This window comes from Pseudomonas sp. LF020 (assembly GCF_053456425.1).
The window spans coordinates 505,855-563,397 of the sequence record NZ_JBRFIX010000002.1 but is presented as its reverse complement, the minus strand read 5'-3'; the positions used below and the strand labels follow the sequence as shown (position 1 = coordinate 563,397).

The 57,543-nt window shown below is 60.4% G+C and carries 49 protein-coding genes and 1 pseudogene (1 of these 50 only partly in view); 18 read left to right on the top strand and 32 right to left on the bottom strand.

Going from position 1 to position 57,543, the window contains the following annotated elements:
• Positions 1–180: 180 nt before the first annotated feature.
• Positions 181–1,524, top strand: coding sequence for a CDP-diacylglycerol--serine O-phosphatidyltransferase (gene pssA / locus ACU680_RS06515; protein WP_448178990.1), 1,344 nt, complete (start codon positions 181–183; stop codon positions 1,522–1,524).
• Positions 1,525–1,656: 132 nt separating this feature from the next.
• Here the strand turns inward: pssA and efeO (ACU680_RS06510) are convergent, their stop codons facing one another.
• From efeO (ACU680_RS06510) to efeU, 4 genes are read right to left on the bottom strand one after another with little or no spacing between them, the layout of a single operon-like run.
• Positions 1,657–2,481 carry an iron uptake system protein EfeO gene (gene efeO / locus ACU680_RS06510; protein WP_108589789.1) on the bottom strand — a complete coding sequence of 275 codons (825 nt, stop codon included), beginning with the start codon at positions 2,479–2,481 and terminating at the stop codon, positions 1,657–1,659.
• A 25-nt stretch (positions 2,482–2,506) separates the two neighbouring features.
• Positions 2,507–3,805: an iron uptake transporter deferrochelatase/peroxidase subunit gene (gene efeB, locus ACU680_RS06505; RefSeq protein WP_367084567.1), complete on the bottom strand. Its 1,299-nt coding sequence runs from the start codon at positions 3,803–3,805 to the stop codon at positions 2,507–2,509.
• A 17-nt stretch (positions 3,806–3,822) separates the two neighbouring features.
• Positions 3,823–5,022: an iron uptake system protein EfeO gene (gene efeO / locus ACU680_RS06500; protein ID WP_367084566.1), complete on the bottom strand. Its 1,200-nt coding sequence runs from the start codon at positions 5,020–5,022 to the stop codon at positions 3,823–3,825.
• A gap of 8 nt (positions 5,023–5,030) precedes the next feature.
• Entirely contained in the window at positions 5,031–5,879 is an 849-nt protein-coding gene (efeU, locus tag ACU680_RS06495; RefSeq protein ID WP_367084565.1) for an iron uptake transporter permease EfeU, read from the bottom strand.
• Positions 5,880–6,181: 302 nt separating this feature from the next.
• Between efeU and ACU680_RS06490 the strand changes: the two genes are divergently transcribed.
• The 6 genes from ACU680_RS06490 (at position 6,182) to ACU680_RS06465 (ending at position 13,140) form a co-directional block, all read left to right on the top strand.
• Positions 6,182–7,198 carry an AraC family transcriptional regulator gene (locus ACU680_RS06490; RefSeq protein WP_367084564.1) on the top strand — a complete coding sequence of 339 codons (1,017 nt, stop codon included), beginning with the start codon at positions 6,182–6,184 and terminating at the stop codon, positions 7,196–7,198.
• A gap of 246 nt (positions 7,199–7,444) precedes the next feature.
• Positions 7,445–9,109, top strand: a complete 1,665-nt coding sequence (locus tag ACU680_RS06485) for an AMP-binding protein (RefSeq protein ID WP_367084563.1) — start codon at positions 7,445–7,447, stop codon at positions 9,107–9,109.
• 15 nt (positions 9,110–9,124) lie between these two features.
• Positions 9,125–9,886 (top strand): SDR family NAD(P)-dependent oxidoreductase, encoded by a 762-nt coding sequence (locus ACU680_RS06480; RefSeq protein ID WP_367084562.1) that lies wholly within the window; start codon positions 9,125–9,127, stop codon positions 9,884–9,886.
• Between the two features lie 12 nt (positions 9,887–9,898).
• The gene (locus ACU680_RS06475; protein ID WP_448178989.1) at positions 9,899–11,092 is read left to right on the top strand and encodes an acetyl-CoA C-acyltransferase; all 1,194 of its coding nucleotides are present in this window, start codon (positions 9,899–9,901) and stop codon (positions 11,090–11,092) included.
• 131 nt (positions 11,093–11,223) lie between these two features.
• Complete coding sequence (locus ACU680_RS06470; RefSeq protein WP_007918873.1) at positions 11,224–12,351, top strand: acyl-CoA dehydrogenase; 1,128 nt, start codon at positions 11,224–11,226, stop codon at positions 12,349–12,351.
• A 15-nt stretch (positions 12,352–12,366) separates the two neighbouring features.
• A complete protein-coding gene (locus ACU680_RS06465) occupies positions 12,367–13,140 on the top strand; it encodes an enoyl-CoA hydratase (protein WP_367084560.1) in 774 nt (257 codons plus the stop codon).
• 116 nt (positions 13,141–13,256) lie between these two features.
• Here the strand turns inward: ACU680_RS06465 and ACU680_RS06460 are convergent, their stop codons facing one another.
• The 14 genes and pseudogenes from ACU680_RS06460 to arnB form a co-directional block, all read right to left on the bottom strand.
• The gene (locus ACU680_RS06460) at positions 13,257–14,408 is read right to left on the bottom strand and encodes an acyl-CoA dehydrogenase family protein (protein ID WP_448178988.1); all 1,152 of its coding nucleotides are present in this window, start codon (positions 14,406–14,408) and stop codon (positions 13,257–13,259) included.
• 3 nt (positions 14,409–14,411) lie between these two features.
• Positions 14,412–15,518, bottom strand: coding sequence for an enoyl-CoA hydratase/isomerase family protein (locus ACU680_RS06455; RefSeq protein WP_448178987.1), 1,107 nt, complete (start codon positions 15,516–15,518; stop codon positions 14,412–14,414).
• A gap of 254 nt (positions 15,519–15,772) precedes the next feature.
• A complete protein-coding gene (locus ACU680_RS06450; protein ID WP_448178986.1) occupies positions 15,773–16,462 on the bottom strand; it encodes an HPP family protein in 690 nt (229 codons plus the stop codon).
• 154 nt (positions 16,463–16,616) lie between these two features.
• Positions 16,617–17,795 carry an MFS transporter gene (locus ACU680_RS06445; RefSeq protein ID WP_448178985.1) on the bottom strand — a complete coding sequence of 393 codons (1,179 nt, stop codon included), beginning with the start codon at positions 17,793–17,795 and terminating at the stop codon, positions 16,617–16,619.
• Positions 17,796–17,935: 140 nt separating this feature from the next.
• Positions 17,936–18,454 carry a GNAT family N-acetyltransferase gene (locus ACU680_RS06440; protein WP_448178984.1) on the bottom strand — a complete coding sequence of 173 codons (519 nt, stop codon included), beginning with the start codon at positions 18,452–18,454 and terminating at the stop codon, positions 17,936–17,938.
• An 81-nt stretch (positions 18,455–18,535) separates the two neighbouring features.
• Positions 18,536–20,134, bottom strand: coding sequence for an ArnT family glycosyltransferase (locus tag ACU680_RS06435; protein WP_448179133.1), 1,599 nt, complete (start codon positions 20,132–20,134; stop codon positions 18,536–18,538).
• A pseudogene (locus tag ACU680_RS06430) lies at positions 20,120–21,510 on the bottom strand (UDP-glucose dehydrogenase family protein); the annotation flags it as partial. The pseudogene ACU680_RS06430 and the gene ACU680_RS06435, both read right to left, overlap by 15 nt.
• Positions 21,507–21,920: a 4-amino-4-deoxy-L-arabinose-phosphoundecaprenol flippase subunit ArnF gene (gene arnF, locus ACU680_RS06425; protein WP_448178983.1), complete on the bottom strand. Its 414-nt coding sequence runs from the start codon at positions 21,918–21,920 to the stop codon at positions 21,507–21,509. The gene arnF and the pseudogene ACU680_RS06430, both read right to left, overlap by 4 nt.
• Positions 21,917–22,261 carry a 4-amino-4-deoxy-L-arabinose-phosphoundecaprenol flippase subunit ArnE gene (gene arnE / locus ACU680_RS06420; RefSeq protein WP_448178982.1) on the bottom strand — a complete coding sequence of 115 codons (345 nt, stop codon included), beginning with the start codon at positions 22,259–22,261 and terminating at the stop codon, positions 21,917–21,919. The genes arnF and arnE overlap by 4 nt, the downstream gene beginning before the upstream one ends.
• Entirely contained in the window at positions 22,258–23,907 is a 1,650-nt protein-coding gene (arnT, locus tag ACU680_RS06415; RefSeq protein WP_448178981.1) for a lipid IV(A) 4-amino-4-deoxy-L-arabinosyltransferase, read from the bottom strand. The genes arnE and arnT (ACU680_RS06415) overlap by 4 nt, the downstream gene beginning before the upstream one ends.
• The gene (gene arnD / locus ACU680_RS06410; RefSeq protein ID WP_448178980.1) at positions 23,904–24,788 is read right to left on the bottom strand and encodes a 4-deoxy-4-formamido-L-arabinose-phosphoundecaprenol deformylase; all 885 of its coding nucleotides are present in this window, start codon (positions 24,786–24,788) and stop codon (positions 23,904–23,906) included. The genes arnT (ACU680_RS06415) and arnD overlap by 4 nt, the downstream gene beginning before the upstream one ends.
• A complete protein-coding gene (gene arnA / locus ACU680_RS06405; protein ID WP_247267606.1) occupies positions 24,788–26,779 on the bottom strand; it encodes a bifunctional UDP-4-amino-4-deoxy-L-arabinose formyltransferase/UDP-glucuronic acid oxidase ArnA in 1,992 nt (663 codons plus the stop codon). The genes arnD and arnA overlap by 1 nt, the downstream gene beginning before the upstream one ends.
• Positions 26,776–27,807: an undecaprenyl-phosphate 4-deoxy-4-formamido-L-arabinose transferase gene (gene arnC, locus ACU680_RS06400; RefSeq protein WP_123586304.1), complete on the bottom strand. Its 1,032-nt coding sequence runs from the start codon at positions 27,805–27,807 to the stop codon at positions 26,776–26,778. The genes arnA and arnC overlap by 4 nt, the downstream gene beginning before the upstream one ends.
• Complete coding sequence (gene arnB / locus ACU680_RS06395; protein WP_007969509.1) at positions 27,804–28,952, bottom strand: UDP-4-amino-4-deoxy-L-arabinose aminotransferase; 1,149 nt, start codon at positions 28,950–28,952, stop codon at positions 27,804–27,806. The genes arnC and arnB overlap by 4 nt, the downstream gene beginning before the upstream one ends.
• A 438-nt stretch (positions 28,953–29,390) precedes the next feature.
• On the opposite strand from arnB, the gene ACU680_RS06390 reads away from it, so the two are divergent.
• Positions 29,391–30,281 (top strand): site-specific integrase, encoded by an 891-nt coding sequence (locus tag ACU680_RS06390; protein ID WP_027611947.1) that lies wholly within the window; start codon positions 29,391–29,393, stop codon positions 30,279–30,281.
• Here ACU680_RS06390 and ACU680_RS06385 read toward each other — a convergent pair whose 3' ends face one another.
• The 6 genes from ACU680_RS06385 to pmrG all read right to left on the bottom strand — a co-directional run bounded on the left by ACU680_RS06385 (position 30,282) and on the right by pmrG (position 38,343).
• Positions 30,282–31,340, bottom strand: a complete 1,059-nt coding sequence (locus ACU680_RS06385; RefSeq protein WP_367084552.1) for an ABC transporter ATP-binding protein — start codon at positions 31,338–31,340, stop codon at positions 30,282–30,284.
• Positions 31,337–32,929, bottom strand: coding sequence for an ABC transporter permease (locus ACU680_RS06380; protein ID WP_448178979.1), 1,593 nt, complete (start codon positions 32,927–32,929; stop codon positions 31,337–31,339). Before ACU680_RS06380 ends, ACU680_RS06385 begins: the two co-directional genes overlap by 4 nt.
• Positions 32,930–32,932: 3 nt before the next feature.
• The gene (locus ACU680_RS06375) at positions 32,933–33,946 is read right to left on the bottom strand and encodes an iron ABC transporter substrate-binding protein (RefSeq protein WP_448178978.1); all 1,014 of its coding nucleotides are present in this window, start codon (positions 33,944–33,946) and stop codon (positions 32,933–32,935) included.
• A gap of 186 nt (positions 33,947–34,132) precedes the next feature.
• Positions 34,133–35,650, bottom strand: a complete 1,518-nt coding sequence (locus ACU680_RS06370; protein ID WP_448178977.1) for an ArnT family glycosyltransferase — start codon at positions 35,648–35,650, stop codon at positions 34,133–34,135.
• Complete coding sequence (gene arnT / locus ACU680_RS06365; RefSeq protein WP_448178976.1) at positions 35,647–37,368, bottom strand: lipid IV(A) 4-amino-4-deoxy-L-arabinosyltransferase; 1,722 nt, start codon at positions 37,366–37,368, stop codon at positions 35,647–35,649. Before arnT (ACU680_RS06365) ends, ACU680_RS06370 begins: the two co-directional genes overlap by 4 nt.
• A 294-nt stretch (positions 37,369–37,662) precedes the next feature.
• The gene (gene pmrG, locus ACU680_RS06360) at positions 37,663–38,343 is read right to left on the bottom strand and encodes a lipopolysaccharide core heptose(II)-phosphate phosphatase PmrG (RefSeq protein WP_448178975.1); all 681 of its coding nucleotides are present in this window, start codon (positions 38,341–38,343) and stop codon (positions 37,663–37,665) included.
• A 313-nt stretch (positions 38,344–38,656) separates the two neighbouring features.
• On the opposite strand from pmrG, the gene ACU680_RS06355 reads away from it, so the two are divergent.
• Entirely contained in the window at positions 38,657–39,967 is a 1,311-nt protein-coding gene (locus ACU680_RS06355; RefSeq protein WP_448178974.1) for a sensor histidine kinase, read from the top strand.
• On the opposite strand, the gene ACU680_RS06350 is transcribed toward ACU680_RS06355, so the two are convergent.
• The 5 genes from ACU680_RS06350 to ACU680_RS06330 form a co-directional block, all read right to left on the bottom strand.
• Positions 39,925–40,476, bottom strand: coding sequence for a PqiC family protein (locus tag ACU680_RS06350; RefSeq protein ID WP_448178973.1), 552 nt, complete (start codon positions 40,474–40,476; stop codon positions 39,925–39,927). The two genes, ACU680_RS06355 and ACU680_RS06350, sit on opposite strands and share 43 nt — an antisense overlap.
• A 16-nt stretch (positions 40,477–40,492) precedes the next feature.
• Positions 40,493–42,148, bottom strand: coding sequence for a PqiB family protein (locus ACU680_RS06345; RefSeq protein ID WP_448178972.1), 1,656 nt, complete (start codon positions 42,146–42,148; stop codon positions 40,493–40,495).
• Positions 42,149–42,344: 196 nt separating this feature from the next.
• Positions 42,345–43,646 (bottom strand): NAD(P)/FAD-dependent oxidoreductase, encoded by a 1,302-nt coding sequence (locus tag ACU680_RS06340; protein ID WP_448178971.1) that lies wholly within the window; start codon positions 43,644–43,646, stop codon positions 42,345–42,347.
• Positions 43,643–44,731, bottom strand: a complete 1,089-nt coding sequence (locus ACU680_RS06335) for a polyamine ABC transporter substrate-binding protein (protein ID WP_448178970.1) — start codon at positions 44,729–44,731, stop codon at positions 43,643–43,645. Before ACU680_RS06335 ends, ACU680_RS06340 begins: the two co-directional genes overlap by 4 nt.
• Positions 44,732–44,887: 156 nt before the next feature.
• Entirely contained in the window at positions 44,888–46,246 is a 1,359-nt protein-coding gene (locus ACU680_RS06330; protein ID WP_247267595.1) for a glutamine synthetase family protein, read from the bottom strand.
• 161 nt (positions 46,247–46,407) lie between these two features.
• Between ACU680_RS06330 and ACU680_RS06325 the strand changes: the two genes are divergently transcribed.
• The 4 genes from ACU680_RS06325 (at position 46,408) to ACU680_RS06310 (ending at position 50,479) form a co-directional block, all read left to right on the top strand.
• Positions 46,408–47,328: a helix-turn-helix domain-containing protein gene (locus tag ACU680_RS06325; protein ID WP_448178969.1), complete on the top strand. Its 921-nt coding sequence runs from the start codon at positions 46,408–46,410 to the stop codon at positions 47,326–47,328.
• Positions 47,329–47,551: 223 nt separating this feature from the next.
• A complete protein-coding gene (locus tag ACU680_RS06320; RefSeq protein WP_448178968.1) occupies positions 47,552–48,751 on the top strand; it encodes an alpha-xenorhabdolysin family binary toxin subunit A in 1,200 nt (399 codons plus the stop codon).
• Positions 48,714–49,823 carry an alpha-xenorhabdolysin family binary toxin subunit B gene (locus ACU680_RS06315; protein WP_448178967.1) on the top strand — a complete coding sequence of 370 codons (1,110 nt, stop codon included), beginning with the start codon at positions 48,714–48,716 and terminating at the stop codon, positions 49,821–49,823. Before ACU680_RS06320 ends, ACU680_RS06315 begins: the two co-directional genes overlap by 38 nt.
• A gap of 140 nt (positions 49,824–49,963) precedes the next feature.
• Positions 49,964–50,479, top strand: coding sequence for a cupin domain-containing protein (locus tag ACU680_RS06310; RefSeq protein WP_448178966.1), 516 nt, complete (start codon positions 49,964–49,966; stop codon positions 50,477–50,479).
• A 184-nt stretch (positions 50,480–50,663) separates the two neighbouring features.
• Here the strand turns inward: ACU680_RS06310 and ACU680_RS06305 are convergent, their stop codons facing one another.
• Entirely contained in the window at positions 50,664–51,275 is a 612-nt protein-coding gene (locus tag ACU680_RS06305) for a dTMP kinase (protein WP_448178965.1), read from the bottom strand.
• A 242-nt stretch (positions 51,276–51,517) separates the two neighbouring features.
• Between ACU680_RS06305 and ACU680_RS06300 the strand changes: the two genes are divergently transcribed.
• Positions 51,518–52,177, top strand: a complete 660-nt coding sequence (locus tag ACU680_RS06300; protein ID WP_007967157.1) for a carbonic anhydrase — start codon at positions 51,518–51,520, stop codon at positions 52,175–52,177.
• A 132-nt stretch (positions 52,178–52,309) separates the two neighbouring features.
• Here the strand turns inward: ACU680_RS06300 and ACU680_RS06295 are convergent, their stop codons facing one another.
• Positions 52,310–52,558: a CsbD family protein gene (locus ACU680_RS06295; protein ID WP_007967156.1), complete on the bottom strand. Its 249-nt coding sequence runs from the start codon at positions 52,556–52,558 to the stop codon at positions 52,310–52,312.
• Between the two features lie 160 nt (positions 52,559–52,718).
• A complete protein-coding gene (gene curR / locus ACU680_RS06290) occupies positions 52,719–53,303 on the bottom strand; it encodes a TetR family transcriptional repressor CurR (protein ID WP_367084536.1) in 585 nt (194 codons plus the stop codon).
• A gap of 196 nt (positions 53,304–53,499) precedes the next feature.
• Here curR and ACU680_RS06285 point away from each other — a divergent pair, with 196 nt between their 5' ends.
• The 4 genes from ACU680_RS06285 to ACU680_RS06270 all read left to right on the top strand — a co-directional run.
• Positions 53,500–54,177, top strand: a complete 678-nt coding sequence (locus tag ACU680_RS06285; protein WP_448178964.1) for a type 1 glutamine amidotransferase domain-containing protein — start codon at positions 53,500–53,502, stop codon at positions 54,175–54,177.
• Positions 54,178–54,271: 94 nt separating this feature from the next.
• On the top strand, positions 54,272–55,396 hold the full coding sequence (locus ACU680_RS06280) for an alkene reductase (protein ID WP_448178963.1): 1,125 nt from the start codon (positions 54,272–54,274) through the stop codon (positions 55,394–55,396).
• Positions 55,397–55,782: 386 nt separating this feature from the next.
• Positions 55,783–56,325 carry a DUF3833 domain-containing protein gene (locus tag ACU680_RS06275; protein WP_448178962.1) on the top strand — a complete coding sequence of 181 codons (543 nt, stop codon included), beginning with the start codon at positions 55,783–55,785 and terminating at the stop codon, positions 56,323–56,325.
• On the top strand, positions 56,322–57,543 hold the 5' portion of the coding sequence (locus ACU680_RS06270; protein WP_448178961.1) for a cryptochrome/photolyase family protein. The gene runs 317 nt beyond the window's last position; 1,222 of the gene's 1,539 nt are visible here — the first part of the coding sequence; it begins with the start codon at positions 56,322–56,324; the stop codon falls past the right edge of the window. The genes ACU680_RS06275 and ACU680_RS06270 overlap by 4 nt, the downstream gene beginning before the upstream one ends.

Below are 57,543 nucleotides of genomic sequence, written 5' to 3'. Positions count from 1 at the left end.
TCCTTTCGCAAGCTGTTTTTTAAGATCAAAAGATCGCAGCCTGCGGCAGCTCCTACTCTGATCCCTGTAGGAGCTGCCGCAGGCTGCGATCTTTTGATCTCTTTACAGACACTCACAAGACCCGAACCGGTTGATGGTGTAAGCTCTCGGGTTCTTCGGATTCGACCCATTGCGAGCCCTATGCCGTTGCTTTTCAAACGCTCTTTGCTGCCCAAACTGCGCAGCTTTCCGCTGACTGCCGAGGCCGTGACCATTCTGTCCGGCGCCGCCGAGTTCCGTCGTTGCCTGCTGGAGAAAATCGCCGAGGCGACCCGGCGCATCTACATCGTTGCGCTGTATCTGCAGCACGACGAGGCCGGTCAGGAAATCCTCGATGCCTTGCATGCCGCCAAGCTCAAGCGCCCGGAGCTGGAGATCGTCGTAGTGGTTGACTGGCTGCGCGCCCAGCGTGGGCTGATCGGCGCCGGCAAACAGCCGGGCAACTCGGCGTGGTACCAGGAAATGACCCGCACCCATCAGAGCGAAGTGCCGGTCTACGGCGTGCCGGTGCAGACCCGCGAACTGTTCGGCGTTCTGCATCTGAAAGGCTTCGTGATCGACGATTGCGTGGTCTACAGCGGTGCAAGCCTGAACAACGTCTACCTGCACAAGTTCGACAAGTACCGTTTCGACCGCTATCACGTGCTGCACAGCCGCGAACTGGCCGACTCGATGCATCATCTGGTCAAGCACGGCCTGATCGAATCCAAGGCTGTGCATCGCCTCGACCTGCCCAACCTGCCGACCACCCGCAGCCTGCGCAACGACATCGGCGACCTGCGTAGCCGCCTCAAATATGCGGCGTACGACACCAGCGCCGGCAGCACCGCGCACAGCGGTCTGTCAGTGAGCCCATTGTTGGGCGTGGGCAAGAACAACCCGTTGAACCGGGTGATTGTCGAGCTGATCGCCAGTGCGCAACAGCAGCTGACCATCTGCACACCGTACTTCAACCTGCCGCTGCCGATCATCCGCGAGGTCAACCGTGCGCTGGCCCGTGGGGTGAAGATCGACATCGTGGTCGGCGACAAGACCGCCAACGATTTCTACATTCCGCCGAGCGAGCCGTTCAAGGTGATTGCGGCGCTGCCATACCTGTACGAAATCAGCCTGCGGCGCTTCGCCAAGCGTCATCAGCGCAACATCGACAGCGGCCAGTTGAACCTGCACCTGTGGCGGGACGGCGACAACAGCTACCACCTCAAGGGCATGTGGGTCGACCAGCGCTATACGCTGCTGACCGGCAACAACCTCAATCCACGGGCGTTCCGTCTCGATCTTGAAAACGCGCTGCTGATCGATGATCCGCAAGGTGAGTGGCTTGAGCCACGGGCGAAGGAGCAGGAGGAGATCTTCCGCAACACCACGCGGATCGCCAGCTTCCAGAGCCTGGAGACCTTGCCGGAGTACCCGGCGGGGGTGGCGAAGTTTTTGAAGCGGGTGAGTCGGGTGCGGATCGAGCGGTTGCTCTACCGGATTCTCTAGCGCCGCTGAAAATGCCATCGCTGGCAAGCCAGCTCCCACAGTATTCTCGGTCATTCACAAATATCGTGTACACCAAGAACATTGTGGGAGCTGGCTTGCCAGCGATGGGGCCTGCTTAGACGCTCAATGAACTCAGTTCAGACCCAGCTTGCCACGCAACGTCGACAGGTCTTCCGCCAAGGTATTCACCGGCCCGACCAGCGCCTTGCGATCGTTATCCTTCACCTTGTCATACGTCTCGAAACCACCGTCCTTGGTCTTGTACTTGGCGAGGATCTTGTCCACGGTGGCGAAGTTCTTGTCGACTTTGGCGACGAACGCCTTGTCCTGTTTTTCGATCTGCGGACGGAACAGGTCGACGATTTTCTTCGCGCCGTCGATGTTGCCCTGGAAGTCGTACAGGTCAGTGTGGCTGTAACGGTCTTCTTCACCGGAGATCTTGGTCGCGGCAACCTCTTCCAGCAAAGCAGCAGCACCCCCGACGACTTTCTCCGGCGGGAAGGTCAGGCCGGCGACGCGGGTCTGCAGGTCTTTGACGTCGCTATCCAGCTTGTCTGCCAGGGCGGTCAGGCCTTCAGTGGTCTTCTCCGAGAACAGCGAATATTCGAGGCGGTGAAATCCGGTGAAGTCTTCAGCCTTCACGCCTTTTTCGTGGTCGTCGACGCGCGAATCGATGGACGCATCCAGGTCACTGAACAGCTCGGCAATCGGCTCGATCGACTCGTAATACACGCGCGTCGGCGCGTAGAGCTTTTGCGCGGTGGCCAGATCACCTTTTTTCACCGCATCGGTGAACTGTTTGGTGTGGCTGCCCAGTTCATCCAGTTGCTCGGTGACGTAGATTTTGTAATCCGACACCGGGCCGACCAGATCCAGCGGTGCCGTCGCGGCGAACGCCGACAGCGGGGTGTTGAGCAAACCGAGGGTCAGCAATAACGCGAGTGGCGACTTTTTCATGGAGCGGCTCCGAGGGTTTTTATGGTTATGCAGCTGTTTTGGGTTGTGTGGCGTTGAGCAGCGAGCGACCGATGAAATCCTTGTCGCCCGTGACACCCGGCAGGGTGAAGAAGTAACCGCCGCCGACCGGTTTGAGGTATTCCTCAAGCGGCTCGCCGTTGAGCCGGGTCTGCACGGTGATAAAGCCTTTTTCCAGATCGGCCTGGTAGCAGATGAACAGCAGGCCCATGTCGAGCTGGCCGTTCTTGTTCACGCCGTTGGAGTAGTTGAACGGCCGGCGCAGGATCAGGTTGGCCTGGCTCGCGGCGGTGCGCGGGTTAGCCAGGCGAATGTGCGCGTCGAGTTTGGTCAGCTTGCCTTCCGGGTCCTTGCTGTAATCCGGGACCTCGGTTTCATGGTTGGCGCCCATCGGTGCGCCGGTGGTCTTGACCCGGCCGATAATGCTTTCCTGTTCCTGCAGCGGCGTACGGTCCCAGCGCTCGACGAAATTGCGGATGATCCGCACCGCTTGATAGCTACCGTGCGCGGCCCAGGCCGGTTCATCGCTGCCCGGTTGCACCCAGACAAGCTTGTCCATCGCTTTGGCGTCGTTGGAATCGGGATTGGCCGAGCCGTCGCGGAAACCCAGGAAGTTGCGCGCCGATTGCGCCGGCACCCCCGGTTTGGCCGGGGCTTGCGGTGGCACGCTGCCTTCCTGTTTCCAGCGCACCAGCAGCAGGTCCGGCAGGTTCTTGACGATGTCGCGCAGGGCGTGAATGTTGGTGTCGGCGGTGTTCGAGCAGAATTGCAGGCTCAGGTCGCCGTGGCAGCAATCGGCCTCCAGCGCATCGTTGGGGAAACCGACCATGCGTTGCAGACGTTTTGGTTTGGCTTCGGCCAGACCAAAGCGCTCATCGAACAGCGACTCGCCCACCGAGACGGTGATGGTCAGGTTGTCCGGCGTCACCACCGGGCCGAGGATGCCGGAATCCGGCGGCGGCAGTTTCGGGTCGATCTGCGCCACCGGGCCGCCCTTCATCAGAAATGCGATGCGCTCGTTGAGCGTACGGAACAGCCGCTCGAGGTCTTCGCGATCGCTGGCCAGCACGTCGAACGACACGAACATGCCGGACGCCGGACGCGGGGTGACGATGCCGGTCTGGTGCACGCCGTGGAAGTCGTGGCGGTCTTCGGTTTTGTCGCTGCTCGGCGCTTCGGTGACTTGCGCCGGGGCCGCCGCCATGGCCGGGCAGCTCAGGGCCGAACCGGCCAGCGCAACACCGGCAGCGCCCATGCCCATCAGCAGGCGGCGACGTTGCAGATCGAGGTTTTGCAAATCTTTCATCGGTATTCGTCTTCTGCTTACAGGCCGGAGAGGCCGAGGGCGGGATCGATGCCATCCAGAGCGTCAGCCAGGGCCTGAGCCTTGTCGGCGATCTGTTTGCGTTGTTCGCCGCTGACCGTGTCGTAGCTCGCGTAGCCGTCCTTGACCTTGAAGCTGTTCAGTACGTTGTCGAAATCGCTCAGTGCGCTGTCGATTTTCGGCAGCAGGTCCGGCGCCGATTTGCTCAACATTGGCCGCAGCAATTCGACGACCTTGTGTGCGGTCTCCAGATTGCCGGCAAAACCGTTGAGGTCGGCGTGGCTGTAGCGTTCCTCTTCACCGCTGGCGGCGCGCACATCGGCCAGGGTGTTGAGGTTGCGCACCACGATGCTCACCAATTGTTCCGGCGGCAGCGACTGGGCCAGCAGTTGCTGTTTGAGCGTGGTGACGTCGGTCAGCAGGCGCTGGGCAATGGGCGTCAGATCGTCGAGTTTGCGTTGCTGGAACAGCGCGTACTCGATGCGGTGGAAGCCGACGAAGGCCGGATCCTGTTCGCGCTTCTCGAAGTAGTCGGCGCGGGCATTGATGCTGTTGTCCAGTTCCGCCAGACGTTGCGCCGCCGGGGCCAGACGCTGATAGGCGGCGCGCGCCGGCAAGTACAACGCTTGCGCCTGGGCCAGATCGCCGCTGGCAACTGCGTCGTTGAGCGCAGTCACAGCTTTGATCAGTGCGCTGCTCTGGCTCGCCAGATACACGCGGAACTCCGACAGCGGCCCGACAAAGGCGACCATCGATGGCTTGGCTTTCGCAGCGGCATCGGAGGCCGCCGTCGGCGTCACGTGCAGCACGCCGCGAGGGTTGCTCAGCAGGCCACACGTGATCGCGTAGTCGCCGGGTTGCAGGTTGGCGTTGATCACCTGGCTCAGGCCCGGGGCGATGTTTTCGCGCTCCTCGATCACCAGCACGCCGTCGAGAATTTCCCACTCCACCGCCCGGTCGGAGCGGTTGACGATGCGGAAACTGGCGCGGCCGGCGGGAACCGTCAGCTCGTTCGGCTCGCAGCTGTGAGCGTTGATGTTGACCACCACTTCGTCATGGTTGTGCTGACGCTTGGCCGCGGCCATTTTCGAGGCGTAGTAGAACAGGCCACCGGCGGCAATCATCACGACCACCGAACCGGCCACCGCCCAGCGCAAGGCGCGGGGAGGAGAGGCCTGGGGAGTATTAGGCTTTGACATGGATGCCCTTATTGGCTGGAAACGGAAGACGATTTGGCTGGCTTGGGCGCAGCAGGCGCGGCGGGGTAGAAAAACACCACCAGCGCCAGCACCAGATAGATCAGATACGCACCGAGGGTGCTGACGGTCGGCGCATCCTGATAACCGAACATGCCGGCCAGCACCGAACCCAGCGGGCCGTCCATCGGCAACGTCGCGCTGAAATCGAACAGCACGGTTTGCAAGTGATTCCACAGGCCGGCTTCATGCAGGGCCTGCACCGAATTGGCAAGGATCCCGGCGGCGACCACCAGAATGAACAACCCGGTCCACTTGAAGAACGCCGACAGGTTCAGGCGCATGCTGCCGCTGTAGATCAGGAAGCCGACGACGATTGCCAGCACCAGGCCGAGCAGGGCACCGATCGGCGCGCCCGGGCCTTCGCTCTGCTGGAACACGGCGAGCAGGAAGAACACGGTTTCCAGACCTTCGCGAGCCACGGCGAAGAACACCATGGCGATCAGCGCGATCACCTGATGCTTTGAAGAAGTCAGGGCGTGATCCAGCGAGGCCTGCAACGAATGCTTGATCGACCGCGCGACCTTGCGCATCCAGAACACCATCGAACTGAGAATGCCCACCGCGACCAGTCCGACAACGCCTTCGAACAACTCCTGCTGTTTCTGTGGGAATTCGGCGCTGACCAGTTCCAGACCACCACCCACCAGCAGCGCCAGCGCAGCGGCGAGAAACACGCCGATCCACACCGCCGGCATCCATTGGCCACGGCCGGTCTGTTGCAGGTAGCTGGCGATGATGCCAACGATCAGCGCGGCTTCAATGCCTTCACGCAGCATGATCAGAAAGGGAACGAGCATTGCGGCAACCACGAATGATTTAGATAGGTGGCTAAGTTGTAACATAATGACACTCATTCCCAAATGGGGATGCTTGACATTTACCTGAACATTCGCTGAACGGCATGTTTTTCGCCCCACACATAACCCCTGTAGGAGCTGCCGAAGGCTGCGATCTTTTGATCTTGTTTTTTAAAGTCAAAGTCAAAAGATCGTCCGATCGCGGCCCGAGCCTGCGGCAGCTCCTACAGGGGATTCGTGCTGGATTCGCATCCTGCGTTAAGATGCCCCTCACCCGAAAACAACAAGGTCTGCCTCGCTCCATGTCGGAAAAAGACACCATCGCCGTGCAACTGGTGCGTGAAGCACTGCTGCAAAGTTGTGCCCCGGGCGTGGCCACGGATGAAGTCTTGAACAAGGTCGGGATTGCTCCGGCCCTTCTGCACAGCGAACAGGGGCGGGTGCCCGCATCGCAATACGCGAAACTCTGGCGATTGCTGGCCCGGCGCGGCGATGACGAGTTTTTCGGTATGGATCCGCGCCGACTCAGGTCCGGCAGCCTCGAATTCCTTTGCCGCAGCGCCATGGCGCAACCCAGCCTGGCCGCCGGGCTGAACACGGGGCTGAATTTCCTCTCGCTGATGCTGGAGAAAATGCCCGCGCAACTGGTTCACCAACAAAGCCTTGCCGAAATCGTCCTGCTCGAAGACGATCCCGAACCGCGCCGCGCCTTTACCTATTTCACCTACTGGATGATCGTCCACGGCGTGGCCTGCTGGCTGGCGGGGCGGCGGATTCCGATTCTGGCGATCGAACTGCGCTGCGCCGAGCCGGATTTCTGCGACGATTACCGGGTGATGTTCTCGGAAAACCTGCGTTTCGAGCGTCCGCGTACGCGGATGATCTTCGCCGCTGACTGTCTCGATCTGCCGATCAAGCGTACAGCCGAGGAACTGAAACGCTTTTTGGCCCATGCGCCGGCGAACATTCTGGTGAAGTACCGCGACCCGGAAAGTCTTGCCAGCCGGATCAAACAGGACCTGCGCCAGTTGCCCGCCGAACAGTGGCCGGAGACAGAAGCCTTGGCGCAACAACTCTGCATGTCCGCCTCGACCCTGCGCCGGCGTTTGTCCGAGGAAGGCCAGACTTATCAAGGCCTCAAGGACAGCGTGCGCAAGGAACTGGCGATCACCTGGCTGGCGGAGCCGTCGATCAGCTTCGTCGAGATCGCCACGCGGCTGGGGTTCGCCGATGCGAGTTCGTTCTACAAGGCATTTCGCAAGTGGTCGGGGTCCAATCCTGGGCATTACCGTACGTTGATCCTTAACGAAGCGGTCTGATTCAGAGTATCTGTCGTCTGGCACGGCGCCATCGCTGGCAAGCCAGCTCCCACAGATTTTGCGCTAACACTGTGGGAGCTGGCTTGCCAGCGATAGGGCCAGTCAGGACAACGCATCTTTTGAACCTTGGCCAAACCAGTCAGCCACTTTGATGGCTTTGACCATTGCCGCCTTAGCGCCGCAGCGCGACTATCCCTGTGTTGTTTACGGTTCCCAGCCTAATAAAAACACAGAGGGATTCTGGCAATGCGCGATTACTTGTCTGCCACCGAACAGTTCAACTATCAGCACACCGTGGACGCTGCGCTCAGCGGCACGCTGGAGGCGCTCAACGCCTGCGTCGAATGTTGCGACCGCCACGCCTTGCCGGGGCGCATTGCGCTGTTCTGGGAGGGCCGCGACGGCGCCAGTGCCACGTACACCTTCAGCGAGCTGCAAGACCAAGCCGCGCGTTTCGCCAATTTCCTTCTCGAACAAGGCGTGCAGAAGGGCGACAAGGTCGCCGGTCTGCTGCCACGCAACATCGAATTGCTCATCACCGTATTCGCCACCTGGCGCATCGGCGCGGTGTATCAGCCGCTGTTCACCGCGTTCGGCCCCAAGGCCATCGAGCATCGCCTGAACAGTTCCGGCGCCAAAGTGGTGGTCACCGACGCGGTCAACCGGCCGAAACTCGCTGAAGTCAGCGATTGCCCGACCATCGTCACCGTCGGCGGCGCGAAAGGTCAGGGCATCGTCCGTGGCGATTTCAGTTTCTGGGCCGAGCTGGCCAACTATTCCAATGTCTGCGAGCCGGTGCTGCTGAGCGGCGAAGACCCGTTCCTGCTGATGTTCACCTCGGGCACCACCGGCCCGTCGAAAGCGCTGTCAGTGCCGCTCAAGGCGATCGTTGCGTTCCAGAGCTACACCCGCGACGCGGTGGATCTGCGTCCTGAAGATTCGTTCTGGAACGTCGCCGATCCGGGCTGGGCCTACGGCATCTATTTCGGCGTCACCGGCCCGCTGTCGATGGGGCATCCGATCACCTTTTACGATGGCCCGTTCACCCTCGAAAGCACTTGCCGGGTGATCAACAAATACGGCATTACCAATCTCACCGGCTCGCCGACCGCGTACCGCTTGCTGATTGCCGGTGGCAACGAGTTCGCCAAGTCGATCAAGGGCAAGCTGCGCATTGTCAGCAGCGCTGGCGAGCCGCTCAACCCGGAAGTGATCCGCTGGTTCGCCGATAACCTCGGCGTGGTGATTCACGACCATTACGGCCAGACCGAACTGGGCATGGTCCTGTGCAACCACCACGGTCTGCAGCACCCGATTCACCTTGGTGCCGCCGGCTTCGCCTCGCCGGGGCATCGCATCGTGGTGCTCGACGAGCAGTACAACGAACTCGGCGTCGGCCAGCCGGGCATTCTCGCCATCGACCGCACCCAGTCGCCGATGTGCTGGTTCGGCGGTTACCAAGGCGTGCCGACCAAAGCTTTCGTCGGCGATTACTACCTCAGCGGCGACACCGTGGAGTGGAACCCGGACGGCAGCATCAGCTTCGTCGGCCGCAGTGATGACGTGATCACCACCTCCGGTTATCGCGTCGGCCCGTTCGACGTCGAGAGCGCGCTGATCGAGCACCCGGCGGTGGTCGAAGCCGCCGTGGTCGGCAAGCCCGATCTGGAGCGCACCGAACTGGTCAAGGCCTTCGTTGTGCTCAACCCGCAATACCGCGCCGAACCGGCGTTGGCCGAGGAGCTGCGCCAGCACGTGCGCAAACGTCTGGCCGCGCATTCGTACCCGCGGGAAATTGAATTTGTCAGCGAATTGCCGAAAACCCCAAGCGGCAAATTGCAGCGCTTTATCTTGCGCAACCAGGAAATCGCCAAGGCTCAAGAGGCCGCGGCGCACAACGTTTCAGCTTGAATCAGGAAGTCAGTCATGCAGATCGAGAACAAGGTTTTTATCGTCACCGGCGGCGCCTCCGGCCTCGGTGCAGCCAGCGCTGAATTGCTGGTCAGTGTCGGCGCCAAAGTGATGCTGGTGGACATGAATGCCGAAGCCGTCGCTGCCCAGGCTCAGCGCCTCGGCGCGCAAAGTGTTGTCGCCGATATCAGCAACGAAGCCGCAGCGGAAGCGGCGGTGCAGGCCACGCTCAAAGCCTTTGGCAGTCTCAATGGCCTGGTCAATTGCGCCGGCATCGTTCGCGGCGAGAAGATCCTCGGCAAGAACGGCCCGCATGCACTGTCCAGCTTCGCTCAGGTGATCAACGTCAACCTGATCGGCAGCTTCAACATGCTGCGACTGGCGGCTGCGGCCATCGCCGAGAGCGAAGCCAATGCCGACGGCGAGCGCGGCGTGATCATCAATACCGCGTCGGTGGCGGCGTTCGACGGCCAGATCGGCCAGGCCGCGTATTCCGCCTCCAAGGGCGCGATTGCCAGCCTGACCCTGCCGGCCGCCCGCGAACTGGCGCGCTTCGGCATCCGCGTGATGACCATCGCCCCGGGCATTTTCGAAACCCCGATGATGGCCGGCATGACCCCGGAAGTGCGCGACTCGCTGGCCGCCGGCGTACCGTTCCCGCCGCGCCTTGGGAAACCAGCCGAGTACGCCGCACTGGTTCGGCATATCATCGAAAACAGCATGCTCAACGGTGAGGTGATCCGTCTCGACGGCGCCTTGCGCATGGCCGCCAAGTAAGGAGGATTTGTCATGACCATTTCCAACGATCCGATTGTTATCGTCAGCGCCGTCCGCACCCCGATGGGCGGTTTTCAGGGCGAACTGAAAAGCCTCACCGCACCGCAACTCGGCGCTGCGGCGATCAAGGCTGCGGTTGAACGCGCCGGCGTTGCCAGCGACGCGGTTGATGAAGTGCTGTTCGGTTGCGTATTGCCCGCTGGCCTCGGTCAGGCACCGGCGCGTCAGGCAGCACTGGGTGCCGGGCTGGATAAATCCACCCGTTGCACCACGGTCAACAAGATGTGCGGCTCGGGCATGGAAACCACCATTCTGGCCCACGACATGCTGCTGGCCGGCAGCGCCGATGTGGTGATCGCCGGCGGCATGGAGAGCATGTCCAACTCGCCGTATCTGCTGGACCGCGCCCGCGCCGGTTACCGCATGGGCCATGGCCGGGTGCTCGACTCGATGTTCCTCGACGGCCTCGAAGACGCCTACGACAAGGGCCGCCTGATGGGCACCTTCGCCGAGGACTGCGCCGAAACCAATGACTTCAGCCGCGAAGCCCAGGATGCCTTTGCCATCGCTTCGACCACCCGCGCCCAGCAGGCGATCAAGGACGGCAGCTTCAAGGCCGAGATCGTGCCGCTGAGCGTGACCGTCGGCAAGGAGCAGGTGCTCATCAGCAACGACGAGCAGCCGCCGAAAGCCAAACTGGACAAGGTCGCCTCGCTGAAACCGGCGTTCCGCGAAGGCGGCACGGTGACGGCGGCCAACTCCAGCTCAATCTCCGACGGCGCGGCGGCGCTGGTGCTGATGCGCCAGTCGCAAGCGCAAAAACTCGGGCTTAAACCGCTGGCGGTGATTCACGGTCACGCGGCGTTTGCCGATACGCCGGGCCTGTTCCCGGTGGCGCCGATTGGCGCGATCAAGAAGCTGGTGAAAAAGACTGGTTGGGCGTTGAACGAGGTCGATCTGTTCGAAATCAACGAAGCGTTCGCCGTGGTGGCGATGGCGGCGATGACCCACCTGGAAATCCCCCATGACAAGCTCAACGTGCACGGCGGCGCCTGCGCGCTGGGCCATCCGATCGGCGCCTCGGGCGCGCGGATCCTGGTGACGCTGCTCTCGGCCCTGCGCCAGAAGGGCCTGAAACGCGGGATCGCAGCGATTTGCATCGGCGGCGGTGAAGCCACGGCGATGGCCGTGGAATGCGTCTACTAAACACACTCCCCCTGTAGGAGCTGCCGAAGGCTGCGATCTTTTGATCTTGCTTTTAAAAATCAAAGTCAAAAGATCGCAGCCTGCGGCAGCTCCTACAGGAGATCGTGCGTAACCCGGATTAAGGATTCACCATGATTCCCAACGAAGACCAGACCCAGATCCGCGACATGGCCCGGCAGTTCGCCGAGGAACGGCTGAAACCGTTCGCCGCCGAGTGGGACCGCGAGCATCGTTTCCCCAAGGAAGCCATCGGCGAAATGGCCGAACTGGGCTTTTTCGGCATGCTGGTGCCAGAGCAGTGGGGCGGTTGTGACACCGGTTACCTGGCGTACGCCATGGCCCTGGAAGAAATCGCCGCCGGCGACGGCGCCTGCTCGACCATCATGAGCGTGCACAACTCAGTCGGCTGCGTGCCGATCCTCAAGTTCGGCAACGACGATCAGCGCGAACGCTTCCTCAAACCGCTGGCCAGCGGCGCCATGCTCGGCGCCTTCGCCTTGACCGAACCGCAGGCCGGTTCCGATGCCAGCAGCCTGAAAACCCGCGCGCGTCTTGAGGGCGATCATTACGTGCTCAACGGCTGCAAACAGTTCATCACTTCCGGGCAGAACGCCGGGATCGTGATCGTGTTTGCGGTGACCGATCCGAGTGCCGGCAAGCGCGGCATCACGGCGTTTATCGTGCCCACCGATTCGCCGGGATATAAAGTCGCCCGGGTCGAGGACAAGCTCGGTCAGCACGCCTCCGACACCTGCCAGATTCTGTTTGAAGACGTCAAAGTGCCGGTCGCCAACCGCTTGGGTGAGGAGGGCGAAGGCTACAAGATCGCCCTGGCCAACCTCGAAGGCGGGCGGGTCGGCATCGCCTCGCAATCAGTGGGCATGGCCCGCGCCGCGTTCGAAGCGGCCCGCGACTATGCACGTGAGCGCGACACCTTTGGCAAGCCGATCATCGAGCACCAGGCCGTGGCTTTCCGCCTCGCCGACATGGCCACGCAGATCGCCGTCGCCCGGCAGATGGTGCATTACGCCGCGGCCCTGCGTGACAGCGGTCAGCCGGCGCTGGTCGAGGCCTCGATGGCCAAACTGTTCGCCTCGGAAATGGCCGAGAAGGTCTGCTCGATGGCGTTGCAGACGCTGGGCGGTTACGGTTACCTCAACGATTTCCCGCTGGAACGCATCTACCGCGACGTGCGCGTCTGCCAGATCTACGAAGGCACCAGCGACATTCAGCGCATGGTTATTTCGCGCAATCTCTGACAAGGAATCTTGCCCATGACTTACGAAACGATTCTGCTGGAAAACCACGGCCGCGTCGGCCTGATCACCCTCAACCGCCCACAGGCGCTGAATGCCCTGAACGCGCAACTGGTCAGCGAAGTGAATCATGCCCTCGACGGCCTGGAAGCGGATGCGAACATCGGTTGCATCGTCATCACCGGTTCGAAAAAAGCCTTCGCTGCCGGCGCCGACATCAAGGAAATGGCCGAGCTGACCTACCCGCAGATCTACATGGATGATCTGTTCAGCGACAGCGACCGCGTGGCTAACCGGCGCAAGCCGATCATCGCTGCGGTCAACGGTTTCGCCCTTGGTGGCGGTTGCGAACTGGCGTTGATGTGCGACTTCATCCTGGCCGGTGACAACGCCAAATTCGGTCAACCGGAAATCAACCTCGGCGTGCTCCCGGGCATGGGCGGCACCCAGCGCCTGACCCGCGCCGTGGGCAAGGCCAAGGCCATGGAAATGTGCCTCAGCGGGCGGATGATCGATGCGGCGGAAGCCGAGCGTTGCGGCATCGTTGCGCGGATCGTGCCGAGCGATGAATTGCTCGACGAGGCGCTGAAGGTGGCGGCAGTGATCGCCAGCAAATCGCTGCCGATTGCGATGATGGTCAAGGAAAGCGTCAACCGTGCGTTCGAGGTCAACCTGACTGAAGGCGTGCGCTTCGAGCGCCGGGTGTTCCATGCGGCGTTTGCCACGCAGGATCAGAAGGAAGGGATGGCGGCGTTTGTGGCTAAACGTGCGCCGGAGTTTACCGGTAAGTAAAGTTGCGTTCTCACTGACGCTATCGCGGGCAAGCCCGCTCCCACAGGTTTTTCTGGAGTGCACAACTTTTGTGAACGACAGAATTCCCTGTGGGAGCGGGCTTGCCCGCGATGCTTTTACAGCTGATAGTTCTTCAGCTCCCGCGCAATCACCATCCGCTGAATCTCGCTCGACCCTTCATAAATCTGGGTAATCCGCGCATCGCGGTAGTACTTCTCGACCGGATAGTCCTCCAGATAGCCATACCCGCCATGGATCTGAATCGCTGAGGAGCAGACCTTTTCCGCCATCTCCGAGGCGAACAGCTTGGCCTGTGAAGCCTCCGACAGACACGGTTTGCCCGCCGTGCGCAAACGCGCCGCGTGCAGGATCATCAAGCGCGCCGCGTTGATTTGCATGTGCATGTCGGCCAGCAGGTTGGCGATGCTCTGGTGTTCGTTGATCGGTTTGCCGAACTGGATGCGGTCACGGGAATAAACCAATGCAGCTTCAAACGCTGCCCGGGCGATGCCCAGGGCCTGCGCGGCGATGCCGATGCGGCCGCCTTCGAGGTTGGACAGGGCAATCGCCAGGCCCTTGCCGCGCTCGCCGAGCAGATTGGCCTCGGGAATGCTGCAGTTGTTCAGGGTCACCGCGCAGGTGTCGGAGGCGCGAATGCCCATTTTGTGTTCGGTGCGATCGACGATGAAACCCGGGGTATCGGTCGGTACGAGGAACGCGGAAATGCCTTTCTTGCCCAGATCCGGATCCGTCACCGCAAACACGATTGCCAGTTTCGCCCGTTTGCCATTGCTGACGAATTGTTTGGCGCCGTTGATCACCCACTGGCCGTCGCGCAGTTCGGCGCGGGTGCGCAGGTTGTGCGCTTCGGAACCGGCCTGCGGTTCGGTGAGGCAGAAGCAGCCAATCGTCTGGCCACTGGCGAGATCCGCCAGCCAGGTCTTTTTCTGTTCTTCGCTGCCGTAATTCATCACCGGCCCGCAGCCCACCGAGTTGTGGATGCTCATGAACGCGCCGGTCGCGCCGTCGCCGGCAGAAATCTCTTCCACCGCCAGCGCATAGGCCACGTAATCGACGTAAGTGCCGCCCCATTCCTCGGGCACCACCATGCCGAGCAAACCGAGTTCGCCCATCTTCGCCACCAGCGCGTCGTCGATCCAGCCGGCCTTTTCCCAGGCTTGCGCATGCGGTGCGATTTCGCCACGGGCGAAGTCCCGGGCCATGTCGCGGATCATCATTTGTTCTTCAGTCAGTTCGAGATCGTGCATGGCTCAGCTCCCGCTCTCAGTAAAACCGTGAAAGAAACTCGCGACATGCCCGGCGTCCAGCGCAGCGAGGGTCGGCGGGTTCCAGCGTGGGGTCTTGTCTTTGTCGATCAGCAGGGCACGCACGCCCTCGATCAGGTCGCCGCGTTCGAACCACTGGCGATCCAGATGCAGTTCGAGGGCGAAGCAGTGTTCCAGGCTCAACTGACGACCGCGACGCAGCATCTCCAGGGTCACGGCCATTGCCAGTGGCGAGCGGGTCTCCAGCAGGTCAGCGGTGGTGGTCGCCCACTCATGGCTGTCGGCGACGGTGACTGCGCGCAGTTGCTCGACAATGCTCGGTACGTCCGGCAGGGCGAAGAAATGGTCGATGGCCGGGCGCAGTTGCTTCAGCGGCGCATCGGCCAAGGTTTGCACGCCGTTTTTGGCGAGCAGGTTCTGCAGGTCCTTGAGCGGCGTGTCGTGCCATTCCAGATGATCGAGTTGTTCGTCGAGGCTCGACAGTTTGCTGCTGTCGACAAACCAGTCCGCCAGCCCGCAGTACAACGCATCGGCCGCGCGAATCTGCACGCCGCTGACGCCCAGATAGATCCCCAGTTCACCGGGAATCCGCGAGAGGAAATAGCTGCCGCCGACATCGGGGAAATAACCGATCGCCACTTCCGGCATCGCCAGCCGGCTCTTTTCGGTGACCACCCGCAGATCCGCGCCTTGCACCAGGCCCATGCCGCCGCCGAGGACGAAACCGTCCATCAACGCCAGCACCGGTTTGCGGTAATGATGAAGCGTCAGGTCGAGGGCGTATTCCTCGACGAAGAAATCTTCGTGCAGCGTGTCGCCGCTTTTGAAGCTGTCGTACAGCGAACGGATATCGCCACCGGCGCAAAACGCCTTCTCACCGGCACCGCGCAGCACCACGGCGTGCACGCTGGCGTCAGTCGCCCAGGCATCGAGTTGCTGCTGCAACTGGCGAACCATGTCGAGGGTGATGGCGTTGAGACCGGCGGGGCGGTTGAGGGTCAGGTGACCGATGTGATTGCGAACCTCGGCCAGCACTTCGTTTTGCGTGGCATCCATGGACGGGGTCCGCGGGGATGAAGCCTGAGCAGTCATCACTAACTCCCTGCTTTTATTGTCTTTATTCGAGAAGCTCGCGCGCGAGCGTTGACGGATCGTAACAGTGCAAATTTGCCGTGTACAACCGGGATATGTGCAGGGGGAGTTTGCGTTTTTGCAGCAGGTTGAGGATTGCCTTCGTGGCGAGGGAGCTTGCTCCCGCCGGGTTGCGAAGCGGCCCAACACCGCGGGTTTACGACTGCTGCGCAGCCGAGCGGGAGCAAGCTCCCTCGCCACAATGATGCAGGTGGTTATCGGGTGAAAACTTCGCGGATGCTGCGGCGTTTGGCGTGCAGTTCGCTCGCATGGATCAGTTGTTCGAGGTCTTCGGGGGTGACGTCGATGAACGCTTCCATGTCGGCCAAGGCCAGTTTCAGGTCTTCGGCAGTGATTGCCTGACTGTCGATCGGGGCAACCACAGGCGCTGGCTCGGCCGGGCGTTTCGGGTAGCGGATGCGCGTCAGGTTGTTGTAGGCCAGCGCGCTGAGCAGCATGCACGCGGCGGCGAGCATCACCGGTTCCATGGCTTTCCAGTCCATGGCGATGGTGGCGGGATCGGCCAGCACCAAGGTCAGCGCCAAGGCGCCGGCCGGTGGGTGCAGGCAACGCAGCCAGCACATCAGGATCAGTGCCATGCCCGCCGCCAGGCAGGCGCTGCCCAGGGTTCGGCCGAGGACGTGGGCCACCAGCAGCGCGACCACGCTGGCGCACAGGTACCCGCCGATGATCGACCATGGCTGGGCGAGGGCGCCGGAAGACACGGCAAACAGCAACACCGCTGAAGCCCCCAACGGCCCGATCAGGTGATACGCGACCTCGATGCCGAACACCTGACTGCACGCCCAGACGCTGAACAAAGTGCCCAGCGCCATGCCGATGGCGGCGCGGCTCCATTCGGTGGGGCGGGTGTTGATGGCGGCGGGCAACCAGCGAGCGAGCATGTGAATCGGGTCCTTGCAGTAAATTCGGGGCAAAAAAAAGGACTTGTCCGTTTCGGAAAGTCCTCGAAGCGTTCCAACTATTGGGGGAGGAACACGCACAGTGTGCCGTGCAAAATCGATGCTGACAAATTCATATAAATGCTGATTCAGTGCATTATTTTTGAATTGTCGCCACGCGGCGTCCGCTGACAAAACACAAATACCCACCCAACGCCGCCAGAGCGCTCAAGGCGTAGAACATGCTCGGCGCCGGCGTGTGCATTAGAAGGAACCCACACATCACCGGACTCAGCGCACCGCCCAGCGCCGCGAGGTTCTGTGCGCCGTAGTAACTGCCGCGCAGCTCTTCGGGAGCGAGGGTGTCGACGAAGAGGAAATCCGCCGGATAGATGATCATCTCGCCGAGGGTGAAGATGAACATCGCTACGCACCAGCCAACCAGACTGTCGGCCATGCTGAAGCCGATCAGACCGACGATGAACAACGCGGTGCCGCCAGCAATCCAGAACCGCAGGTGCTCACGCTTGAGGAAGCGGCCGATCTGGTATTGCAGCAGGATCACCGTGATCGCGTTGCAGGCGAGCAGGGCGGCCATGGTATCCAGGGTCTGCTCCTGCGTGTGGGTCACCAGCAGATACTGCGACAGGTACAGGGTGAAGCGCCCGTGAACCAGGGTGCTGAGCAGGCAGCCGAGGGTGAACAGGATCATCGTGCGGTCGTTTTTCAGGATGATCAGAGTGTTCAGGAAACTCTGCGGCGGGCTCGCCTGCGACAGCGGACTGGCCTCACGAGAGACGCCCAGCAGCAGAAAAACGCTGCCAGCGGCAATCAGCCCCGCGACGATAAATGGCGCTGAAGGCTGAACCCCGGCAATTACCACGCCGATCATCGGGCCGACGGCGTAGCCGATATTGGTCAGCGTGTAGTTCAGCGAAAACGCCTTGACCCGCTGGCCGACCGGCAGGTTTTCACTGAGCATCGCTTTGGAGCAGATCAGGAACAGCGCCGACGCCGTTTCACTGATGATCAGCACCAGCGTGACCAGGTACAGATTCTGCGCGAAAGTCAGCAGCATCAGGCCGACACCGCTGGAGAGCATGGTCAGGATCAATAGTTGACGCTTGTCGAGGCGATCAATGATGTAGCCACCGTACAGCGACAACAGCGTGGCACTGAACACGGCGATGCCCAACAGCAGGCCGACGTCCTGCGGGTTGAGGCCCAGTTTGTTGCTGAGAAACAGGGTCAGCAGCGGACTGATCAGGGCACGGCTGATGACGATGCTCAGCGAAGTGACCATCAGTCGGCGGATCAGGCGGGAGTAGGTGGCCACGGCAGTGCAAATGTCCTTATTTTTATGATGAGAAACCTTGTGAGCGAGCCTGCTCGCGAATACCGAGTGTCAGGCGCCAACGCAGTTGACTGGCCGGACGCTATCGCGAGCAGGCTCGCTCCTACAAGGGATTTGTCCTGTCAGGGCAATATCAGGTGCATTGCGCAGCGGCGTTCGGCGGCAAAGCCATGCTCGATTTCTTTCTGCAAAGCGTCGAGCAAATGCGCTTCGTGCTCACCCGGTGCGACTTCCACAAACCCCATCCGCTGATAAAACGGCGCATTCCACGGCACGTCGCGAAACGTGGTCAGGGTCACGGCGTGCATCTGCTCACGGCGGGCATGTTCAATCGCGGCCAGCAGCAGTTGACGGCCCACGCCTTGACCCTGAAACGCGAGGCTGACCGACAGTTCTTCAATGTGCAGTTGGTTGTCGAAATCCAGCGCGCGAATAAATCCTGCGAGCTGCGCCGAGGTGTTTTCGGCGACCCAGACGTACGCATCGTCGATGGCTTGAAGATGTTGCTCGGCGCTGGCCACGTCGGTGTCGGCAAGCCAGGCGAGGGTCGGATCTGTGCGAAACAGCTCGGCGGCCGAGCGTTCGATGGCGGGGAGGGCGGCGGCATCACGCTGCTGCGCCCGGCGTACAACAAAATTCATGATCACCAAATCCCTGTAGGAGCTGCCGCAGGCTGCGATCTTTTTCCTGAAAACACAAAAGATCGCAGCCTCAAGCAATTCCTACAAGGGTTTGAGGTACAACAGCACGTAATCATTCTTGTCGAAGCTTCCCGTGACCACCGGTTGCAGACCGGCCAGCGAAGTACCTTGCAGCGATTGCAAGTCCTTGCTGTCCATCATCAACCACGCCGGCCCCTTGAGCGCTTCGAGTTGCTGCACCGTCTCGGTGAACTGCGGTTGCAGGTCCTGCTCGACGTTGACCATGAACTTGATCGCCTTGGCGTCTTTGCCCATGCCGTGCAGCACCAGCGGTGCCGGGTTCTGCTGCACCTGCGCGAAGGCAGCACGACTGAACGCCTGCGTGTCGTACAGACGTCGCTCCACCGGTTCGAATACGGCGGCATACACCGTCCACAAGGCCAATACCGAGCACAGCGCCAGCACTTCGGCACGCCAGCGCGGCATCAACAGGCGCGACAGTGCGAGCAATTGCAGAGCGCCGAGTACGATCAGTATCAGAGTGATGCCGTCGAGTTGCTCGGGAAAGCGGCGCTTGGCAACCAGCAGGGCCACCATCAACAGTCCCGGCGTCACCAGCCAAATGCCTTGAATCATCCCGCGCAATACGCGGAACACCCGACCGTGCAGGACCTGGAACGGGTACGCCGCGATGATCGCCGCCATCGGCAACATCGGCAGCAGGTAACGCGCCTTCTTCGCCTGCGGAATCGACAGGCCAACCATGACGATCAGCCCCGCCGCCGCGCAATATTGCACCAGACGCAAGGCCGGCCCGCGCTGATGCGGTTTGCTCAGCCAGGTCGCGGCCAACGCCAGGATCGCCAGCGGATAGGCCAGTGCGTAGTTGCCCAGGGAGCTGGTGAAGTAATACAGCGAACCGCTGACGCCTTCACTGCCGTCCATGCGCCCCATGAACTGCATGCGGATCACGTCCTGCAGGAAGGCTTCGCCACCGCTGTGTTTGGCCAGCCAGAGCAGCAGGCCGACGCACGCTGCGAGTAACACAGAAGCGATCACGCCGAACACGAAGAGGCGTTTCCACTCACGGTTGAGCAGGTAGTAACTGCAGAGCATGCCGGTCGGTATCACCAAACCTATGGGCCCGCGAATCCCGAAGCCCAGCAACAGCAGGACAAAGATCAGCGGCCAGCGCCGGCGCGAACCGAAGTGGTCGTGCGCGTAGCCCAGGTAAAACACCGACAGCGCCACGGCGGCGAGCATCAGGTCTTGCGACACTGCGCGTACTTCGGTGACGAAGGTGCTGGTGAGCATCAGCAACGCAATGCTGATCAGCGCCCAGCGCTGCGAATGCACCGCCAGCAAGCGATACATCAACGTCACGATCACCCCGCCGGCAATCGCGCTCGGCAGCCATGCCGTGAGGGTGTTGACCGCGCCAAAGGGCAACGACAACAACCAGATGAACAGCGTCGAGAGCGCCGAATAGTCCGCGTAAGGTTGACCGTAAGTGGTCGGGAATACCGTTGGCCCGTGTCGCAACATTTCCTGGGCAAACAGTACGAAACGTGAATCGAAGCCAATGGGAGCCTGTCCGTAAACCCCGGCGATAAACAACAGCAGTGCCAGCAGCCCTGCGAACAGGGACTGCCGGCGGATGACAGGCGACAACGTGATCAAGCGACGTGCGCAGTGTTGGGCCACTGCTGCAGCGGCATCGGCAGTTTGCGCGAATCGCCACGGCCGATCGGGAAGTACTTGAAGCCGTTGCGTGCCAGACGCTCGGCGTCGTACAGGTTGCGGCCGTCGAAGATTACCGGGGCTTTCAGGCGTTGCTCGATCAGGTCGAAATCCGGCGCCTTGAACTGCTGCCATTCGGTGCAGATGATCAGCGCATCGGAACCCGCCAGCACCGATTCCGGGGTGCCCATCAGCATCAGTTTTTCTTCGTTCGGATACAGATGCTGGGTTTCCTGCATGGCTTCCGGGTCGAATGCGCGCACGCTGGCGCCGGCGGCGAACAGCGAATCGAGCAGCACGCGGCTCGGTGCGTCGCGCATGTCGTCGGTATTCGGCTTGAACGCCAGGCCCCACAGGGCGAAGGTCTTGCCGCGCAGGTCACCCTTGTAGAACGCGTTGATGCGGTCGAACAGCTTGTGTTTCTGCCGCTCATTGATCGCCTCGACCGCTTGCAGCAGGTCGCTGGAGCAATGTGCCTGCTCGGCGCTGTGGATCAGCGCGCGCATGTCTTTGGGGAAGCACGAGCCGCCATAACCGCAGCCCGGGTAGATGAAGTGGTAACCGATGCGCGTGTCGGCACCGATGCCCTGACGCACCGACTCGATGTCGGCGCCCAGGTGCTCGGCCAGTTCGGCGATCTGGTTGATGAAGCTGATCTTGGTCGCCAGCATGCAGTTGGCGGCGTATTTGGTCAGCTCGGCGCTGCGCAGGTCCATGAACATGATGCGGTCATGGTTGCGGTTGAACGGCGAGTACAGGTCGCGCATCACGTCCTGCACTTCATCACCTTCGCAGCCGATGACGATGCGGTCGGGACGACGGCAGTCGGACACCGCCGAACCTTCCTTGAGGAATTCCGGGTTGGAGACGATATCGAACTGCAGCTCACGACCGGCCTTGTCCAGCGCGGCCTGAATGTGCGCACGCAGGGTGTCGCCGGTGCCGACCGGTACGGTGGATTTCTCCACCAGGATCAGCGGCTGTTCACGGTGACGCGCCACGGCGTCACCCACCGACAGCACGTATTTCAGATCGGCCGAGCCGTCTTCGCTGGACGGTGTACCTACGGCGATGAACGCCACGCGACCGTGCTGCACGGCGAGTTTTTCATCGGAAGTGAAATGCAGGCGGCCGGAGTCCAGGCCTTCGCGCACCAGGCTCGACAGGCCTGGTTCGAAGATGCTGACGTGACCCTGGCGCAGCAGTTCGACTTTCTTCTGATCGATGTCCATGCACACGACGTCGTGACCGACTTCGGCCAACACGGCGGCCTGCACCAGGCCGACATAACCGCTACCAAATACTGTGATTTTCATGGAGCACTCCTGAATTCGGGCGCACGAGACGGACGAGTGTTAATAGTGATGACCCCGAGCATGACCAGTGCCACGCCCAGCGATTTAGTGAAACTGAAGGATTCGTTGAACAGCGGCAGACTGGCCGCCAGCAGGTACACCAGCGCATAGCTGATGCTCAGCAGCGAATAGGCCCGGCCCAGCGGCAGATCGCGCAAGGCCGCGAGCCAGCAGAGCATCGACAGGGCGTAGGCGAAAATCGCCGCCAGCACCACGGCCAATGCCGCCAGATCAACGTTGCCGGCGCTCAGCGCCGTCAGCCATTGTTCCGGTTGCGGCAGGCGCGTCATGCTCCAGCGCATGCCCAGTTGCGCGCCACTGACCAGCATGACGCTGGCCAGGGCAAAACCGATACCGCGTGCCTGATTCATGACTGTTGCCCCAGCAAGACCACACCGCCGATCACCAGCGCCACGCCCAGCCAATGCTGGCGGTCGATGGGCTCGCGAAAGATGAAGCGGGCAATCAGGGTGATCAGCACGAAGTTGAGGCTGAGCATCGGGTAAGCGATGCCCACTTCAAGACGTTGCAGCACCAGCAGCCAGACCAGCAGCCCGCTACCGAGAGCAAACAGCGCCAGCCACAACCACGGCGAACGCAGTTTGTCGACCCAGGACGAATCAACGCCGCGCCAGCTCTCCACGGCGAATTTCTGCGCGACTTGCCCCAGGCACGTCAGCAGACACGCCGTCAGTAACAGCAACCAACTCATGACGGATCCTTGGGCAGCACCATGATCACCAGATTGCCCGATTCGTAACGGGTACCGTCCTTGGGCAGCAGGTCCAGCTCTTCGAGCTCGTCCTGGCCCTTGACGCGCATCAGCACGCCGACCGAGCCGCTGCGGCGCGCTTCACGTACCCATTGTTGAACGTTGTCCTTGGTGAGTCGGCGTTCAGCGCCTTCCGGGTAGGACAGACCGTATTTGAGTTCGCCGACCGTGTTGTACAGCGCGACCTCTGGTTGTTTCATGCGCCAGGCCAGCGCTGCCGCCGCGCCCAGATCATTGCTCAGCAGGTGCGTGGCGCCGGACAGTTCGGTGACGTGGTGCCGGATGAACTGATCCGGAGTCTTGTTGGCCACCACCGACTTGGGCAACGCCGCCGGCAGGATTCCCGCCAGCAACAGACTGCCCAGCGCCGGCGCCGCCCAGCACTGCAACGGCAGGAACGCTTGCGCCAGGTTGGCGATGATCCAGCCGATCAGGGCGATGAACACCAGCACCATGCTGTGCAGTTCGTGGTCGTACACCGGTTTGTTCAATTGCAGGTAAACCAGTGCGATCAGCGTGACCACACCCAGCAACAGGTTCAGCAGACCGTTGATTCCCAGCGCCCGACCTTGTTCCAGACGCAGGCGATCAGCCAGCGCATTGCCCAGCAGCAGTGCCAATGGCAGCAGGCACGGCAGGATGTAGGTCGGCAGCTTGCCGTTGCTCAGGCTGAAAAAGCCCAGCGGCAACCACAGCCACAACAGCAGGAAAACCATGTTCGGCTGGGCCCGGGTTTGCCAGGCTTGCTTGAACGCGGTCGGCAACAGGCCAACCCACGGCAGACTGAACGCCACCAGCAGCGGCAAGTAGAACCACCACGGTGCATCGTGCTGCGCATCGTCACCGGCAAAGCGCCGGATGTGTTCGTGCCAGAAGAAGAACCGCCAGTAATCCGGTTCCTGTGCGTGCACCGCCAGCGCCCACGGCAAGCTGACGATGATCGCGATGGCGATCGCCACCGGGCCGAACACCAGCAGTTCACGCCAGCGTTTCTGCCAGAGCATCCACGGCAACGCGATCAGTACCGGCAGCAACCAGGCGAGAAAGCCCTTGGTCATGAAACCCATGCCGCAGGCCAGCCCCAGCAGCGCCCAGGCGCCCAGCCGTTGCCCGGTGCTGCGGCTGTCGAGCGCAAACCACAGCGCGACCAGGCTCAGGTTGACCCAGAAGGTGAATTGCGGATCGAGGTTGGCGTACCCGGCCTGACCGGCGACGACGGTGAAGCTCATGTAGAGCAGGGCGCAGACGAAGCTCTTGCGCGGATCGTTCCATAGCCTGCGCGCGACCAGGTAGGCCAGCAGCACACTCAAAGCCGTGCTGAGGGCCGAGGCGAAGCGCACGCCGAACAGATTCTGCCCGAACAATTCCTGGCCAATGGCGATCATCCAGTAGCCGGCAATCGGCTTCTCGAAATACCGCAGACCCATGAAATGCGGCGACACCCAGTTGCCACTGAGCAGCATGTCCTGGCTGATCTGTGCGTAACGGGTTTCGTCGGGGATCCACAGGCCATGGGTGCTCAGCGGCAACAGATAGGCCAGCAGACAGAGGCCGACCAACAGCGGCAGTGCCCAGCGTCTGGTCATGCGCCTTGCACTCCCAGCCAGCCTTCACGGCCTTCGAGCACACCGCGTTGCACGCGGCCTACGGGCAGGGTGTTGAAGAACTCGGGCAACAAGTCGCCCAAGGGTTTGAAGTCAATGTTGCGCTGGCGTGCATCGGCCAGCAACTGGCGAAAATCCTGAGCCATCAGAATCCCTTCTACTTCGGCATGAATGGTGTAGACGTTGAGTGCTTGCGGCTGGAACCGGTCGAGGATGAAGGCGTTGAAGTCCTTGGCCGCCACGTGTGGGCCGACGACTTCGTCGAAGGTCGGCAGGTCCACCGGAATCTGCGGCGTACCCGGCGTGCCGTCCGCCAGCAGCGGACGGAACAGGCTCTGCCCGCGGCAATCGCTGTTATAGCGAAAGCCGAAGGTCTGCTTGGCCTCGATCACGCGCTCGTCCGCACGCCAACCGGCGGCGGCCGAACACTGGATCTTTTCGCCGAGGATGTCGCTCAAGGTATCGACGCCGCGCCGGATCTGTTCGATCAGTTGCGCGTCGCTCCAGCGTCCGGCATTGGCTTGCCAGCCATGGTGATCCCAGGCGTGCAGGCCGACTTCGTGACCGGCATCCCGGGCCTGACGCATCAGGTGCCCGAGATCACGGCCAATCGGTTTGCCGGGCCAGGCGGTGCCGGCCAGCAAAATGTCCCAGCCGTAGAGGCCGGCAGCGTTGGAACGGAGCATTTTCCAGAGGAACTGCGGGCGGATCAGGCGCCACAGATGCCGACCCATGTTGTCCGGGCCGACACTGAAGAAAAACGTTGCCTTGACCTGCGCCTCGTCGAGCATCTCCAGCAACCGCGGCACACCTTCACGGGTGCCACGGTAGGTGTCGACATCGATACGAAGACCTGCCTGCATTACTTCTTGTCCGCGATTTCGAGCATGGCTTCACGCAGGAAGAAGTCCAGGGTGTTGCCGATGGTCTCGCGCATTTCCACGGTCGGCTCCCAGTTCAGCAGGCGCTTGGCGTTGGCGATGCTTGGCTTGCGGTGTTCCACGTCCTGGTAACCGGCACCGTAGAACGCCTTGCTTTCCACGTCGCGGAAACCGGCGAACGGCGGGAAGTTGTGACGCAGCGGGTGCGCTTCGAACTGACGCAGCAGCTCTTCGCCCAGTTGACGGATGCTCGCCTCGTTGTCCGGGTTGCCGATGTTGATGATCTGGCCGTTGCACACGTCGTTGTCGTTATCGATGATCCGCGCCAGTGCCTCGACGCCGTCAGCGATGTCGGTGAAGCAACGCTTCTGCTCGCCACCGTCAAACAGACGGATCGGCGTGCCTTCCACCAGGTTGAGGATCAACTGGGTGATGGCGCGGGAGCTGCCGATACGCGCCGAATCCAGACGGTCCAGACGCGGGCCCATCCAGTTGAACGGACGGAACAGGGTGAAGTTCAGGCCCTTGGCGCCGTAAGCCCAGATCACGCGGTCCAGCAGTTGCTTGGAGACCGAGTAGATCCAGCGCTGCTTGTTGATCGGGCCAACGATCAGGTTCGAGCTGTCTTCGTCGAAGTTCTTGTCCTGGCACATGCCATAGACTTCGGAGGTCGACGGGAAGATCACGCGCTTGTTGTACTTGACGCAGTAGCGAACCAGCTTGAGGTTTTCCTCGAAGTCCAGTTCGAATACGCGCAGCGGGTTGCGGGTGTATTCGATCGGGGTGGCGATGGCAACCAGCGGCAGGACCACGTCGCACTTCTTGATGTGGTACTCGATCCACTCGGAGTGAATGCTGATGTCGCCTTCGACGAAGTGGAAGTTCGGGTGGCTGCGCAGACGGTCGATGGCGTCGGAGCCGATGTCCAGACCGTACACTTCGTAGCGGTCGTCACGCAGCAGGCGCTCGGACAGGTGGTTACCGATGAAGCCGTTGACACCGAGGATCAGCACGCGGGTACGACGTGGCGCGCGACCGGATTCGGCACCGCGAAGCAGCGAACCGTCAACCAGACCCAGTTCGTTTGCCAGTTGCGGGCCGCTGAGGTACAGACCGTTGTCGTTGCGCTGACCGGCGTTGATCACCAGCGAGTCCTGACCGCAGGCGATGCGCAGCGGATCGACGCTGATCACGCGGCCTGGCGCCTGGCCTTCGTTGCCCTTGACGACGTCGGCGCTCCAGACGATCAGTTTGTGCTCGCCCACGGCGCAGAAGGCGCCCGGGTAAGGACGGGTGACGGCGCGCACCAGATTGAACAGTTCTTCGGCCGGTTTGGCCCAGACCAGTTTGCCGTCCGCCGGAGTACGGCGACCGAACACAGTGGCTTTCGATTCGTCCTGTGGGGTTTCAGTGATCTTGCCTTGCAGCATGTTCGGCAGGGTGTCGCGCAGCAGGTCGCTGGCGGCGGTGCGCAGTTTGGCGTGCAGGGTCAGGCCGGTGTCGCTGCGCTCGATGGCAACGCGTTGCTGGGCAACGATGGCGCCGGCATCAGCGCGCTTGACCATACGGTGCAGGGTGACGCCGGTTTCGGTTTCGCCATTGACCAGCACCCAGTTTGCCGGTGCGCGACCGCGATAGCGTGGCAGCAGCGAACCGTGCAGGTTGAACGCGCCTTTTTTGGCCAGGGCCAGCAGTGGCTCGCTCAGCAGGTTGCGGTAGTAGAAGGAGAAAATGTACTCCGGGTCCAGCTTGGCGATGCGCTCGATCCACAGCGGGTGGTTGGCGTCTTCCGGCGCGTGTACCGGGATGCCTTTGTTGGCGCACAGTTGTGCAACCGAGGCATAGAACGCGTTTTCTTTCGGATCATCGGCGTGAGTGAACACTGCTGCAATGTCATAGCCGCTGTTGAGCAGGGCTTCAATGCCGGCGCAGCCAATATCGTGGTAGGCGAAGACAACAGTTTTTGCACTCATGAGAGAACCTGATCGGAAGTGGAAGAAGTAGCGGTAGAAGAAAGACCATCAACGGTGACGGCAGGGGCCGGAGCGGCCGGCTGGCTGCGCAACACCTTTTCGATGAAGAAACGTGGGCGGGCGCGCACATCGCTGTACATGCGGCCGAGGTATTCACCCAGCAGGCCCATGCCGATGAACTGACCGCCAGTGAACACGAACAGCACGGCGAACAGCACGAACATGCCGTCACCGGCCCAACCGGCACCGAACGCCAGGCGCAGGACGATCAACGCAATAGCGAACAGCACGCCCAGCCCGGCCATGGCGAAGCCGACGATGCTCAGCAGACGCAGCGGGGTGGTGGTCATGCAGGTGACCAGATCGAACATCAGGTTGATCAGGCGCATCGGGCTGTATTTCGAATCGCCGTGTTCACGCTCGGCGTGGGCCACGACGATTTCGGTGGTGTGCCGGGCGAAGCTGTTGGCCAGGATCGGGATGAACGTGCTGCGTTCACGGCAGGCGAGCATCGCGTCGATGATGGTGCGGCGGTAGGCGCGCAGCATGCAGCCGTAGTCGCTCATGGCGACGCCGGTGGAGCGTTGCACGGCGAGGTTGATCAGCTTCGACGGATAGCGACGCAGCGCCGAATCCTGACGATTGCCGCGCACGGTGCCGACCACGTCGTAACCCTTTTCAGCTTCGGCCACCAGCCGTGGGATTTCTTCCGGCGGGTTCTGCAGGTCGGCGTCGAGGGTGATCACCACGTCGCCCTTGCACTGCTCGAAACCGGCCATGATCGCGGCGTGCTGACCATAGTTGCGGTTGAGAATGACCGCCACGAACGGGCTGTTTTCGCGCCCGGCGGCTTCTTCGAGCATGTTCGCCGATTCGTCGCGGCTGCCGTCGTCGACCAGCACGATTTCAAAATCGTGATGCAACTGGCGGCAGGCCGCTTCGGTGCGACGCAACAGCTCGGGCAGGCTTTCCTGTTCGTTGTAGACCGGGATGACGATCGACACGCTACGGATTGGATAAGGTTTCACAGGCGTTTTTCCATGATTTGTTCGATGGCACCGACCACGCGATCAAGGTCTTGACCGGTCATGTCGGGGAACAGCGGAATCGAGCACAGCCGCGCCGAGTTCCATTCGGTGTTGGGCAGGTAGAGGTCGGGGTCACGCTGGCGATACCAGGTGTGCAGGTGGGTGGCGATGAAATGGATACCGGTGCCGATGCCCTGATCCTGCAACGCCTTCATGAAGGCTTCGCGATCCATGCCGCAACGCTCGCTGTCGATGCGCAGGATGAACAGGTGCCAGGCGTGTTGCTGGGCATAGGCGGGCAGGGCCAGCGGTTGTACCGGCAGGCCTTCGAATTTTTGCAGGTAGCTGGTGGCCAGTTCGGTGCGGCGGGCGTTGATTTCGTCCAGACGTTGCAGTTGCACCAGGGCAATCGCGGCGTTGATGTCGGCCAGGTTGTACTTGAAGCCCGGCTCCATCACTTGCGCCTGCGGCTTGCGGCCACCGGTCAGACGGTCATAGGCGTCAACGCCCAGGCCGTGGAATTTGAGCATGCGCACGCGGCTGGCGAGCGCTTCGTCGTCGGTGACGAACATCGCGCCTTCGGCACAGGTCATGTTCTTGATCGCATGGAACGAGAAGATCGCCGTGCCTTGCGAACCGACGTGGCGCCCCTTGTAGCGGGTGCCGGCGGCGTGGGCGGCGTCTTCGATGACCGGGATGCCGTGCTTGTCGGCCAGGGCATACAGCGGATCAAGATCGAACGCAGCGCCGGCGTAGTGCACCGGAATGATTGCCTTGGTTCGCGGGGTGATGGCCGCCTCGATGCGCGCAGCGTCGGTCATCAGCGTGTCGCGGTCGACGTCGACGAATACCGGTTTGGCGCCCAGCAGGGAGATCATGTTGGCGGTCGAAACCCAGGTCTGCGACGGGGTGATGACTTCGTCGCCCGGGCCGATGCCCAAGGCCAGCAGGGTGATGTGCATGCCGCCGGTGGCCGAAGACAAGGCCACCGCGTGCTTGCAACCAACATACTGCGCAAACTGCTCTTCGAGTGCCTGGTTTTTCGGCCCCGTGGTGATCCAGCCCGAGCGCAACACCTGCTCGACAGCGGCAATTTCCTCATCGCCAATACTTGGGCGGGAGAAGGGGAGAAACGCCTGACTCATGGGCACCTCATTGCAAAAAATAAAAGGATGGACTCACGCAACTGTTGGATCCAACCACAGCGTAGACACAGAAAAGCGCTCCTGCATCAATAACTTGGCAAAAAAAGCATGACGTCGGGGATTGATTGACTTTTCACGATTTGCCCGGCAGGTTGGGGCATAGCCACTACCGAACCTATGGGAATTAAGGTTATGCCGGTTTTTGTGAAAGGAACATGAAAAACCGGTTGGCGAATCGTTTATCTGTCACTTATACAGCCGCTGTTCAGGCTTCTGCCGTCCATCGCAGTTTTTTGTCGGACAGTGCCGCTCAAGTACCTTCTTTACTTCAAGTACATTGCATTTGTTAGTTGTTGTAGTGCTGTACATTTTTTACTCAAGGTTTAACGTTTGATTGATTTAGTTGCTGCAACCCCCGACGCTCCAAAAACCAACCCGATGAGCCTGTACCTCGCGCGTTTGGCGCCCTCCAGCCAATTGACCATGCGTTACGTGCTGCAAGATGCGGCCGATCGCCTGGGCTTTGAAGACATGAATGTCGAAGAGATTCCCTGGCATGCCTTGCAACCGGAAGATGTTGTAGCGCTGGTCGCTGCATTACGCGCAGACAACTACGCACCGAACACTTCTTCGTTGTATGTGAATGCGGTACGCGGCGTCATGAATGAGGCCTGGCGCATGAGTCTGATCAGCCAGGAACATCTGTTGAAGATGCGTTCGGTCAAGGGCATCGCCGGCACGCGGCTGTCCCAGGGGCGCAATCTCAAGCGCACGCTGATTCACGAATTGATGGAAGTCTGCGCCGCCGATCCACGCCCGCAGGGCCTGCGTGATGCGGCAATCATCGCGTTGCTGTACGGCACCGGCATGCGCAAGTCGGAATCGGTGGACCTGGATCTGAATCAGGTCGACTTCAGCGAACGCAGCCTGTGCGTCACCGCCAAGGGCAACAAACAGTTGATCAAGTACGCACCGGCATGGGCGTTCAGCAAGCTCGATGCGTGGCTCGAACTGCGCCGTTCACAGCTCAAGGAAGGCGAGAGCGACGATGCCTTCCTGTTCAACCGTATTCGCCGTGGCAGCCACATCACCCGTGAGCGCATCACCAAGCATGCGATTTACTACATCGCCCGTCAGCGCGGCACGCAGGTCGGGGTGAAGATCATGCCCCACGATTTCCGTCGCTCGTTCATCACTCGGGTGATCGAGGAGCACGACCTGTCGATCGCGCAGAAACTGGCGCATCACAGCAACATCCAGACCACCGCCAACTACGATGTGCGCGATGACAACGAGCGGCGGCGGGCGGTGGATCGCTTCGATCTCTGATCAGTTCAGGCCAAACACATGCGCCGCACCGAGTACCGACAGCTGCACCGCGCTGCCGGCGGGCGGCGCGTGCATGCCGGAGCTGCGCACCAGAATCGAACGGGCCGGATCCTGAGTCGCGGATGAGCTCAGTTCAACGGTCAGGGTGCAGGTGTTGCCGGCAAAGTCGCGGTCGGTGACCAGCGCAGGGCAGCCTTGACTGTCAGATGCCCCTTCGGCGATCTGCAATTGCTCGGGGCGCAGCATGATCTGCGCGGCGCCGCTGAAGCCGTTGCTGTTCACCGCCACCTGACCCAGATCGCAATGCGCCCAACCCGCCTCGATTCGCGCGGGCAGGACCACCGCTTCGCCGAGAAAGTGCGCGGTCTGTTCATCCTGCGGATAGCGGTAGAGATCCATCGGATGCCCGGACTGCACCAGCCGGCCGCTGCGCATCACCGCCAATTGATCGGCAAACGACAATGCCTCGCTCTGATCGTGGGTCACCAGAATGGTGGTGACGCCAGCGTCTTCGAGCAGGCGCGCGACCATTTTGCGCATGGCACTGCGCAAACCGGTGTCGAGGGCGGAGAACGGCTCGTCGAGCAGCATCAGCCGTGGCTGTTGCGCCAGAGCACGGGCCAGCGAGACCCGCTGTTGCTGGCCACCGGACAATTCGTGGGGCCAACGGTTGGCCATGTTGGCATCGAGGGCGACGCTGTCCATCAATTCCTGAATGCGTTGATGGCGCGCGGCACCGGTCAGCGCCAGGCCAAAACCGATGTTCGCCGCCACCGTCATGTGCGGGAACAACGCACCGTCCTGCGGGACGTAGCCGATCTGCCGTTGATAGGCCGGCACTGCGTGGCTGCGGTCGACCAGCGTCTGGCCGTTGAGGGTGAGGCTGCCGCTGTCGGGAAACTCGAACCCGGCGATCATCCGCAGCAGCGTGGTCTTGCCGGAACCGGAGGGGCCGACGATGACCGTGCGGCTGCCGGTCGGCACGTTGAGGCTGACGTCATCGAGCGCCTTCTGCGCGCCGAAGGTTTTACTGAGGTTGAGCAGTTCGAGAGCGTTCATCGGCCAGCGGTACGCCTGGATTGGTGATAGAGAATGGCCGTCAGCGGCAGTGAAAGCAGGATCATCAAGAACGCGTAGGGCGCTGCGGCGGCGTAATCGATTTCGCTGGTCATCGCCCAGAAACCGGTGGCGAGGGTGCGCGTGCCGTTGGGCGCCAGCAGCAGGGTCGCGGTCAGTTCATTGGTGATTGCCAGGAACACCAGTGCCGCACCTGCCGCCGCGCCGGGGGCCGCCAGGCGCACGGTGATCAGCCACAATGCGCGCAACGGCGAGCGGCCAAGGCTTTGCGCAATGTTTTCCAGCTCGACCGGGGCCTGAGCGAAACCGGCGCGCAGGCTGACCAGCGCCCGCGGCAAGAACATCAGCAGGTAGGCCAGCAGCACGGTGATGGTGGTCTGGTAAATCGGCCGGGCGAAATGAATGGTCACGGTGACCAACGCCAACGCGACGACAATGCCGGGCAGCGAACTGGTGATGTAGTTGCAGCCTTCCAGCAAGCGCTGCAGTTTGCCGGGGGAGCGGATCGACAGCCACGCGATGGGAATCGCCGCGACACTGGTCAGCAACGCGCCGGCCACTCCGTAGGACAAGGTCTGCAGCAACGCCGGCAGCAACTCGTCACCTTGCCAGACCTGCACGCCACCGGCCACCAGCCAGCGGCCCAGCGTGAGCAACGGCACACCGAGCGCGAGCAGGCAGGTCAGGGTTTGCAGCAATAAAGCCAGGGTTGTCACGCCTCGGCCCAGTTGCACGCTGCGCTGATCCCGGGCACTGCCGGAACCGACTCGTGCATAGCGGGCGTTGCCACGGGCGGCAGATTCGGCGGTGAGCATCGCCAGACAGCACAGCGCCAGAACCCCGGCGAGCATGTTGGCGGCCGGGCCGTTGAAGGTCGATTTGAACTGATCGAAGATCGCCGTGGTGAAGGTGTCGAAACGGATCATCGCGTACAAGCCGTACTCGGCCAGCAAATGCAGACCTACCAACAACGCGCCACCGCAGATTGCCAGGCGCAGTTGTGGCAACACCACCCGAAAGAACACCGCCCAAGGCTTGAGTCCCAAGGATTGCGCGACGTCTTCAATTGCCGGATCGAGACGGCGCAAGGTCGCGGCAATCGGCAAATACAGAAACGGGAAATAGGCGATCACTGACACCAGCACACCGGCTGGCAGACCATGGATCGACGGAACCAGGCTGACCCACGCATAACTGTGGACGAACGCCGGCACCGCCAGCGGCGCGACCGCCAGCACTGACCACAAGCGTCGGCCGGGCAGATTGCTGCGTTCGGTCAGCCAGGCCAGGGTAGTTCCGAGCACGATGCACAGCGGCAGGGTGATCAACACCAGCAGCACAGTGTTGATCAGCAATTCGCCGACACGCGGGCGAAAGATCAGGGCTTCGATGGTCGCCCAGCCGGTGTACCACGCCACACCGATCACGAATGCAATCGGCAGCAGGGACAACAACGACACCAGCACCGCCGAGCTCACCACCCACGAGCTGCCTCGCCCGGCGAGTGTGCGGGGCGGGTGGAGGCTGGCGGCGGCCGTCGCAACGGCCGGTGCAGGCAAGGTGTCGGGCATCACTCAGAGCAATCCGGCCTGGGTCATCAGCTCGACGGCTTTTTTGCTGTCGAGGGTCGACGCATCGACTTTCGGCGCGTCGAGGGTTTTCAGCGGGGTCAGCTTCGGATTGGACGGCGCGTCTTTACCCACGGCGTATTCGAACGAGGTGCCGGTTTTGAGCACCTCCTGACCTTGCTTGCCGGTGATGTATTCGACGAACTTCTGCGCTTCATCCTGATGCTTGCTCGAGGCCAGCACGCCGGCGCCGGAGGTACTGACGAACGCGCCCGGATCCTGATGTTTGAAGTAGTACAGCTTGGTGTTTTTGCTGTTCTCGCCGGTCTTGGACTGATCGACGAAGCTGTAATAGTGGTAGATCACGCCGCTGTCGATCTGTCCGGCGTTCACCGCTTTGAGCACCGCACTGTTGCCGCGATAGATAGTGGCGTTGGTCTTCATGCCCTTGAGCCATTCCAGGGTGGCAGCTTCACCTTTCTGTTGCAGGACAGCGGCGACGATCGCCTGGAAGTCGGCGCCGGCCGGGGAGGCGGCCCAACGGCCTTTCCAGGCCGGGGTGGCGAGGTCGAGCAGGGATTTGGGCAGGTCTTTTTCAGTCAGCTTGCTCGGGTTGTAGACGAACACGGTGGAACGGGCGGCGATGCCGACCCAATTGCCGTGGGCCGGACGGTAGGCGGAATCGACTTGCTCAAGGGTTGTCGGCGCCAATGGGGCGAACAGTTTGGCGTTGTCCACCAGCACCATCGCCGGCGAGTTTTCGGTGAGGAATACGTCTGCCGGCGAGGCGGCGCCCTCCTGCACCAGTTGGTTGCCCATCTCGGTATCATCGCCGTTGCGAATGGTCACCGGGATTCCGGTTTCCTCGGTGAACCCTGCCACCCAGGCCTTGGTCAGGGTTTCATGCTGCGCGTTGTAGACCACCAGACCCACCGAATCGGCGGCAAAAGCCTGCCCGGTGCCGAGCAACGCAGTGGCCAGCAATGCGCGCTTGAAGAAGGATGGAAAGCGTGGATTCATTCGGGCAGCTCCTGTTTTTAGACGTTATGAGCAAACCCTCGCAGGAAACAATGCGAACGATTTGCAAGTGTCGAGTCGCGGCAATGTAGGGTGGCAAATGAGAAAAAAACGTCAAAGAAGCCGTTAATACTTGTCATTGCCATTCAAATTTACCGCGACTCTCTCCTTTTGTCTTAACGTCATTGCTCAGGAGTGGGGAATGTAAGCCACGCTCTGGTCTGCACGCCCGTGGAATACCTGTTCGCCACGGGTCGGGGTGGTGGTGATGACCTGATGATCAGCCTTCAGCGCATCGAGTGGCACGGCGTCACCGGAACGGTATTGCGCGACGAAAATCGTGCGTTGCGGATCCCAATGTTCCCCGCTGGTCCTTTCCAGCCAGGCGATCAGCGTCGCGGTGTCGCCATTGTGCGGGAAGTCCGCGATCGTTTCCGGCACGTAGTAGAACGGTGTACCGCCGGTTTGCAGGTACATCGGTACTTTGTTGTCGACCTCGATCATGACCATGCGCCATTGATTCAACGGTGCCTGCTGACTGGCCTGCTCGCGAACCTGCTCGCCGAAGCGGATGACACCGCCGCCGCTGTTGGTCCACGGGTAAAGCACACCCAGTACCGCGGCGAGCAACACAGTGGTGACAGCGAAGCCGATCTTCAGCCCACGGCCTTCGCTGTTGCGGGCGGCCATGCGCCGGGTCACCCACCAGGCACCCAGCAATTGCGCGAAGGGCACCAGCGGCAACACGTAATAGCTGCGGCGACTGCCACTGGCGGTGAAGAACAGCATCAGCAGTGCAAGGCCTTGAATCAGCCAGCGGGTATCCGGTTCGATGTGCTTCCAGTTGCGCGCGGCCACCCACAAGGCAATCAACCAGCACGGCGCCCAGGGCAGGGTGTAGACCGGCAGGTAGATCAGGTAGGTGTAAATCGGCCCGAACTGATCGAACGGCTGGAAAAACCGCACCACGTTTTCACGCAGCACCAGGCCGAGGCCGCTTTGTTCGTAGTTGGGCGCACCGTAGAGGTGAGACAACAGGAACGGCGCCATGTAAAACGCCCCGGCGATCAACAGCGCGCCGAACAGTCGCAGGTTCAGGTGGCGTTTCCAGCGGTGTTCGCTGAGCAGGTGTGGCAGCAACACCAGCCCCGGCAGGATGAAACCGATCAGGCCCTTGAACAGCGATGTCAGCGACAGCAGGCCGAAGAACACCACGTAGCGCCAGAAGCGGGTGTCATCCGGGCCGCGCCAATACCACCAGACGGCCGCCAGCACACCGCAGACGGTGAGAATGTCGGCGGTGGCCACCCGCGCCCAGAACACGAAGTAGAACGTGGTCGCCAGCATCCAGCCGGCGATCAGCCCGGTGCCTTTGCGAAACAGTTGCTCGCCGAGCAGATACACCAGCCACACGCTGAACCACGCGGAAATCACCGATGACAGGCGCAACGACCAATGCCCCAGTCCGCCGGTGAACCAGGAGGTCGCGGTGATCAGCCAGTACGACAGCAGCGGTTTGTCGTAATAAGGACTGCCTTTGAGATAGGGATCGAAATAGTCGCCGCTTTGCAGCATCTGCAAGGCGATATTGGCCCAGCGGGTTTCCGGCCCCCACAGCTCGCGACTGCCCAGACCGAGCAATAACAGCAGGGCAGTCGCCGCCAGCAGAAGCAGCAATTGCCTCCGTTCAGTCCTAGTCCGGGTCATGGCTGGCTCTGGCTGAAGATGAGGATTTCGATCTGGCCACGGCGGTAGTGCTTGCCGTCTATCGGCAACAGCTCCAGTTGTTGCTCGTCAGAGGTGCTGTTGACGCGCATCACCACGCCCACCGAGCCTTTTTTGCGCGCTTCGGTCATCCATTCGCCTACGCCGTCGAGGCTGACCTTGCGTGACGCCATGGCCGGGTCATCGAGGCCGTATTTCAGCTCGCCAACGGTGTTGAACAGGTCGACTTGCGGACGACGCAAACGCCAGGACAGCGCGGACGCAGCGCCCAGGTCGTTACTCAGCAACGAGCTGGTTTCGCTCAGTTCCTGCTGATGTTCGGCAATGAACTGATCCGGCATTTTACTGTTGACGATGGTCGCCGGCATCGCCGCTGGCAGCAGCGCGACGAGCAGGCCGATGCCCAACGCCGGCATCGCCCACAGCGCCAGCGGGCGCAAGGCTTGCAGTGAACCGGCAATCAGCCAGCCGAGCAGCACGATATAGCCCAGCGACAGGCTGAACATTTCCGTGTGTTCGTAAACTTCACGGGTCGCTTGCAGGTAGATCAGCGCGACCAGTGCGGCAATGGCCAGCACTACGTTGACCACACCGTTGATGCGCAAGACGCGGCCGTTCTGGCGTTCGAGCCAGCCCGCCAGCGTGTGTCCCATCAGCAAGGCCAACGGCAGCAGGCACGGCATGATATAGGTCGGCAGTTTGCCGCTGCTCGCGCTGAAAAATGCCAGCGGCAGGAGGAACCACAAGGCGAGGAAGGCGATTTTCGGATCGCGCTTTTCCCGCCAGGTACGCAGCAGCGTCGAAGGCAACAGCATTGCCCATGGCAAGGTGGCCGCAAACAGCAGCGGCAGGTAGAACCACCATGGTCGTGCGTGCTGTGCGTCTTCGCCGGCGGCGAAGCGGCGGATGTGTTCATGCCAGAAGAAGAATCGCCAGAAATCCGGTTCACGCGCATGTACGGCCAGAGCCCATGGCACGCTGACCAGCGCGGCCACTGCAACGGCAACCAGCCCATAACGCACCAACTCACCGAAACGCCGTTGCCAGATCATGTAGGGCAGGGCGATCAGCACCGGCAGCATCAAGGCGAGGAAACCTTTGGTCATTAGGCCCATGCCACAAGCGAATCCCAACAAAGCCCAGCCAACCAGGCGCGCGCGCGGGGTGTTGCTGTCGATGGCAAACCAGATCGCCACCAGACTCAGGTTGACCCACAGGGTGAACTGCGGATCGAGGTTGGCATAGCCGGCTTGCCCTGCGATCAGGCCGAAGCTCATATAAAGGAGGGCACACGCGGCGCTGATTCGCGGGTTGTTCCACAGGCGCCGGGCCAGCAGCCAGGCCAGCCACACGCTAACCCCGGAGCTGAGCGCCGAGGCGATGCGCACGCCGAACAGGTTTTCACCGAAGATGGCCTGGCCGATGGCGATCATCCAGTAGCCGGCAATCGGTTTTTCGAAGTAGCGAATGCCCATGAAGTGCGGCGCCACCCAGTTGCCGCTCTGCAGCATTTCCTGGCTGATCTGGCCGTAACGGGTTTCATCGGGAATCCACAGGCCGTGGGTCATCAGCGGCAGCAGATAAAACACCACGAATGCCAGCACCAGACCGGGGATCGCGAAGCGTTCGATCAGGCTGCTCTGGTGGAGGCGCGGCAAATTCAACGCCGCATGATGCAGCGGTTTGTTCTCAGACGTCATGACTGGACCTTGGTGCAGTACAAAGTGTGCGTTTCAGTGACGGCCTGGCAATTTCCGTTGCAGGCGCGGCACTGGGTTGAATGAATGCAGAGGCGAGCACGGCCAATGGGCGTGTCCTGCATTCAGAGAACGGGTCTGCTTCCAGCGTTAAGTTCTCCTTGGGAAGACAAGCTTTAAAATTAATTTTTTCCAGTTCTGGAAAGTAAAAAACATTTCTTATTACAAATTTCATACACGGCAATACCTTGTGCCAGAGCATTGGCCGGGCCGTTTGTTGTCGACTAAGTTTGATGATTACTTGGCCAATCGTTGCCAGCCTTCGGGATTCATGATGCCGATGACTTCAAGTTTTCCTTGCGCATCTATCCGGGCTAAAACAGTGCTGCCATATTCGGCGGCGACCGCGCGTGGGTAACCGGTTTGCCGTTCGAAATCGGCGATGCAGCCGCTGTGGGTTACCAGAATCATGTTCTGTCCCGGGGTCTTGTGTGCCACCAATTCATTGCGCATTGTCGGGCCACAGGTTTCCAGCCATTCCGCCGCCACGGCATCGTGGCCGAGCATGTAGTGCGCAGTCTGCAGGGTGCGCGTCAACGGGCTGCTGAAGAACTGGGTCTTTTCCAGGCCCAGTTGCGTAAAGCCGCGGCCGACGTCGGCTGCAGCAATGCTGCCAGCCTGGGTGATACCGTCCGCCGGCCCCAGACAAGTATTGGTCGAGCGGTCGCAACGTTCGGTATGTCGCACCAGTGCGACAACCTCACCGGCCTGCCAGGCCTTCACCCACTCCTGGGTAGCCGACGCACTGGCATAGCGCAGGTTGGCGGGCGAGCGTTGCATCCAGACGAAGCCGCAAATCAGTGTAATCAACAGCAAACCGACAGCAATGATTGCCCAGGTGCGCGGACGAGACAGATCCCATCGCCTGGACGCTGATTGTACGTGTACTAATTCAACCACGACGTTGCCCCTTGTCATTCCCGAGTTCCACTCAGTACACGCACAGTGCAACGTAAGCTCCAGGAGGTTAGTTACTTTACGGTGGTCTACTTGAATGGCTGCTGAACACTACGTTCAGAGTCGTGGCAGTGCAGTGAAGAACATGTGAAAAATTTGCGAGGTCCGGCGTGTTTTAACTAAAACGGCTATTTGATAAACAAACTCAAATACACGTTTTGTTTGTTTTAAACACTTAACAACAACGCCGGGCAAGGCGAAGCTGCGAATATTGGTCAACGTCGTCGCGCCGCCCCTTGCGGCCCTGGCATCAGCCCTGGAGTGATTGAACCGGATGGACCTCAAGCAAAGCCTCGCCAATCGGATTGTGATTGTGTTCGCCCTGATGAGCGCGGTGGTGGCCGGTGTCTTCGCGATGGGCATTGTGGCCACGGTGCATGTCGTCGAGCACAAGTTGACCATGACCGCCCTCAGCGGCGGATTGCGCCGCTTGTTGGCAATGGACGACATCAACGAGTGGCGCCACGAGCCGGAAAAGAGCGAACTGTTTTTTTTCGAGAGCGGCCCGGGGGCCATGGCGCTGACGCCACAACTGGCAGCATTGCCCCAGGGGTTTCAGGAGATCACCTTCAACGGCGATGACTTCTACGCGATGGTCGAGGCGGTCGGCGGTCGCAAATATGTGCTGCTGCGCAATCAGGAAAGCTTGGAACAGCGCGAGCACTTGCTGTTCGTGGTGGTGATTGTCGGGTTCATCCTCAGTGTCATGCTGGCGGTCGCGCTCGGCAGGCTGCTGGCGCGGCAGGTCATGGCGCCGGTGATTCGCCTGGCAGGGCAGGTGCGGCATCGTGATCAGTTGATCGCGTTGGCGCCGGCCCTGCATCCGGACTACGCCGATGATGAAGTAGGAGAGCTGGCGCTGTCTTTTGACCAGACACTCGGCCGGTTACGCGAAACCCTGAACCGCGAAAAACTCTTCACCAGTGATGTCAGTCATGAACTGCGCACACCGTTGATGATTCTGGCCAGCTCCTGCGAGCTGTTGCTGGCCAACCCCTCGCTGGATCAGCGTTCCACCCAACAGGTCACACGCATCGCCCGGGCCAGCGCTGAGATGCGCCAACTGGTCGAAACCTTCTTGATGCTGGCGCGCAAGCCGGAAGAGCTTGGCACCGAATCCACTTGCACACTCAAATCTATCGCCGACGCCCAGGTGGAAATCTGGGGGCGACTGATTCGGGAAAAGGGTCTGGAGTTTATCTACGAGCCACAACTGGCGGGCACCGCGCGTTATGACCTGACGTTCTTGCAGTCGGTGATGGGCAATCTGTTGCGCAATGCCTGGCACTACACCGATCAGGGCTTTGTCCGCTTGACCCTGCTCAAGGACAGTTTCGTGGTCGAGGACAGCGGCATCGGTATTCCGGAAGAGAAACGCCACGCGATGTTCCAGCCATTCGTGCGCGGTGACGAACAGCGCGGTGAAGGCCTCGGGCTGGGGTTGTCGCTGGTGCAGCGGATCTGCAGCCATCAGCGCTGGCAGGTTCAGTTGGTGACTCGCGAACCGAACGGCTGCCGTTTCACCGTCACGCTGTTGGCGACTCAGGAGGCCGACGGGCAGGCGCGAGAATTGCCCGCCGCCTGATTGATCAGGGCAGCCAGGCGTTTGACGTTGTTCTGTTGCGCCGCCACCAGCTCGTCGATGCTCGGGCCGGACGCTGTTTGCAAGGTTGAATGGCAGGTCAGCAGCGCATTGTCCGCCGCACCGCTGGGGCGCAGACGCCACTTGACGTCGATCAGCCCGTACTGGCCGGGGATCGAGTCGAAACGCTGCACATCGATGCGCACCGAGACATTGCCGCGACTGCCGGTATTGCTCAGTTGATCGTTCAAGGCGCTGCGCAACTCATCCGCCAGACTCGCTCCCCACCACTGGGTTTCCAGAATCGCCAGGCCATTGTTGCCCTGACGGATGACGATTTGCGGGCGATCGACTTGTGGCGGCACGCTGATCCCCTCGATCGGAATCTGCGCGCCGGCCCGGGATGCCGGCAGTTGCACCGGAGTCAGGGTGTGAAAGCTGATCGGCTCGCTGCGGCAGGCGCCAAGCAGCATGAACGCAGCGAGCACGGTGATCTTCAGCGGTAAAGCCATGGGATAGCTCCTGTGCTCAATTGCGTGGCGGTCCTTTCAGATCCAGCGGCGCGGCGTTGTCGGGGCGACCGCGAATCAGCGATTCCGGATGGCGACCGAGATAATCCGACAGCTCACGCAGCGAACGCGACATGCGCCCGAGTTCGTCGAGGGTCTCGGTGAGCTTTTCGCGCTGCGGCGAATCTTCGGCCAGGGTCGAACTGGCGGACTGCAAGGTCTTGCTGACGTCGGCCAGGGTGGTCTGCACGCTCGGCAGGGTTTTCGCGTTGAACTGGGTCAGGCCTTTGCGCAGCTCGACGAGGTTGCTGTCGAGGTTGCCGGCAATTCGTTCGACCGGCAATTTGTTGAGTTTGTCGACCACGGCTTCGAGTTTTTCCTGCAACTGTTCGAGGCTGCCGGGCACGGTTGGCAAGACCACCGGCCGGAGCGTCGCGTCGAACGCAACTTTCTCGGCTTTCGGGAAGAAATCCAGCGCGATGTACAACTGTCCGGTCAGCAGATTGCCGCTGCGGGCCTGGGCGCGCAGGCCGTTATCGACAAAGGTGCCCAACAGGCGAATGCCGGCGGCTTCGTCGTTGGGATCATGCTTGAATTCGGTGAGCATTTTCTTGTAGGCCTGGCCGAGGCGTTGCGGGTAAATGACGATACCGACGTTGAGCGGGAAGCTGCGTTTTTTCGCATCGAAATCCAGGTTGATGCCCACGACCCGGCCGATCTCCATGCCGAGGAATTCGACCGGCGCATCGACCTTGAGCCCGCGCAGCGACTGGTCAAAACGCAGCACCATGTATTGCGCCTTGCCATTGGGCGGGGCGAGGGCGGTTTGCTGATCGGCGAACAGTTCGAAGTCCTTGTCGTCGGCGGCGGCCACGTCGTTGGGGCTGTAATCCGGCGCACGGAAGGCGATGCCGCCGACCAGCATGGTCGACAGCGATTCGGTCTTCACCGCAAAGCCGTTGGCGCCGACATTGATGTCAATGCCGCTGGCGTTCCAGAACCGGGTGTTTTCGGTGACGAACGCGTCGTTCGGCGAGTGAATGAACACCTCGATGTCCACGCCTTTGCCCTCGGGATTGAGGGTGTAGGTCACCACCTGACCGACCGGAATCTTGCGGTAGTAAACCGGCGAACCGATGTCCAGCGAACCGAGATCCGGCGCGTGCAGCATGAAGCGCTTGCCCGGTTCGCCGTAGGTGATCGGCGGTGGGTTCTCCAGGCCCTTGAAGTGTTTCGCGCGGCTGTCGGATTGGCCGATATCGGCACCGATGTAGTCGCCGGAGAGCAGGGTGTCGATGCCCGACACGCCACCGGCACCGATGCGCGGACGCACGACCCAGAAGTGCGAGTCTTCGCGGGTAAAGGTTTCGGCCTGCTTGGCCAGTTTGATCGTGGCGTCGACGCTCTTCTGATCGCCGCTCAACTCAACATCCGTCACCTGACCGATCACCACGTTGCGGTATTTGACCTCGGTCTTGTTGGCGGTCAGGCCGCTGCCGGTCTTGAAGTTGACGACGATGGTCGGGCCTTCCTGCAACAGGTTGTGCACCACCAGCGAAATACCGACCAGCACCGCGACGATCGGCACGATCCACACCAGTGAAATACTGAAGCGTCGCGTCTTGATCGGCGCTTGGCCCGGTGCTCGTGGCTCATCGGCGGCTGACGACTTCATCCATGTCCTCCTCGGTTTTGTGGATGCTGAGCGTCAGGAACGCAAAAGCACCTCATCAATATAGAAGTGCTTGGCGATAGAGCAAATTCACGGGATTACGTGAATTTGTGTACGAGCTGCCGCAGGCTGCGATCTTTTGACCTTAAAAATCAAGATCAAAAGATCGCAGCCTGCGGCAGCTCCTACAGGGCGGGGGTTATCCGAGGATTTCGCGCAGGCGATACCAGAACATGCCCAGTGCCAGCAGCGGCGAACGCAGGGCCGGGCCGCCGGGGAAGGTCATGTGCGGCACCGCGCTGAACACGTCCATGCCCTGACTGTGGCCGGCGTGGATTGCCTCGCCCAGCAGTTTGGCGCACCAGTGCGTGACGTTGAGGCCGTGACCGGAATAACCCTGAGCGTAAAACACGTTGGGCTGCTGCTTGAGTCGGCCAACCTGCGGGAAACGGTTGGCGGTGATGCCGATCTTGCCGCCCCATTGATAGTCGATGCTGACGTTCGCCAGTTGCGGGAAGACCTTGAGCATCTTTGGCCGCATGTAGGCGGCGATGTCCGCCGGATCGCGGCCGGAATAGTGACAGGCTCCGCCAAACAGCAGGCGGCGGTCCGCCGAGAGCCGGTAGTAGTCGAGGCCGACTTTCTGGTCGCACAACGCGAGGTTGTGCGGGATCAATTGCGCGGCGCGCTCCTCGGACAGCGGCTCGGTGGCGATGATGTAACTGCCGGCGGGCAGTACCTTGCCGCTGAGTTGCTGTTCGAGTTCATCCAGATGCGCGTTGCAACCAAGCACTAGACTGCCAGCGCGAACGCTGCCGCTGGCGCAACGCACTTTGACGGTTTCGCCATGAATGATCTGCAGCACCGGGCTTTGCTCGAAAATACGCACGCCGAGGGACGCTGCCAGGCGCGCTTCGCCTTGCACCAGATCCAGCGGGTGCAGATGGCCGGAACCCATGTCGATCAGACCACCCGCGTAGCCATCGGCGTTGACCACTTGCTGGCGGATCTGCTCCGGGCCGACCAGCCGGGTCTGATGTTGATAGCCGAGTTCGTCGAGGCTGACCTGTTCGTCCTTGAACGCAGCGAACTGTGCGGGGGTGTTGGCCAGCTCACAGAAGCCCCAGCGCAAGTCGCACTCGATGGCGTTCTCGGTGATGCGCTGGCGCACCAGTTCCACCGAGTCGATGCCGGCGCGCTGCAAGTAACGCACGCCGTCATTGCCGACGTAACGGGCAAAGCCTTCGACCTCATGACCGATACCGCGAATCAATTGACCGCCATTGCGCCCGCTGGCGCCCCAACCGATGCGCCGGGCTTCGATCAACACCACCGACAGCCCGCGCTGGGCCAGTTCGATGGCAGTGTTGACCCCGGTGAACCCGCCGCCGATCACGCAGACATCGGCGCTGAGATCACCGTCGAGTGTCGGCCAAGGCGTGCTGGCCCGCGCCGAAGCGGCGTAATAGGAGCGGGCGTGTTCTTGCGTGTACTGATTCATTTGTTCGACTTCACTTTGCTCCAGGACCGGGTCATCAGACGCATGATCGACTGGGGCGGGGTAGAGGAGATGTAGAGCTTGTCCAGCACCGCCTGCGACGGGTAGACCTCGGGATTGTTCACCAGCGCCTGATCCATGTACTGCTTGGCGGCCGGGTTCGGGTTGGCGTAACCGACCGACGCGCTGACCTTGGCGATCACTTGCGGATCGAGCAGGTAATTGATGAAGGCGTGAGCTTCCTTGGTGTTGCTGGCGTCGGCCGGGATTGCCAGCAGGTCGAACCACAGGTTGGCGCCTTCCTTCGGAATCGCGTAAGCGATGTTCACCCCGTTCTTGGCTTCCTTGGCGCGGTTGGCCGCCTGGAACACATCGCCGGAGTAGCCGAAGGCTACGCAGATGTCGCCATTGGCTAGGTCGGAAACGTATTTCGAGGAGTGGAAATAGGTGATGTACGGGCGAATGCTCAGCAGTTTCGCTTCGGCCTTTTTATAGTCTTCCGGGTTTTCGCTGCGTGGGTCCATGCCCATGTAGTTGAGGATCGCCGGGAACACTTCGTCCGCCGAGTCCATCATCGACACGCCGCACTGGGTGAGTTTCTTCAGATTCTCCGGCTCGAACAGCACGGCCCAGGAGTCAATGTGATCGATGCCGAGCACAGCCTTGACCTTGTCGACGTTGTAGCCGATGCCGTTGGTGCCCCACAGGTACGGCACCGAGTGCTGGTTGCCCGGGTCGTTCTTCTCGAGTAGTTCAAGCAGCTTGGGATCGAGATTTTTCCAGTTCGGCAACTGCTCGCGATCGAGTTTGAGGAACGCCCCGGCCTTCACCTGACGCGCGAGGAAGTGGTTGGATGGCACCACCACGTCGTAGCCGGTACGGCCCGCGAGCAGCTTGCCTTCCAGGGTCTCGTTGGAATCGAACACGTCGTAGATCACCTTGATCCCGGTCTTGGCCTGGAAGTCGGCGAGGGTGGTTTCACCGATGTAGTCGGTCCAGTTGTAGACACTGACCTGTGGCTGGGCCAGGGCGGCGGCGCTGCACAACAGCGCCAGGGCGGCGGGAACCATGGATTTCAATAGACGCATATCGACACCTCTTGGAGTTATTGGAGTTTTTCGGGTGAGCACGGCCCCTTGTGGGAGCTGGCTTGCCAGCGATAGCGGTGGGTCAGTCGATAGTGATGTCGACTGTGCCGACGTAATCGCTGGCAAGCCAGCTCCCACAGGGTTTGTGGTTGTTGGTCAGACGCTCAGCAGCAGGAACTCGCGCTCCCACGAACTGATCACGCGCTTGAAGTTTTCATGCTCGGCGCGTTTGACCGCGACGTAGCCGCGCACGAACTTGTTGCCCAGGTATCGGGCAACGGTGTCGCACTCTTCCATTTGCGTCAGCGCGTCTTCGATGGTGATCGGCAGGCGCAGGTTGCGGCGTTCGTAGGCGCGGCCTTCGACGGCGGCACTCGGCTCGATGCCTTCGACCATGCCGATGTAGCCACACAGCAGGCTCGCGGCGATCGCCAGGTACGGGTTGGCATCGGCGCCCGGCAGGCGGTTTTCCACGCGCATGGCTTCCGGCCCGGAGGTCGGCACGCGCAGGCCGACGGTGCGGTTTTCTTCGCCCCACTCGACGTTGACCGGTGCCGAGGTGTCCGGCAGGAAGCGGCGGAACGAGTTGACGTTCGGCGCAAACATCGGCAGCACTTTCGGAATGTACTTCTGCAGGCCGCCGATGTGATGGCGGAACAGCTCGCTCATCGTGCCGTCGGCATCGGCGAAGATCGGCTTGCCGGTGGCGATTTCCACGACGCTCTGGTGCAGGTGCATGGCGCTGCCAGGTTCGTCGCCAATCGGTTTGGCCATGAACGTGGCGGTGACGTTGTGCTTGAGCGCCGCTTCGCGCAGGGTGCGTTTGAACACGGTGATCTGGTCGGCCAGATCCAGGGCGTCGCCGTGCCGGAAGTTGATTTCCATCTGCGCCGGGCCGTCTTCATGGATCAGCGTGTCCAGATCCAGACCTTGCAGCTCGCACCAGTCGTAGACGTCTTCGAACAGCGGATCGAATTCGTTGGCGGCATCGATCGAGAACGATTGCCGACCGCTTTCGGCACGGCCCGAACGTCCCAGGGGTGCCTTGAGTGGCAGGTCCGGATCTTCGCAGCGCTGAGTCAGGTAGAACTCCATTTCCGGCGCCACGATTGGCTTCCAGCCCTTGTCGGTGTACAGCTGCAGGACTTTCTTCAGCACGTTGCGCGGCGACAGCTCGATCGGGTTGCCGAACTTGTCGAAGGTGTCGTGGATGACGATGGCGGTCGGTTCGATCGCCCATGGAATCACATACACGGCGTCGCTCACCGGTTTGCAGACCATGTCGATGTCGGCCGGGTCGAGCAGGTCGTAGTAGATGTCGTCGTCGACAAAATCCCCGGTTACCGTTTGCAGCAGCACACTTTCCGGCAGGCGCATGCCTCGCTCATGCAGGAACTTGTTGGTCGGTGCGATCTTGCCGCGGGCGATGCCGGTCAGGTCGCTGACCACACATTCAACTTCGGTAATCTTGTGATCTTTCAGCCACGTGAACAGCTGATCGAAAGGGGCATTCATAAAGACCTCGTTATTGGTTTTATAGACGCCGGGGAGGGCGGGTTTCATCTTCCGCCCCTTCCCCTGTGGCGCGTTGACGACTATCTTGGGCGTGCCTTGCCGTTCCATCTATCCACTTTAAGCAGCACCAAAGCGCACCAAAAGAGTGCGCAAGGTCTCCCATGACAACGTGTAATCCGCTACAGGTTCAGGCTTTCAATACCGCTGATGTCAGCGAACAGATCCGCGCCACGCCGGGTTGGGTTCAGCATTACCAGCAGATGTCTCCCGGGCATTTCGCCGGGCAGATTCGCTATCTGGACCTGGAGGGTGTGCAGGTCTACGAAGAACAGATGAACACTCGCGTCGAGCAGACGTTCAGCGCGCCATCGGGGGCCTTGGCCTTCTGTTTCGATCGCAGCGACAACGCGCTGTATCTGCTCAACGAAGACAGCCGCAACATCTGGATCACCCCGGAGAACTACCAGGAAATCGCCGTGGTGTTCGGCCCGGAATTCGTCCGTCAGCACGGTCTGGAGGTGGCGAGACTCGAGGGATTGTTCATGGCGCCGCTGAACTGCGGACAGAACGCCCTGTTCAGTCGCTGGTTAAGCTCAACACTCACGAAGTTGTCGCAAGCTGTTGATCCGTTTGATAAAGACTCACTGACTCAGCAGTTACTCGAAGACTGCCTGTTCATCCTCGACAACGCACACACCCGTCTTGATCGCGGCGGATTACAGCGGCGTAGCGAAGAACGCACGATCATGAAGCGAGTAGGGGAGTGGGCAGCGGATTCGCCGGAAGACACCGTCAATCTGCTCGAACTTGCGAAGGTCGCAGGGGTGCCTTTGCGACAATTGCAGCAGGCGTTCAAAGCCTATACCGGGATGACCCCGAGCCACTGGCTGCGCCTGCGCCGACTGAACAGTGCACACCGCGAATTGCTCAAGCGCGGGCCCACGGAAACCACCGTGGCCGAGGTGGCGATGCAGTGGTCATTCTGGCATCTGGGGCGGTTTTCCAGCAGTTACCGGGCGCTGTTCAAAGAGCTGCCGAGTGAAACACTCAAGCGTTCGGACAAATCAAACGCACTGCGTTGAGTATTTTCTGATGAATTTGTAAGCGTTGCCTGTCAGGCACTTCCGACATGTGTAGCGCAATGTTTCATACACGCCATTATTCTTTATAAAACGCAGTGTAATCAGCCATTTGCGCTGTGTTTAACGATTCATTCCAACGCTTTGAGTCAATCAAAAACGTCATCTAGCTTTCTGCGGGTCGGTGCAACGATTGCATCGGCCTTCATGAATAGAGGCAATCAAGATGGCTGTTCCACTGAAAGACTCGGAAAGCAGTAACAACCTCCCGCAGGCGGTACTTCACCTTATCTCCGGACAATACCCGGGCGTTGCGCGCGACGCCGGATTGTTGACCAGAGAAGACGTGATCAAGATCAAGCAGTACGTGAAAAAAGGCCTGTCACTGCCCAGTGAATTGCCGGAAGTCGAGTCGTATCTGAAGTACAAGACGATCAACGTAGCGGGGCTGGAGCCGGCCGACATTCAGGTGTTGTTCAAAAAGATCCGCATTCATGCCTCGAGTTGGGATGCGGTTGAAAGCAAGATCATTCAGCAAAGTATCGATCTTTCCTCGGCGGCGAAAAACATCGTCAGCAGTGGCGGGGAAATCATTTCGGTGATCAAGGAAATGCCCATCATGGATCGGGTCAGGGCTACGTTGGGGCGAATGACCGGCAATGATCTGGCCGATATTACTTACACCTCGGACGATGGTGAAGTAGCCTCGGCGGTGACTGAAATCATCAAGTTGATGAAGACCGATGTTCGGCGCCAGCAAGGCGCCACGCGGGAACTCAAGGATCGCATTTCCAACTTCAAGATCGAACTCTCGGGTGGCGATTTGTCGAGCGGCAAGCGGGTGTTCGGTTTGCAGTCGGAAGTGAAGGGCAAGTACGACCTGATGGAGCGCAACAACCTGGTCGAGTCGATCGCCAGTACCAGGCAGACCATCAAGGAGAAGAAAGAACGAATCACCCAGTTGGACAAGGATTACGACTATTACGTCGGTATGTCTTTTTCTGGTGGACTGCCGATTTTCTGGCCGATTTCCGGTTCGATCTTCGGCCCCAAGGCCGAGACTGCGCGCAAGGAGCGCAACGCACTGAAGGCTGAGGTCGATGCGTTACAAGAAAGTGTCAGCGGCAAGGAAAGCCTGCAAAGCGCAATTGAAAGCTCGATGTCGAATTTCGGCGACATCGGCATCCGCATGGCGGGCGCAGAGGCGGCGCTGAACATCCTCAACACCATGTGGCAAACCATGCTCAGCAAAATCGATTCGTCGGCGCAGCAATTCGAACGCATCAACGATGCCCAGCGCCTGACCACGTTTGTTGCCGATTTCGCGCTGGTGATCGACCCGTGGCGTGACGTGAAGAGCACCGCCGGTGAGTTGGTGGCTACCTTCAATGAAGCGCTGGACGAATACAAAAAATCGTTCAACTGATTACTTATCTGCTGTGAGGATTATTGCCATGAACGGCGTGACACCTATCAATACCCCGCATTTCCCGACGGTCGACGTTAAGAACATTGTGCAGACCATTCGCGATATCTCGACGCTGGCGCGTTTTCGCAACGTTCGGTCCGAAGTTTTACAAGAGCGCGCGCAGCAAGTCGCCGCGTACCTGAACAACACTGATCAATCATTACGCGAAGCTTTTCCGATCCTGCTTACTGCACTGAGTAATGCATCCGGCGACAACTATTTCGCTGCGCTGGATGAATTGCGCGATGCCTTGAGCCGCGACGATCTGACTGACGAAGATCGCAGCCTGGTCAACGGCGAAATCCGCAACCTGAAAAGTAATGTCGAAGCGATGCTCGAACGTGTCGAGGCGCGATTTGCCGAGTGTGCGCAGCGTCTGGAACAGGATGTGCGCAGTGTCTACAACGTCGAAATAGGCGAGCGAGCCAGTGAACCACTCAATGTCGCCAAGGAGCGCAAGGCGCGGATCCTGACGCATCTGAATGAGCACAGCCATAACAAGGCAACGTGCGTTGAGCAGCGCGACACCTTGATCAAGGCCCAGGATGTAATTCGCGAATTCAACCTGGCGGATATGTACAAGAACTACATTCCGACGAACAAGGAACTCGACAGCCTCGACATGGAAAACCCGAAAAAGGAAGCGGTGAAGCAGGGCATTGAACTGGTGCGCAAGGTCTTGGGCGTGGTGTCGGACGGCATCAAGTACAGCGAACTGGCGAAGTCACGCGATCATCTGGACAAGGAGATCCAGAGCATTTCCCAAGCAATGGACGCTCTTAACGCCGATCTGCAAGTGGCTGAAGATGTGCTGGCGGATGCCAATGCGGTCGTCGAAATCAGCCGCCGACGCAGGGTGGCCGGTGAGGAAATCATGACAGTGGCTAATATCTGGAGAGGTTTTGCCGTGGCACTTGAACGACTCACGGAGACGGATTACGCGCCGGGGGATCTGTCTTTGATGGTCAAGCGGTATCGTGATCATCTGCAGTCATTGAGCGCTGACTACAACGCGATGATGATCAGTTAAGGACGGGGCGCGATTAATCAATTGATTGATCGCGCTTGTTGCAAAATTCGGCGATTGAGCTGCTATCGTCTTTTAACTCCACTAAATAGCCGTTTAGTAGAGCTATCAGTGAATTGACCTGCGAATCAACGGAGCAGACGATGAATCGAGGCAAGACAGATGTCAGGGACGTGATTGCCAGGCTGGACCTGCAGCCTCATGTAGAAGGTGGCTATTTCCGCCGGACTTTTCAAGCTGATCAACGCGCCATGTTGCAAACCGCCGGTGGCCCACGTTACCTGATGACTTCGATCTATTACTTGCTGACTGAAGATTCGCCGGTGGGCCAGTTTCATTTCAATCAATCGGACATTCTGCATTTCTACCATCTGGGCGATCCCATCGAGTACAGCTTGATCCACGCTGACGGCTCGCTGGAAACGCTGGTAATGGGCAACGACATTCTGGCGGGACAACATCTGCAAATGCACGTGCCTGGCGGAATCTGGAAAGCTTCGCGCCTGCTGAATGGAGAACATGGATTTGGTTTGATCAGTGAAGCCGTGTCGCCGGGATTTGATTTTGTGGACATGGAGATGGGTGATCGACGGCAACTGATTGCGCGATTTCCACAGCACCGGATGCTGATTGAGAAGCTCACGCGGGATGATGATTGAGGTTTAGGAATTCAAAGCAATGTGAAGGTCGTGAAACGAGAGGTTTCAGAGTGAGGTTCTGGATTGAAATGTGGCGTGCAACCGGGTTGATCTTGAAACATCTTGTTACGTGTAATGTATATTATGTTAAACCGTGTATTACGCTACGCGCCTTCCTGCACCAATGTCTCTCTCACTTCAACAATCACCCCAGCACCCTATAAATCTCAGAAACCACCTGCATCGTAGCGTCTTCGATGGTTCCCTCATTACGGCACAGAACCCAACCGTGCTCCTTGACCGCTTGCTCGAACATCTCTGTACACGCCACATGCTCTGCGTACTTCTGAATCACAGTGCCGCCCAATCCTCGCGCTCGTGTCGCAGCCCTTGTCCATGAAATATCCGGATCGGTGACGACGCCAACATGCAGGTCCGGCACTCGCACGTCTCGATCCAGGTTCAACTGGAGAATCTCGGCAAACGGGATAGTTCGGCGAAACGCGGCATCTGACGGATACCAGCGATCGATGAGGATGATGCTGTCCAGCGGCTGCTCCGTCAGCACGTTTCCGGAAATCCAGCGCCGACTTTCAGCCAGGCGCTGGCACACAGCCCATTCCAGATCCTCGGAAGGATTTCTGGCAAGCGCGTTGATCAGGGCCATGGTTTCACCCCGGAAAGGATCGCTTTTTCTCTCGCACAGCCGGATGACTTTCTTGTTGCCGGCCCTCAGTGCCGTCGTAACGGCCTCCAACAGCGTGGTTTTGCCGGTGCCTTTGGGCCCATCCAGAGAAACAAACAGCGGATGATTCATTGTTCACATAACCATGTTTGTGGAGGGCCACTCTAACCGCATTCCTGGCATTCCAATGGCTGAATTGTCATTTCCAATGGCATGGCCCTGCCCTCACCCCGGCCGCCCGCTGTCATGAGCTTGATGTTCCGGACATCGAGTACAGCCAACACCTGCGACGTCTGCAATAATGCCGACCACAGCGGCGCGAAGGCATATCGAGTGCTCGTGCCCACATCTGCTTTTCGGGTTTGGAGGACTTCATGCAGGACATTATTGACGGCTTTCTGCGCTTTCAGCGCGAGGTTTATCCGCAACGCGTCGAGCTGTTCAAGCAGCTCGCGACAGAACAGAATCCGAAGGCGTTGTTCGTCACCTGCTCGGACAGCCGTGTGGTGCCGGAACTCCTTACGCAACGCGAACCGGGCGAACTGTTCGTGATTCGTAACGCCGGCAACATTGTGCCGTCTTACGGCCCTGAACCGGGTGGCGTCTCGGCCACCGTCGAATATGCGGTCGCCGTGCTTGGCGTACAGGACATCGTGATCTGCGGCCACTCGGACTGCGGGGCGATGGGCGCGATTTCACGCTGCACGTGCCTGGATCATCTTCCGGCGGTGGCTAACTGGCTACGTCACTCGGACGCCGCGAAAGCGATCAACGCAGCGCATGAGTTCGACACGCCCCGCGCCAAGCTGGATGGTCTTGTGCGTGAAAACGTGATCGCGCAGCTGGCGAATCTGCGGACTCATCCATCGGTGGCCCTGGCGCTTGAACAGGGGCGGATGAATCTGCACGGCTGGGTCTACGACATCGAGGCGGGATGCATTGATGCTCTGGATGGCGCGACACGCAAATTCGTTTCGCTGGCTGATTCGCCGACCACCGTTGCGATCGCAGCGCGTAACGGCAGACAGATGTGATGGCGACGAGCGATCGGTCGTTAAATCCATAACGTCCATGAAAGACCGGTTAAAACAAAGGGCCCCGAGGGGCCCTTTCCTTTAATTCAATTTTCCAGTTTTTCAACGTCTGCTGAAAAACTGGCCACTCACTCAGCGACGGAAAATTCGGTTTATCAGGATCAATGCCGCAGCACCTATCGCGATTGCAGCGATCGGTTTTTCTTTAACGAAGGTCGACACGTTATCCAGCGCATCGCCGTAGGTTTTAGTCAGCTGTCCAGCTGCTTGATGTCCAGCACCTTCGGCTTCCATCTTCGAATCACCCATCAATTTCCCGACCGCGCTCTGCGCCTTGCCAGCCAACTTTTCCGCTACACCTTCTACCTGTTCACTCTTCATGATTCATAAACCTTCTTTCAAGTGGGAAGCTCTGAGTCTCGACAGAAAAATTGACTGGTGGCTGTGAGGTGGAGTTCCATCAAATGACAAAGCCAGAGGCCAGGAATCAAGAAATCAAGAAGACGCCGAGGATGAACAGTAGCCAAGCCGGTGGGTGTCCTCAGCTTTGCAAAAGCTGTTTGGTCATCACCATCGACGTCTGCAACGACTGCCCCGTGCGCTGCAGTTTGTTCAACAAACTGGCGCCCAACCAGAGTTGGTAAAGGGTTTCTGCCAGTTGCCGAGCGTCGGTCTTCGGTACGCTGTTATCCAACTGCCCTTCTTCCAGGCATGTCGTGATCCGCGCAACGATGCGCTCGGCGCCGTCGCGCAAGGTCAGGCGCATCGACTCGGAAAGGTCAGCGACTTCCGCGCTCAACTTCACCACCAGGCATTCATCACCATGGCCTTCCAGGGTGCAGCGGTTCTGCCAGCCCTGCCAGTAATCCATCAGCCGCTCATAGGCACTGAGCCCAGGCAGAGTCAGGCGCCGCTCCATGTCCGCCAGGTAGCCGACAAAGTAATCCTCCAGCAGCGCCTGGCCGTAGAGTTCCTTGGATTTGAAGTAGTGATAGAACGAGCCCTTGGGCACACCGGCGGTCTGCAGGATCTCGCTCAGGCCAACGCTGGTGAAGCCCTTTTCGGCCATCATGCGGTGGCCGGTGTCGAGCAGGTGTTGGCGGGTATCGTCGTAGGTCGGTTTCATGGGGCGCAAAATACCAAACATTAGACCAGTCGTATATTTCTGATGAGCAGGAGTTTGCCACAGTGATGGCTCGGAAACACCGGCGTAAAAATTTACTAGACGACCGGTCTAATACAAATCTATTCTGTGCCCGTCACTCCTTCCGAGGTGTCGCAGACGAACCCGTCGAGGACACCAGACCAATACAGGGCGCTCTATGAAAATCTTGATGGTTCTGACTTCCCACGATCAGCTTGGCAACACCGGCAAGAAAACCGGCTTCTGGCTCGAAGAGTTCGCGGCCCCCTACTACGCCTTCAAGGATGCCGGCGCGCAGATCACTCTGGTATCGCCGGCCGGCGGTCAGCCACCGCTCGATCCGAAAAGCGATGAGCCCGATGCGCAAACCGCTGAAACCGACCGCTTCCGCCAGGATCCTGCCGCTCAGCAGGCGCTGGCCAATACCGGGCGTCTGGCGGACGTCAGCGCCGAGGATTTCGATGCCGTGTTCTATCCCGGTGGCCATGGCCCGCTGTGGGATCTGGCCGAAGACAAGCACTCGATCGCGTTGATCGAAGCCTTCGACCGCAGCAACAAACCTCACGGTTTCGTCTGCCATGCGCCGGGCGTTCTGCGTCACGTGGTGGCTGCCGATGGCAAACCGTTGATTCAAGGCCGGGACGTCACCGGTTTCACAAACGCTGAAGAAGCCGCTGTAGGCCTGACCGATGTCGTGCCGTTCCTGATCGAAGACGAATTCCAGCGTCTCGGCGGCCGCTACTCCAAGGTCGCTGACTGGCAGGTTCACGTGGTGACCGATGGCCAACTGGTGACGGGTCAAAACCCTTCCAGCTCGGCAGCCGTCGCCGAAAAACTGCTGAAGCTTTTGGCCTGAGCCCTCCAGCGTCCAGACACCGTGCGCATCCCGCACGGTGTTTTTTTACCGAATCACTAGTCGACTGGTCTAATAAGACCAAAACAGGAATCACATGAAAAACAGCCCTTACTTCACCCCCGTCAACCTGGGCCTGCACACCCTGAAGAACCGTATCGTCCTGCCGCCCCTCACCCGCCAGCGCAGCACGCAACCGGGCAATGTCGCCAACGCACTGATGGCCGAGTACTACCAGCAACGCGCCGGTGCCGGTCTGCTGGTCACCGAAGGCACGCAGATCGAGCCTCGCGGTCAGGGCTACGCCTGGACTCCCGGCATTCACACCCCGGAACAAATTGCCGGATGGCGCACAGTCACCGAAGCGGTTCATGCAAAGGGCGGCGTGATATTCGCCCAGCTCTGGCACGTCGGTCGTGTGTCCCACACCGCGCTGCAACCCGATGGCGCGGCCCCCGTATCCGCTTCTGCCATCGCCACCGAGCGGGTCAGCGTGTTCATCGAAACTGCGCCGGGCGCCGGCGAGCTGGTTACGCCATCCGCGCCGCGAGCGCTGAGCACCGATGAGGTCCAGGAACTGGTTCAGCTCTATATACAGGCGGCGCGCAATGCGATGGACGCCGGCTTCGACGGAATCGAACTGCACTGCGCCAATGGCTATCTGGTAAACCAGTTCATTTCTGCCCACAGCAATGTGCGCACCGATCAGTACGGTGGCTCGCTGCACAATCGCCTGCGTTTTCTGCGCGAAGTGGTGTCGGGTGTAGCCGAGTGCATCGGTAAAGAGAAAGTAGGCGTGCGTTTCGCGCCGCTGTTCACCACCACCGAGGAAGCGCGCACCTATCTGGGCATGGTCGAAGAGGACCCGCACACCACTTACATCGAAGCGATCAAAGTGCTTGAGGATGTGGGCATCGCCTACCTGTCCATCGCTGAAGCGGACTGGGACGACGCGCCCGCGATGCCGCCAACGTTTCGCCGTGCAGTGCGCGAAACCTTCAGTGGCGCGATCATCTACGCCGGGCGTTACAACGCTGAATCCGGCGCGCAATTGCTTGAATCGGGACTGGCTGATCTGGTGGCTTTCGGTCGACCATTCATGGCCAACCCGGACCTGCCGGCGCGCATCGCCAATGACTGGCCACTCAGTCCACTGAATCCCGCAACGGTCTACGGCGGCAATGCCGAAGGCTATGTGGATTACCCGACCTACAGCGAATAATTCCGCGAATTCGCACAGCGCTCCCACTCACCGGGAGCGCTTCCCCTTCTCCTCCGCCACACCCGCAACCTCGCGCGCTGCGCTGCGAGATTTTCGCATCTGCACTAAAAAGATTGCCGACTCATTGTCAGGTGGTTTTTTTCAGCCTATCTTGAATAATACCTATACAACACATCAATACGCGTACAACTTATTGTCAATGCTCAGGTCGGGGCGAAAATCGCATGGCTTGCTGTCGGCAGCATTCAAGCTGTATTCAGCGTCAATGACTTGCTGCACAGACTTTAGGTTTTGCTCTCATACAAGCGTCATAAACCTGTACAGACACTTTACGCCGTACAAGCAGCTAATTCACTTCAGCACGAGTGCATTCAGGGAGTAAGGCCATGACCCGATTTCTGCTGTTACTGGCGCTGACACTCGGCGTAGCGAGCTGTGGCAGCGTGGATGTCAGCCACTATGCCGATCAGCAACCGGCGCTGGACCTGCAGCGCTTTTTCAGCAAACCCGTGAAAGCCTGGGGGATGTTTCAAAAACGCTCAGGGGAAGTGGTCAAGCGCTTCGAGGTCAACATCGTCAGCCACCGCGAAGGCAGTAACCTGATTCTCGATGAGCGCTTCCTGTACAGCGACGGCACGCGCCAACGCCGCGTCTGGACCCTGACGCCCGAGGGCCAGGGGCGCTGGAGCGGGCGTGCGGGTGATGTGGTGGGGGTCGCCACAGGCCAGGTCGCCGGCAATGCGCTGCACTGGCGTTATCGCCTGAATCTTCCGGTTGATGGCTCGACCTATGAAATGAGCATGGACGACTGGATGTACCAGATGGACGAGGACACGCTGATCAACCGCACCAGCATGTCCAAACTCGGTGTTGAAGTCGGCCAGGTGAGCTTGTTCTTCCGTCGCGTTGACGCCGGTCACACTGAATGAACGTTACTCGCCGTTTGTGCCTGGTGCTGGGCGATCAGTTGTCCTTCGATCTGGCTTCATTGCAGATGCTCAATAGCGAACGCGACACTGTGCTGCTGGTCGAGGTCATGGAAGAAGCCAGCCATGTGCCGCACCACCCGCAAAAGATTGCCCTGATCTTCAGCGCCATGCGCCATTTCGCCCAGGCACTGCGAGACCGGGGCGTTCGTGTCGAATACGTGGCCCTGGATGATCCGCACAACAGCGGCTCGGTGCCGGGGGAATTACAGCGCTGGCAACAGCGGTTGCAGGCCGAGGAAGTGCACGTCACCGAGTGCGGGGACTGGCGTCTGGAGCAATCGATCAAGGACTGTGGTTTGCCCGTTTACTGGCACGCCGACACGCGCTTTCTATGCAGTCGTGCCGAATTCTCTGACTGGGCCGCCGGCAAAAAGCAGTTGCGCATGGAGTTCTTCTATCGCGAGATGCGCCGCAAGAGTCGCCTGCTGCTCAATGGCGACGGCACGCCAGTGGGCGGCGCGTGGAATTTCGATGCAGAGAACCGCAAGTCCCTGCCCAAAGGCGTGAAAGCCCCCTACCCGGTTCGCTTCAGCAACGACGCCATTACCCATGATGTACTCGCGCTGGTGAAGGCGCGTTTCAGTCAGCATTACGGTGCACTCGACGACTTCAACTACCCGGTCACCCACGCCGACGCGCAGGCGCTGTGGGAATACTTTCTCGATTATGGCCTCGCAGGCTTCGGCGACTATCAGGACGCCATGGCCAGTGACGAACCGTTCCTGTTTCATGCGCGTATCAGCGCCGCGCTCAATATTGGCCTGCTGGATTTGCGCCAGTTGTGCAGCGACGTCGAGTCGGCCTATTGGGCCGGCAGGATTGCCCTGAATGCCGCCGAAGGCTTCATTCGGCAACTGATCGGCTGGCGGGAATATGTGCGCGGCGTGTACTGGCTGAAAATGCCGGACTACGCACTGGGCAATGTATTCGGCAACGACCGGCCACTGCCCGAATTCTACTGGACCGGTGCGACGCAGATGAACTGCATGCGCCAGGCCATCGGCCAGAGTCTGCAGCACGCCTACGCGCATCACATCCAGCGGCTGATGGTCACCGGCAATTTTGCCCTGCTCGCCGGCATCGCGCCGAGTCAGATCTGTGAGTGGTACCTCGCGATCTACATGGACGCCTTCGACTGGGTCGAGCTGCCCAACACTT

Bases quoted from the DNA above. Each gene is read 5' to 3' on its own strand.
- ACU680_RS06470 (WP_007918873.1), top strand. From the start codon at position 11,224: ATGATTCCCAACGAAGACCAGACCCAGATCCGCGACATGGCCCGGCAG.
- ACU680_RS06350 (WP_448178973.1), bottom strand. From the start codon at position 40,476: ATGGCTTTACCGCTGAAGATCACCGTGCTCGCTGCGTTCATGCTGCTT.
- ACU680_RS06460 (WP_448178988.1), bottom strand. From the start codon at position 14,408: ATGCACGATCTCGAACTGACTGAAGAACAAATGATGATCCGCGACATG.
- pssA (WP_448178990.1), top strand. From the start codon at position 181: ATGCCGTTGCTTTTCAAACGCTCTTTGCTGCCCAAACTGCGCAGCTTT.
- ACU680_RS06480 (WP_367084562.1), top strand. From the start codon at position 9,125: ATGCAGATCGAGAACAAGGTTTTTATCGTCACCGGCGGCGCCTCCGGC.
- ACU680_RS06490 (WP_367084564.1), top strand. From the start codon at position 6,182: ATGTCGGAAAAAGACACCATCGCCGTGCAACTGGTGCGTGAAGCACTG.
- ACU680_RS06340 (WP_448178971.1), bottom strand. From the start codon at position 43,646: ATGAATCAGTACACGCAAGAACACGCCCGCTCCTATTACGCCGCTTCG.
- efeO (WP_367084566.1), bottom strand. From the start codon at position 5,022: ATGTCAAAGCCTAATACTCCCCAGGCCTCTCCTCCCCGCGCCTTGCGC.
- arnE (WP_448178982.1), bottom strand. From the start codon at position 22,261: ATGAGTTGGTTGCTGTTACTGACGGCGTGTCTGCTGACGTGCCTGGGG.
- ACU680_RS06320 (WP_448178968.1), top strand. From the start codon at position 47,552: ATGGCTGTTCCACTGAAAGACTCGGAAAGCAGTAACAACCTCCCGCAG.
- curR (WP_367084536.1), bottom strand. From the start codon at position 53,303: ATGAAACCGACCTACGACGATACCCGCCAACACCTGCTCGACACCGGC.
- efeB (WP_367084567.1), bottom strand. From the start codon at position 3,805: ATGAAAGATTTGCAAAACCTCGATCTGCAACGTCGCCGCCTGCTGATG.
- ACU680_RS06375 (WP_448178978.1), bottom strand. From the start codon at position 33,946: ATGAATCCACGCTTTCCATCCTTCTTCAAGCGCGCATTGCTGGCCACT.
- ACU680_RS06315 (WP_448178967.1), top strand. From the start codon at position 48,714: ATGAAGCGCTGGACGAATACAAAAAATCGTTCAACTGATTACTTATCT.
- efeU (WP_367084565.1), bottom strand. From the start codon at position 5,879: ATGCTCGTTCCCTTTCTGATCATGCTGCGTGAAGGCATTGAAGCCGCG.
- ACU680_RS06455 (WP_448178987.1), bottom strand. From the start codon at position 15,518: ATGACTGCTCAGGCTTCATCCCCGCGGACCCCGTCCATGGATGCCACG.
- ACU680_RS06380 (WP_448178979.1), bottom strand. From the start codon at position 32,929: ATGCCCGACACCTTGCCTGCACCGGCCGTTGCGACGGCCGCCGCCAGC.
- arnF (WP_448178983.1), bottom strand. From the start codon at position 21,920: ATGAATCAGGCACGCGGTATCGGTTTTGCCCTGGCCAGCGTCATGCTG.
- ACU680_RS06440 (WP_448178984.1), bottom strand. From the start codon at position 18,454: ATGAATTTTGTTGTACGCCGGGCGCAGCAGCGTGATGCCGCCGCCCTC.
- arnA (WP_247267606.1), bottom strand. From the start codon at position 26,779: ATGAGTGCAAAAACTGTTGTCTTCGCCTACCACGATATTGGCTGCGCC.
- ACU680_RS06280 (WP_448178963.1), top strand. From the start codon at position 54,272: ATGAAAAACAGCCCTTACTTCACCCCCGTCAACCTGGGCCTGCACACC.
- arnB (WP_007969509.1), bottom strand. From the start codon at position 28,952: ATGAGTCAGGCGTTTCTCCCCTTCTCCCGCCCAAGTATTGGCGATGAG.
- ACU680_RS06465 (WP_367084560.1), top strand. From the start codon at position 12,367: ATGACTTACGAAACGATTCTGCTGGAAAACCACGGCCGCGTCGGCCTG.
- arnT (WP_448178981.1), bottom strand. From the start codon at position 23,907: ATGACCAGACGCTGGGCACTGCCGCTGTTGGTCGGCCTCTGTCTGCTG.
- ACU680_RS06305 (WP_448178965.1), bottom strand. From the start codon at position 51,275: ATGAATCATCCGCTGTTTGTTTCTCTGGATGGGCCCAAAGGCACCGGC.
- ACU680_RS06345 (WP_448178972.1), bottom strand. From the start codon at position 42,148: ATGAAGTCGTCAGCCGCCGATGAGCCACGAGCACCGGGCCAAGCGCCG.
- ACU680_RS06475 (WP_448178989.1), top strand. From the start codon at position 9,899: ATGACCATTTCCAACGATCCGATTGTTATCGTCAGCGCCGTCCGCACC.
- ACU680_RS06310 (WP_448178966.1), top strand. From the start codon at position 49,964: ATGAATCGAGGCAAGACAGATGTCAGGGACGTGATTGCCAGGCTGGAC.
- ACU680_RS06330 (WP_247267595.1), bottom strand. From the start codon at position 46,246: ATGAATGCCCCTTTCGATCAGCTGTTCACGTGGCTGAAAGATCACAAG.
- ACU680_RS06370 (WP_448178977.1), bottom strand. From the start codon at position 35,650: ATGACCCGGACTAGGACTGAACGGAGGCAATTGCTGCTTCTGCTGGCG.
- ACU680_RS06335 (WP_448178970.1), bottom strand. From the start codon at position 44,731: ATGCGTCTATTGAAATCCATGGTTCCCGCCGCCCTGGCGCTGTTGTGC.
- ACU680_RS06325 (WP_448178969.1), top strand. From the start codon at position 46,408: ATGACAACGTGTAATCCGCTACAGGTTCAGGCTTTCAATACCGCTGAT.
- ACU680_RS06295 (WP_007967156.1), bottom strand. From the start codon at position 52,558: ATGAAGAGTGAACAGGTAGAAGGTGTAGCGGAAAAGTTGGCTGGCAAG.
- ACU680_RS06355 (WP_448178974.1), top strand. From the start codon at position 38,657: ATGGACCTCAAGCAAAGCCTCGCCAATCGGATTGTGATTGTGTTCGCC.
- pmrG (WP_448178975.1), bottom strand. From the start codon at position 38,343: ATGACAAGGGGCAACGTCGTGGTTGAATTAGTACACGTACAATCAGCG.
- ACU680_RS06385 (WP_367084552.1), bottom strand. From the start codon at position 31,340: ATGAACGCTCTCGAACTGCTCAACCTCAGTAAAACCTTCGGCGCGCAG.
- ACU680_RS06275 (WP_448178962.1), top strand. From the start codon at position 55,783: ATGACCCGATTTCTGCTGTTACTGGCGCTGACACTCGGCGTAGCGAGC.
- arnT (WP_448178976.1), bottom strand. From the start codon at position 37,368: ATGACGTCTGAGAACAAACCGCTGCATCATGCGGCGTTGAATTTGCCG.
- ACU680_RS06300 (WP_007967157.1), top strand. From the start codon at position 51,518: ATGCAGGACATTATTGACGGCTTTCTGCGCTTTCAGCGCGAGGTTTAT.
- ACU680_RS06285 (WP_448178964.1), top strand. From the start codon at position 53,500: ATGAAAATCTTGATGGTTCTGACTTCCCACGATCAGCTTGGCAACACC.
- ACU680_RS06390 (WP_027611947.1), top strand. From the start codon at position 29,391: ATGAGCCTGTACCTCGCGCGTTTGGCGCCCTCCAGCCAATTGACCATG.
- ACU680_RS06485 (WP_367084563.1), top strand. From the start codon at position 7,445: ATGCGCGATTACTTGTCTGCCACCGAACAGTTCAACTATCAGCACACC.
- arnD (WP_448178980.1), bottom strand. From the start codon at position 24,788: ATGCAGGCAGGTCTTCGTATCGATGTCGACACCTACCGTGGCACCCGT.
- ACU680_RS06450 (WP_448178986.1), bottom strand. From the start codon at position 16,462: ATGCTCGCTCGCTGGTTGCCCGCCGCCATCAACACCCGCCCCACCGAA.
- efeO (WP_108589789.1), bottom strand. From the start codon at position 2,481: ATGAAAAAGTCGCCACTCGCGTTATTGCTGACCCTCGGTTTGCTCAAC.